Raw genomic sequence first — 57,671 nt, 5'->3', positions numbered from 1 at the left:
AAAGACTCCGAGAGTACATTTTATTATTATAACCATACCACAAACATCTGAAGGTTGCTATTCTTTTTTATTCATGTTATGATGCAGACAAAACAAACCTGTTATTGTTCACTCCGTTCTCAGTAATACGCTTTGCAGGATATTATCAGTGAACAGTAACACAAACCTTACTGCTATTATAGAAAGATGGAGTACAATACTTTGAAGAAAAAAGAATTTATTTTTATAGGTGGTATCCTTATTCTTGCACTGGCGATGTGGGGAGGAATGTCTCTTATAAATAAGGGCAGTCATGGTTCCATCCGCATTACTGTAGACGGAAAAGAATATGGAACTTATTCTCTGGAAAAGGATCAGACGATTAAAATCAACGATACAAATGTCTGTGAGATCAAAGACGGTCAGGCACGTATGATCTCTGCACAATGCCCCGATCATCTGTGTATGAAACAGAAGGCAATCGACGAAAAAGGAGGCACCATCGTATGCCTCCCTAATAAAGTCGTTATTGAAGGGGAAAAAAGTACTGACAGTAAAAAAACTGACGAACCGGTAATTGACGCAGTAACCTGAGCTCTCCGTTGCCTGTAACTGAATAACTGTTTCATAGTTCGGCTAAAAGCAAAATTTAAAGGCATCATATTATACGGCAGCTATATGATGATACACACCAGCCCGCCCTTACTGTCATTGACAATTTTCTGCATGGTATCCTGAAGCTTTACCTGGCTTTCTTCGCTGATAGCTGCAATCTTGCTTCGGATGCCATCCTGTACCAGCTGCTCAATGGATTTACCGAAAATATTAGTCTCCCAGATACTCTCCCCCCTCTGGCTGCCTTCATCAATATACTGGATCAGATCCTTTGCCTGCTGTTCTGTTCCTACTATGGGAGCAATTTCAGTTTCTATATTTGCCTTTATCATATGGATAGACGGACTCTTTGATTTTATCTTTACTCCATATTTATTTCCCTGTCGGATCACTTCAGGCTGTGCGATCTCAATCTCATCCAGATTCGGGACAACCACACCATAACCGGTTCCACGCACTGCTTCCAGTGCAGCCTGCACTTTTACATATTCCTCTTTCATATGTACCAGTTCCTGCATTGTATGAATCAGTTCATATTCACTCTCCATTTCGATTCCACTCATCTGACTGAGCATCCTGTAATAATATTCTTCCTTTATGCGTATTCTTACCTTTACTGTTCCATCGGATAAGCCTACATCTTCCAGAAGGGAATCCTGTACATAAGGTCCGGATAATTTTACAGATTCCTTTGTGATATCACGTATATGCTGCATACTTTTCATTTTATCCCTGATCTGTGAAAGGATCTGCTGTTTTAATTCATGCTCCAGGGGAAGCATTTCTACCCAGCGCGGAATAAAAAACTGAATCTGACTGACAGGAAATTCATATAAAACCTTCTCCAGAATCCTGGCAATATCTTCTTTTCTCAATTGGTCACAGTTTACTGTCAGAGCAGTTACCTTATATTTCTGTTGGATTTCTTCCGCTGTTTTCAGAGCCGCATCTTTATATGGCATCTGCGAATTTACCAGCACGATAAATGGTTTCTGCTGTTTTTTCAGTTCCTGAATAGTCTTCTCTTCTGCCTCCGGAAAATTGTCTCTGGGAAGTTCACCGAAACTTCCGTCAGTTGTGACCACAATACCTATTGTGGAATGCTCCTGAATTACTTTCTGTGTTCCGATGCGTGCGGCCTCGCGAAATGGGATTGCCTGCTCAAACCAGGGAGTTTTTACCATTCGTTCTTTCCCGTCCTCCGTCTGCCCGGATGCACCCTTTACCAGAAAACCCACACTGTCGATCAGGCGGATCTTTACCTGCTGATCTTCTCCGAGAGTGATGGGAACTGCTTCTTTGGGAATAAATTTTGTTTCTGCTGTGGTAATGATTTTGCCTGATCCGCTTAAAGGAAGCTGATCTCTGATCTCTGCCTGCTTTGTATCTGACATCTGCGGCAATGCAACAAGTTCCATGAATCTGCGGATAAATGTAGATTTTCCTGTGCGGACAGGTCCTACGACCCCTATGTATATATCTCCCCCTGTACGGGCCTGGATATCACGATACACCTGAAAATTTTCCATAAAAATAGCCCCCTTGCATATTTACACATAACCTTCATGTATTGTTATAAAATATGCAAGGAAGCTTTAAAATATTCTATTTATCATTTGGACATATTGTTACTGTCAGGTATCACAGATGTTCCTTAATAGGAATCATTGTGAAGCAGATGATGCTCTTTGCCTTTCAGAAGTCCGTTGTAAAGTTCCAGAACTAACGGGTTTTCATCGGATTTCTTAATGATAGTTGTATTATCTGCATTATACAGGCCCTTAGCTCTCAGAGCTTTGGTTCTGTCGCCGGATCTTGTCGGCTGTCCGCCACCCATGATACATCCGCGGCGGCATGCCATGATCTCGATCAGATGATATTCTTTCTCACCATTCTTAACCTGTTCCATAACGGTTCTTGCATTTGCAAGGCCGCTGGCAACACAGATATTAAGGTTCATTCCTTCATAAGGAACTGTAAATTCCTTGATTCCCTCATCTCCACGAACACCGCATTCTGCGATCTCATGCATGGTTTCTTTGCTGTGATCCGGAGTCAGGCGGCGGAGAACTGCTTCTGTAACACCTCCTGTAACACCGAAGATAACACCACCACCGGAGCCGAAGCCAAACGGCATATCACAGGCTTCCGGATCAAGAGTTGCAAAGTCAAGCCCAAAGTTATCGATCATGCGGAGCAGCTCTGTAGTTGTAATAACGATATCTGTATCCTGTTCACCGTCTGTGAAGCTGTTCGGACGAACTGCTTCTGCCTTCTTGGCTGTACATGGCATAATAGAAATCATAACTGTTTTCTTGCCGCCGGCATGTTCCGGATCGCGGAAGTACTCTTTGATTACTGCTGAGAGCATTCCCTGTGGAGAACGGCAGGTAGAAAGATTAGGAATATACTCCTTGTACTGGTCTGTGATAAACTTCACCCATGCAGGACAGCAGGAAGTAAGAAGCGGAAGTTTCTCACCCTTCTTAATTCTGTCAAGGAACTCGGCACTCTCTTCCATAATAGTAAGGTCAGCACTGAATGAAGTATCATAAACTTCATCGAATCCCATTCTGTGGAGAGCATTGACAATCTTACCCATAACACTCTTGCCTTTGGTCAGTCCATAATGATCACCTACTGCGACACGTACTGCAGGAGCAATCTGAGCAACTACACGTATATTCGGATCAGCAAGTGCTTCCCATGCCTCGTCCATATGTGTCTTGATCGCAATAGCACCTGTTGGGCAATATACACGACACTGACCGCAGTTTACACATTCTGTCTCTGCGATTTTTTTGTTAAATGCAGGCATTACCATGGCCTCAGTTCCCCGGAATGCAAATCCTAAAGCTCCGATTCCCTGAAGTTCTTCGCAGGCACGTACGCAGTTACCACACAGAATACATTTGTTTGGATCACGAACCAGAGAAGGAGAACTTGTATCCAACTCATGATATTCCCTGGTATTTTTGAAACGGATTGTCTGTACGCCCAGCCTGTGTGCCAGTTCCTGAAGGACACACTCACCACTCTTAACACAGGTTGTACAGTCACGACAATGTGCTGCAAGCAATAATTCTACAATTAGTTTTCTGTATTTCTTGACTCTTCCGGAATTGGTATAAATCACCATTCCATCTCTTGGCTGTTCAGAACATGAGGCAAATGTTTTTCCCCTCTCGTCTTCAACTGTACATAAACGACAGGCACCAAAAGTGGATACCTCTGAGTGGTAGCACAGTGTCGGAATATTGATCCCTGCCTTGCGGATGACAGACAGGACATTTTTTTCATCGGTAAATTCTACCTTTCTACCGTCAATTATCATATGGCCCATAGTGTATCCTCCCTTCTATGCTTCCACATATACTGCATCAAAGTTACAGTTGTCCTTACATGCACCGCATTTGATACAGATGTCGTTATCAATGTGATATGGATGTTTAATCTTACCTGAGATCGCACCTGCCGGACAGTTCTTTGCGCATTTACCGCAGCCAATACAGAACTCAGGGTTGATGTGGAACTGACGAAGAGCAGTACATACTTTTGCACGGCATTTCTTATCGCGGATATGTTCCTCATATTCATCGCGGAAGCGTTTGAGAGTACTGATAACAGGAAGAGGTGCACTCTTGCCAAGTCCGCACAGAGCCATGTTCTGAACCATATTTGCAAGCTCTTCCAGCTCGTCCAGATCGGACATCTCACCCTTGCCATCTACGATCCTCTCCAGGATCTCCAGCATACGTTTGGTACCCTCACGGCACGGTACACATTTACCGCAGCTCTCACGCTGGGTGAAGTTCATAAAGAATCTGGCAACCTCAACCATACAGGTATTCTCGTCCATAACTACCAGACCACCGGATCCCATAATCGCATCTAATTTTTTGACAGAATCAAAATCAAGAGGTGCATCCAGCTGGTCAAGGATCAGACATCCGCCGGACGGACCGCCGATCTGGACACCTTTAAATGCGGCGCCACTCTTTAAGCCACCACCGATATCATAGATAATGTGGCGGAGTGTGGTTCCCATAGGAACCTCTATCAGACCGGTATTCTCGATAGAACCGGTCAGTGAGAAGGTTTTAGTTCCGGGGCTTCCCTCTGTACCGATGGTGCGGAACCAGTCTGCTCCCTGAAGAATAATCTTCGGTACATTAGCATAGGTTTCTACATTATTAAGAACTGTAGGCTTACCCCACAGACCTTTCTCTACTGTACGGGGCGGTTTTACACGAGGCATACCTCTGTTACCCTCGATAGATGCGGTAAGTGCCGAACCTTCTCCACATACGAAAGCTCCGGCACCTCTGTTGATATGTAAATGGAAGTTTACACCGGAATTTAAAATATTATCACCTAACAGGCCATATTTTTCTGCCTGTTCAATCGCCATCCTAAGTCTCTTTACAGAAAGAGGATACTCTGCACGAACATAAATATATCCATTCTCCGCACCGACTGCGTAGGCTGCAATAGTCATACCTTCGATCATCTTATATGGATCACCTTCCATGACGGAACCATCCATAAATGCACCGGGATCACCCTCATCACCATTACATACAACATAGCGGGTTTTCTCTGCCTGGCGTGCAACCTGAGACCATTTCTTGCCTGCTGGGAATCCTGCACCGCCACGACCGCGAAGCCCGGATTTAGTTACTTCATCAATAACTTCCTGCGGGGACATGCTTCCCATCACTTTTGCAAGTGCCTGATAGCCTCCCACAGCAATATACTCTTCGATAGATTCCGCATCGATTTTTCCACAGTTTTCAAGAACGATACGTGTCTGTTGATTTAAGAAAGGAATATCATCAGGATGTGGACAGACTGTATTATTATCGCGATAAAACAGTCTCTCTACAGGTTTCCCTTCCAATATAGTTCTCTCCACAATTTCCTTACAGTCTTCCGGCTGTACGTGAACATACTGATAATCATATGGCTCAATTCTCATCAGAGGTCCAAGTTCACATAATCCCTGGCACCCTGTCTTGATCACGCCTACATGAGGCACATCCTTCTGCATTTCAACTGTTACTCCATCAATTCTCTCACAGAGTACTGACATCTCTTCATAAATCTTCTGCGCTCCGGATGCGATACATCCGGTACCTGAACAGACAAGAACGCGGCAGGTATAAGATTTAATCTGCTCATTTACTTCAGCCTGCTTATTTAACAGGTCTTCTTTACTCTTAATACTCATACGCACTCTCCTCTCAGTTTATTCAAAAGTTCTACAGCTTTCTCAGGAGTCATCTTCGGATGTACTTCATCATTGACAGTCAGTGTGGGGGCAAGTCCACATGCACCCAGACAGGATACTGTTTCTACGGTAAAAAGCATGTCATCTGTAGTGTGTTTCTTGTTGCTCAGTCCAAGTTCCTTCATCAAAGCCTCTTTTACAGGCATGGATTTTCTCACATGACAGGCTGTTCCGTCACACACTTTAATGACATATTTCCCTTTCGGCTCAAAAGAAAAATTCTCATAGAATGTGGCTACACTGTAGGCCTTGGCTTCTTTTACTCCGATTTCTTTCGCTACATAAGTCAGCAATTCTCCCGGCAGGTAACGATATTCCGCCTGAATATCCTGCATGATCGGAATCAGCGATGCTGCTGTACGTCCGTAGTGCTCGATGATCTCATCCGCTTTTCTGTAATAAGACTGGTCTAACATTCGGTTCCCTCCTTAAATAGTAATTTTGATACATCGGTTTTAATATAGTACCGATATATCGATTCCCACGCAGCTTTAGTTATTTTCAACATATGTGCTGTTGATATTATACATTATATAGTTGTTTTGCACAATATCATTTTTGAAATTTTCTGAAATTAATTTATAACAATTTGTTATAGATGTATAGTATTCATAAATGTATATAAATGAAAAGCAATTTCTTTAACAGGGTTGTTAATTTAATAGCAATATCAAAACAAAAAAGATCATTGAAAAGAATATTATCTTCTTCTCAATGACCTTTCTGGAAATGGCTGCATTATTTAGTTTCATGTTCCTCATGGAAATGCTTATATTTTTCTATAAACATCAACAGAAAGCTGATCATAAGGAATCCACAGGAAACCCAGATCATTCTGATTCCATAGCGTATGGACAGATTTCCACCAATGCCGGCACCCAAGGCAAACATAAGGATGATTCCAAAATAATACATCGCCTGTTTTAGCTGTTTTGATTTTTTTTCACGAAAATAAACTGACAACGCAGCTGTACCACTGCGCAAATTACCGATACACATAGTACTTGCATAGGAATATCCGTTTACCTTGCGGAAGGACTGTACCTGCATTGCACAGGCGAAAGATGCCATGGCATTTGCCAGCATATTGTATTCGGTTGGCAGGAAACCTACTGTAAATAAGATCAGGATTTCTGCCAGCAGAACACCCTGTCTCCAGTGGAGCTTCTGCGCATATTTATAATTTGCCTGTATTTTCTCCGCAACCCATACGCCCAGTGCAAAGAAAATAATAGGAAAGAAGTATCCCAGTCCTGCTGTCAGTTCTCCTGCCATAAAGTGCTGGCTCATAAGAACGACGTTTCCTGTCTGTGCATTACAGAATACTTCGTTTCTTGCATTATAGGTGTAAGCATCCTGAAAACCTCCTGACAGTGCCAGGAATGCACTGTTTAAAAAGGCTTCCGACATTTGTATTTCGTGTTGATTATGATCTTTCATGATTTTCCCCGTTCAAGTTTATTTGCAGTTATCTCCTGTACGGATAACTGCCTTTATTCTTTTACCGTTTATTTTCAAACATTCGAAATCCGCTGCTTTACTGCGTAAATCGCTGCTTTCTCATGTTTGGCGGGTCCCTTTTTGACCCTGATTATCATGTTATACGTTTATAGGTCAAATGTAAAAGATATAATTCATATTATTGTATATATGATTTTTATATATTGGATACAATATATATATAATTTTGGCTATATAAAGCAACTTCCATATACTGTATGTCTACAGCATATGGAAGTTATTTTTTTATGTATCTGCAGAATTACTTATCTCCGTGTTCTTTGAGATATTCTGCTTTTCCCATCTCGTACAGATTATTACCTTCTGAGTCAATGATGACTACAAGAGGCATATCCTCTACATACAATTTACGAAGTGCTTCTGCTCCCAGATCTTCATAGGCGATCAGTTCGGCCTTTTTGATGCATTTTGCAAGAAGCGCACCTGCACCGCCGATAGCTCCGAAGTATACACCATCATATTTCTTCATGGCGTCTACTACTTCCGGAAGGCGGGCACCTTTTCCGATCATTCCTCTTGCTCCCACAGACATCATTGTGGGTGCATAGGCATCCATACGTCCGCTGGTTGTAGGGCCTGCGGAGCCGATGACTGCGCCTGGTTTTGCAGGAGTTGGTCCTACATAGTAGATGGTTGCATCTGTAGGATCAAATGGAATTTTTTCCCCTTTTGCAAGGGCCTCACACATTCTCTTGTGTCCTGCATCACGTGATGTATAAATAGTACCTGTTAATAATACCTGATCACCTGCATGGAGAGTTCTTGCCAGCTCTCTAGTAAGTGGAAGTGTAATTTTCTTTCTTTCCATCTCAGATCACCTCCGATTTATGGCGGGTTACATGGCAGTTGATATTAACCGCACATGGCATACCTGCAATATGAGTCGGCATTGTTTCGATATTCAGGCCGATGGCTGTTGTCTTTCCGCCAAATCCCTGAGGTCCGATTCCAAGCTTGTTTACTTTTTCCAGCATTTCTTTCTCAAGATCAGCATAGAACGGATCCGGGTTCTGAGTATCCAGAGGTCTCATCAGTGCTTTCTTTGCAAGAAGTGCACATTTGTCAAAGGTTCCTCCGATACCAACTCCGACTACCATTGGCGGACATGGGTTGGGGCCTGCGGTCTCTACTACTTCAAGGATGAAATCCTTGATTCCCTGTAATCCTGCAGATGGTTTGAACATACGGATCTGGCTCATGTTCTCACTTCCGAAGCCTTTGGGGCCTACTGTGATCTTTACCTGATCTCCGGGAACGATTTCTGTGTAGATCATAGCCGGTGTATTGTCGCCTGTGTTTCCGCGGCGTACCGGGTCTTTTACTACAGATTTTCTTAAATATCCTTTGTCGTATCCGCGGCGTACACCTTCATTAATCGCATCGGTGAGATCTCCGCCAACAAAATGTACATCCTGTCCTATTTCAAGGAATACACATGCCATTCCTGTATCCTGGCAGATCGGCACGTTCTCGTTATCTGCAATATCAAAATTCTCAATAATATTGTCAAGGATACCCTTGGCAATCTCTCCGTCTTCGCATGCGCGGCATGTTTTGATGGCGCATTTTACGTCTTCCGGAAGATGTTCATTTGCTTCGATACAGAGTTTTTCGATGACATCTGTAAGTCTGCTTACTTCTACTTCACGCATTCTGGTAAGCTCCCTTCTTTCATTTGGGGATATTCACCGGGAGGTGACATATCCCTTTTGCATTATATCAAAGGCTCCCGGTACCGGTAATCCCTTATCGATACCGGGAGCTCTTTTTTACATTCTGAGTATCTTATTAGCGCTGTTCGTGACGAGCGTATTTTGGAAGCAGTAATGGAGATACCTTATCAGTATGTACGCCTGCTTTGTCCAGTTCATCTGCATATTTGTAGATATGATCCAGGTTCATTTCACCAAGCTCTACATTCTTGCATTTTGCAGCTGCTTTTTTACCTGCATTTCTTCCGAATACGATAACATCCAGAAGAGAGTTACCCATCAGTCTGTTTCTTCCGTGGATTCCACCTGCGGCTTCTCCTGCAACTAACAGGTTTGGAATTTCTTTTGTGAATCCGTCTCCGTTAATCTCAAGACCACCGTTCTGGTAGTGAAGTGTCGGATAAATAACGATAGGAACTTTTCTCATATCAATGCCGTAGTTCATGTACATACGGAACATAGCCGGGATTCTCTTTTCGATGGTTCCTTCGCCACCGAGGATCTCGATCATCGGAGTGTCAAGCCATACACCTTTCAGTCCGCCTGGAACTTCTACGCCACGGCCTTCTTCGCATTCACGGATAACACCGGAAGCATTTACGTCACGGGTTTCAAGCGGATGAATATAAGCTTCTCCGTTTGCATTTACAAGCTGTGCACCAACGGAACGAACTTTTTCTGTTACCAGAGCACCCATGATCTGTGATGGATAGATTGCTCCTGTTGGATGGTACTGGATAGAATCCTGATAAAGAAGGGAAGCACCAGCTCTATATCCAAGTACAAGTCCGTCTGCAGTTGCGCCATAATGGTTAGATGTCGGGAATCCCTGATAATGCATTCTTCCTGCACCACCTGTTGCGATTACAACAGTTTTGGCTCTTGCAACAGAATAATCTCCTGTTTCCATGTTAAGAAGAACTGCACCTGCAACCTGTCCTTTTTCATCTTTCAGAAGTTCAACAGCTGAAGTGAATTCAACTACCGGAATCTTAAGATTCAGAACTTCATCTCTGATGGTACGCATGATCTCAGATCCAGAATAATCCTTTGCAGCATGCATTCTCTTTCTTGAAGTACCGCCGCCGTGTGTGGTAACCATGGTTCCGTCTTCTGCTTTATCAAATTCAACACCAAGGTCATTGAGCCATTTGATGGCATCCGGAGCTTCCATTACCAGTCTCTTTACCAGTTCCGGTTTTGCAGCAAAATGTCCGCCGCCGAAGCAATCCAGATAATGCTGTACAGGAGAATCGTTCTCTTTGTCAGCTGCCTGGATACCACCTTCAGCCATCATTGTATTGGCATCACCGATACGAAGCTTTGTAACGATCATAACGTCAGCACCTGCATTATGTGCTTCGATTGCACAGGAAGAACCTGCACCGCCGCCGCCGATTACAAGTACATCTACATCATAATCAATTTTTGTAAGGTCAATTTTTTCGTTGATCAGACGGCTTGTTGAATGAAGCATTTCTGCCAGTTCCAGAGGAGCTTTCTGTCCTTTGTTCGGTCCTACTTTGATTTCTGCAAACGCGTCTGGATTATAATCCGGATGGAATTTCTCAAGAAGAGCGTCTTTCTCTTCAGCTGTCAGACGTCTTGGCTCTGTTGCCATACGCTGTGCTCTTGTAGCCTCTACCTTTTTGATGGATTCCATCATATTTTCTGGATATGGTGCATACATGTTTTACGCCCTCCCTATTTCTCAATTTCTCTGTTGTTGTAAAGTTCCTGCATGTCTGTGATTGGTTTCTGCATGATCTGCTCGATCAGATCATCATATTTACCTTCGTGGATTTCTTCTACACGTTTCTCCAGATGTTCGCTCTTAGGCGCGATATATTTACCTGTGAGACGTCTTGCCAGAAGACCTACCATCGGATGGGAAATACCGGCCGGACATCTTACAGAACAGCATCCGCAGCTTACGCAGTCGAAGGATTCCTCTGCACATTTTTCAAGTTCGCCTCTCTGTGCATATGCGATGTACTGCATTACATTTAAGTCCTGAGTACATGCTTTTGTACAGGCATTACATCCGATACAGCTGTAGATTTCCGGATAGAGTTCCATCATTACCTGCTGATTCGGTTTCAGGTCTTCGATGTTGTAGAGTCTCTTATCTGTAGGGAAGAACGGGATGCTTGCTACATACATTCCTTCCTGTACCTGTGTCTGACAGGCAAGACATGTTTTCAGCTCGTTTTCACCTTTGATTCTGTAGATTGTTGCGCAGGCTCCGCAGAATCCGTGTCTGCAGCCGCATCCTCTCTTTAATGTATAACCGGCATATTCCATGGCAGTCATAATTGTAAGTTCTGCAGGTACGCTGTATTTCTTACCGAAAAAATATACGTTTACCATATTCTTTTCCATTTGAGATTACCAGTCCTTTCTATATATATCATCTGTCGTCAGCAGCACATACAAGCTCGAATCCGCTACGCTACTTCTCGCTTGAGGGCGTTCGCCCTACAGAATGTTCTGTGAAAGAATGCTTATATGCAAGCATGACGCATTCCTTCACATCACTTTCTGCACTGCTCATTGCTTATCAATATTCTGCAGGTAATTCATCAATCTCGTCGCATCTGAATACCGGACCGTCTTTGCAGACGTATTTGGAACCGATATTGCAACGGCCGCATTTACCGATACCGCATTTCATACGAAGCTCCAGAGTTGTGTAAACCTGTTCTCTGGAGAAGCCCAGTTCTTCCAGTCCTGCAAGAACGAACTTGATCATGATCGGCGGTCCGCAGACAAGTGCTGTTTTGTTTGTATCGAATCCAATCTCTTTCAGATAAGAAGGAACGAATCCAACGTGTCCGTCCCAGCCTTCCTGTTCACGGTCGATTGTCAGATAAACATTAACTCCCTCTGCTTTCATCCAGACTTCCTGGATTTCTTTTAACTGTACCAGGTCATCTGCGGAACGGGAACCATAGAGGATATCTACTGTTCCGTAATCTGCACGGTTATCCAGTACATAGTTGATAACAGAACGAAGAGGTGCAAGTCCGATACCACCTGCGATAAACAGAAGGTTTTTACCTTTTAATTTATCTTCTACAGGGAAATGATTTCCGTATGGTCCACGGACTGTGATCTCATCTCCAACCTGAAGGCTGTGGAGATAATCGGTCAGTGCACCGCACTTCTTGATACTGAATTCCTGATATTCTTTATTTGTAGGTGAAGAAGTAATGGAAAACATACCTTCACTTACACCTGGTGCGCAGACCATTGCACACTGGCCAGGCATATGTTCAAAAAGTTTTCCTCCTTCAGGAGCGTTTACACGGAATGTTTTAACATCCGGTGTCTCCTGACGGATATCTGTGATCACACCAACCTTCGGGATCAGTGTGTCTAATGTGTAGTTTTTATGGCAGGTACATTCGCTCATTATTTTTCACCTCCCTGATTTTCAAAAGCTTTGATGACTTTTACGATATTTAAGGATGATGGGCATTTCTCAACGCAGCGGCCGCATCCTACACATGAGAACATTCCATTGTTGTTTACCGGATAGTAAACAAGTTTATGCATGAATCTCTGACGGAAACGCTGCATCTGGCTGTTACGGTTATTTCCGTGTGCCATCATGGTAAAGTCAGAGTACATACAGGAATCCCAGCAACGGTAACGCTGTACGCCGTGTCCTGTGTCATAATCTTTGATATCATAGCACTGGCAGGTAGGGCATACAAATGTACAGGTACCACATGCCAGACATGGTTTATAAAGTTCTTCCCATACAGGAGAATTGAAACGATCCATGTAATCTTCCTGTCCCCATCCTTCCAGAGAAAGATTAGAGTACGGAAGCTTCTCTACGATTGCGCGGATCGCAGCTTTCTCTTCTTCTACTTTTGCTTCGTCAGCATCGTTGAGAAGTTCTGCAACTGCTTTTGTAAGGGCTTCCCCTTTCTCTGTAAGAGGTTTCCAGTAAAGCTCTCCCTCGATCATCCATGTTGCAACATCTGCAACAGGGTCTGCGCAGTCAATACCGAATACTTTACAGAAACAGCTTTCTTCCGGCTCATGGCATGCAAGTGCTACAATCGTACCATGATCTCTTCTGGCTGCATAGAAAGTATCGATCGGATCACTTAAGAATACGTTATCCAGTACTTTTACACCCTGGATATCGCAGGCTTTCATTCCGAACACAACAAAGTTCTTTTCCTGTAATGCCTGTGGCTCAATGGAGATATTCTTCTCCTCTTTCTTACAGGTGTAGAGGTTTTCACTCTGTGGAAAAAAAGCATCTTTTGGTGATTTTACAGTTTTTAAAGTATCAAGACAAACTTCTGCATCTTCGCTCCATGCTTTGAAGTTTACCTGATCACTGACTTTGACCGGTAAATATAAATCCTGATCTGCGGCAATCTTCTGGAATAATGCCTGCAGATTCTCTGCTGCTATCTTATACATACATTATCCCCTTTCTGCCACGATACTCGGCTCAACATCTTCAAATGTAAAGTTTGTAAGAGGTCCCTTGGATGTTGAATCCTCTCCTGCCTGATATTCACCATAGAATGTATCAATATCTTTGATAAATTTACGATTGAACAGGTGAAGCGGAATTCCCTGAGGACATACTCTGCTGCATTCGCCGCAGTCTGTACATCTTCCTGCCACATGGAATGCACGGATGATATGGAACATCTTCTCTTCGAAAGAGTCCACGTTTGCTTTCTGCGCACTGTCAAACTTATTGCTGTCGAATACACATTTACGGCAGCTGCATGCAGGACAGACATTACGGCAGGCATTGCAGCGGATACATTTGCTTAACTGGCTCTGGAAGAATGCAAATTTTTCTTCCGGGCTCATTGCTTCGATCTTCTCTACTTCTGCAAAACGATCTGCATCTTTTGTGTCTTTGGACTCACCGATAAGTTCATCATAAATCTTATGTTCTTTTCCTTTACATACGTGACATCTTTCAAGCATTGCATCTTTGTATGCACAGGTCTTCTCACCATAGATTGTCTGAATAGTCAGTGTTTCTGCCTCATCTGTAATCTCTGCACCGGAAATGCTTTCGATACCTTTGATTCCCTGTTTGCGGATTCTCTCGATATCCAGTTTTCCTTTACATCCAACACCAATGATATAAGCTTTCTCACGGTCTACACGATGCTCTTTGATCAGCTGATTAAAGCTGTATGTATCACATGGTTTTAAACAAACCAGTGTCTTGCCTTCCAGTTTGGAAGCTTCGATCATATATTTGCTTAAGTTTGCACCGCAGAATCCGTTATATACAAAATCTTTCAGAGATTCTTCTGTTTCAAAGTAAGCCGGTTCCGGATTGTAAGGCAGATCTCCGGCTTTCCATCCCAGAACTCTTGCAACTGTACCGTCAGCAAGCAGTTCTTTTGCACGATTTATCAGCTCCTGCATCTTAAATCCTCCAATCTTACGTTCTTACCGAGTGAATGGATCTTCTCTACAAACTCATTCATAGTCTGGGAGAATTTCACACCTTCAGCAGCGGAAACCCATTCTACTCGTGTTCTTCCGTTTTCCACACCGATGTAGTCGAGCATGGAGAAAAGAAGCGTCATACGTCTTCTTGCATAGTAGTTACCTGTGCTGTAATGACAGTCTCCAGGATGACATCCACACATGATCACACCGTCAGCACCTTTCTCAAAAGCACGGAGGATGAACATTGGATTGACACGGCAGGAACATGGAACACGGATGATCTTTACGTCAGCCGGGTAAGAAAGACGGCTGCTTCCTGCAAGGTCTGCACCTGCGTAACTACACCAGTTACAGCAGAATGCTACAATCTTAGGTCTGAATTCTTCGTTTGTTTCTATCGACATATTGCATCTACCTCCGCGATAATCTGTCTGTTGGAAAAGCCCTGCAGATCCATAGCACCAGACGGGCAGGCTACTGTACAAGCGCCGCATCCCTGGCAAAGTGCTGTATTTACAACGGCTACTCTTCTTGTTTCACGGATACCGTGGTCATTTACCTGTTTATCCTCATAGGAAATTGCTCCATATGGGCAGACATTTGCACATGTAGAACATCCGTTACATAACAGTTCATCGGATTTTGCTGTACATGGGTTGGTTGTCAGTTTATCTTTGGCAAGAAGGCCGATTGCCTTAACTGCTGCTGCGCCAGCCTGTGCAACTGTCTCCGGAATATCTTTCGGTCCCTGGCATACACCGGAAAGGAAGATACCTGCTGTAGGAGATTCTACAGGACGGAGTTTTGCATGGGCTTCTGTGAGGAAGTTGTTTGTATCAATACTTGCTGTAAGCATAGTAGCGATTTTACGAACATCCGGGTTCGGTTCAATGGCTGTTGCAAGAACGACCATATCTGCTTTCTTAAGGATTTGTTTGTTGTCGATCAGGTCAGATCCCTGTACAAGAAGGCTTCCGTCCGGCTGTGGAATAACTTTTCCTACCTGGCCTTTGATGTAGTTTACGCCGTACTGTTCTACGGCTCTTCTGTAGAACTCATCGAAGTTTTTACCTGGAGTACGGACATCAATATAGAATACGGTTACATTTGTATCCGGATATTTATCACGGATCAGCATTGCATGTTTTGCTGTGTACATACAGCAGATCTTGGAGCAATATGGTTTTCCTCTGTCGTCGGAGCAACGGCTTCCAACACACTGGATGAATACCAGTTCCTTCGGAGCTTTTCCATCGGAAAGACGCTCTAAGTGTCCTTTTGTAGGACCTGCTGCGTTCATGATACGTTCCAGTTCCAGGGATGTGATAACATCTTTACTCTGGCTGTACGCATATTCATCATATTTGTCAAGTTTGATGGTATCAAAACCTGTAGCAACTACGATTGCACCGTATTTCTGTGTTACGATCTCATCCTGCTGATCGTAATCAATGGCTCCTGCCTGACATACTTTGGAGCAGACACCACATTTTCCTGTTTTAAATTTCAGACAGTTCTCACGGTCGATAACCGGAACATTCGGGATTGCCTGTGCAAATGGAGTGTAAATAGCAGTTCTGTTATTTAATCCTCTGTTAAATTCGTTCGGAATCTTCTTGGACGGACATTTTTCCTGGCAGACACCGCAGCCTGTACATTTGTCCATATTTACACTTCTTGCTTTCTTTCTGATATCAACGGTGAAATCACCTACGAAACCGCTGACATGTTCTACTTCACTGTATGTATAAATATTGATCTTCTCATGTGCTGCTGCCTCTACCATCTTCGGTGTGAGGATACATGCAGAACAGTCAAGTGTCGGGAATGTTTTATCAAGCTGTGACATTCTTCCACCGATACTTGGAGTCTTCTCTACGATATCTACTTCATATCCTGCATCTGCGATATCCAGGGCTGTCTGGATTCCGGCAATACCGCCGCCGATGATCAGGGCTCTCTTTGTAACACGGCTCTCTCCTGGCTGAAGAGGTGTGTTTAAGTTTACTTTTGCGATTGCTGCCCTGGCAAGGATCACGGCCTTCTTTGTAGCCTCTTCCATATCCTTGTGGATCCAGGAACAATGCTCACGGATATTTGCAATCTCCACCATGTATGGATTCAGGCCAGCTCTTTCAGCTGCTTTTCTGAATGTTGCCTCATGCATACGTGGAGAGCATGAACAGACAACAACGCCTGTCAGGTTTTTCTCTTTAATGGCTTCCTGAATTTTAGCCTGGCCTGCTTCTGAGCACATGTACTGGTAGTCTTCTGCATGAACGACACCCGGCTCTTTGGCAGCTAATTCAACAACTTTTTTTACATCTACCGTAGCGGCGATATTACTTCCGCAATGACAGACAAATACACCAATTCTCTGCACGCTGGCTTACCTCCTGTATCTTCTGAATGCACTTACCAGAAGCTGCTGTGGCAGTTCCGGATCAAGAAGCTGTGGTATCTCATCTGCTTTCAGATAATCGCCGCCTTTTTCACGGACAACTAACTGTCTTGCTGCATCGATGATCTTTCCCGGTTTTACATCTCTTGGACAACGCTCTACACAGGCGAAGCAGGAAAGGCATTTCCAGAGAGACTTTGAATTGACAAGTGCTTCGATATCTTCATTTACAACATAGGATACAAACTGATGTGGCTTGATATCCATTTCATTGAAAGATGGGCAGGTAGCAGAACATTTTCCACATTTCATACATTTCAGCGGATTGGTTCCGGAGATCTCTTTGATCTTTTCTGCTGCTGAATGCTGGTTTCTCATTTTGCCACCTCCTCTTTTACTCCGAGGGCTTCTGCAAGGAGCTCTGTGAAATAATATACAGGCAGTTCGCTGGAAGCGTTTTTATTTAAATTATATTTACACAATGGACAGGCTGTGATCAACATATCTGCGCCAAAGCCTTTCGCACTGTCTTCGATTTTCTGACACATGTTCTGAGACATATCTTTTTCTTTCAGAGAAATGTAACCGCCGCAGCATTCATTTCTGTATGGATAGATTACCGGTTCTGCCCCAAGTGCACGGATGAAATCTTCCATGATTGTCGGATTCTCTGGATCATCAAAAGCCATGATCTTGCCCGGACGTAATAAGAGACATCCGTAATATGCTCCGATCTTCTTTCCTGTAAGCGGGTTTACTACTTTCTCTTTCAGCTTGTCAAAGCCAACTCTGTCGCGAAGCACTTCCAGATAATGGAGTACTGTTGTCTCGCCAGCATAAGGCTCGTCAAGCTGCATGTAATTATTTGCTCTGGTGCGGATATCTTCCACATTCTTCATGTCGTCATTGACACGTTTGATCACGTGATGACAGGCAGAACAGATTGTCACCAGATCCTGGCCTTTTTCTTTGGCCTGATTAAGAGCACGTACGGAAGAAAGTTTCGTAGCAATCTCGTCAGTTCCCAGAGGATAAACGCCTCCGCAGCACTGCCAGTCTTCGATCTCTTCCAGTTCAAACCCAAGTGCTCTGGCGCTGGCTCTGGCATATTCGTCCAGATCTTTCGCCTTGTTTCTCAGGGTACAACCCGGATAATAACTGTACTTCATACTTAACATTATCCTTTCTTAGTTGTTCAGATAAATTCATGTTGCTCAAATAATGATATCAGGGTCCAAAAGCAATTTGCCCCGATATATAGCGCCCGTAAATAACAGTCGCTAGTCCTTGTCTTTTTTTTAACAATATATAGACAAAAATATAAATCAAGTCTAATACAATTACTTTTTATATCTTTGTTGAGACATAGAAAATAAAAGAGTTCGCACACCCTTCCTCCGCAATTAAAGGAGTGTATCAGCTCGATTTCCGAAAAATATTATATCATATTGACAACATTTTAACAAGAGGTTTTTGATAATTTTTTTATCACGCATCATTGCTCAATTCTTCTGATCTAAATTAATCTTTTTCAGGCAGATAAAATCTTCCGCTTTTCTATTTACTCACAATCATAGTATCTTTCAAAAAATTAATAAAAATATTATTTATATATTTTTTTGCTTTTGATATATGTAAGCCAAAATTCGTCTGTTTCCGCTTACAGTACAGAATTTTGGCTAATAATTAAAAAGGAGTAAACAGTAATATGGATTCAGAAGAACAGGCTGTACCTGTACTTCTGAATGTTTTGTCTGATATATTATTAATTAAGGTCAATCTGAGCAATAATTTCTTTCAGTGCATCTGCACTCTTCTTAAGCTGTTCGATCTCAGCTTTTGTCATTCTCATTGGAACTTTGCCCTGTACACCATTTGGCCCTACCAGAGTTAATGTACTCAGGCATACATCATCGATTCCGTACTCTCCATGCATCATAGTAGATACTGTAGAGATAGACTCTGAAGAAGATACAAGAAGGCTGCAAAGTTTGCATACAGAAGAGGATACTGCATAGAAAGTTGCACCTTTCTTGGAAATGATCTCACCGCCAGATTTCTGTACATACTGAAGCATTGCTTCTTTATCAATCGGTTCAATATCCTTACCGAGTTTCTTCTCAAGGTCGTAATATTCATCCACACTTACACCTGAAATATAGGCACCAGACCACGGAATAAAGGATGTATCTCCATGCTCACCGAATACATAGGCATGGATATTACTCTGTGCAATCTGGAAATGTTCGGATAATCCGCAGCGCAGACGTGCAGAGTCAAGAATTGTACCGGAACCAAGGATCTGGTTTTCTGGAAGTCCGGAAATCTTTGTAAATACATAAGTCATGATATCAACCGGATTGCTTACGATCAGATAAAGGGCATTTGGAGCTGCCTTTACGATCTCCGGTGTGATAGATTTGAGGATATTTACATTTGTCTGTGTAAGTTCAAGTCTTGTCTGTCCTGGTTTACGGGCAATACCGGATGTGATGATAACGATGTCAGAATCCCTAGCATCTTCGTAGTCTCCGGCAATGATAGAGATAGGATCTCTGAAGCAGGTTCCCTGGATAATATCCAGAACTTCACCTTCTGCTTTCTTTTTGTTGATATCGATCAGAACAATTTCAGATGCGATATCCTGGCTTGATAAAGTGTACGCGATGGTAGATCCGACGCTGCCGGCTCCAATGATAGTAATTTTACTGCTCATAATCTTAATACTCCTTTTCTCCTAACAAAATTGACGCCTTAATGATAACACATTGTCAAAAAATTGACAAGAGCTTTTGTACAGAAACCTGAACAATTTTTTCGTTTAAATATTTGTTTGGAAGCATAAAATTGTTTGTTAGTTTGATATAATTTTCACATTTTCCTATTGGAGTAGATACTTGCACGAGCAAATCCCCAACCACTGCTTATTGCTTTTTGCAATTTAAGCAGTGGTTGGGGATTTCCCTGATTTTTGATTCGGTTAAGTACAGTATCTGAAAGCTTTATCTGTCAGAATACGTGCAAAGATTAGCCCTAATGGCAACGCTGCAATGATAAGAATCGCAGACGCAAACCAGGATGCAGCTACTGATAATGACATAATACCAAGATTATAAAATCCTCTGTATAAATATAATCCCGGAACCATGATAACGATTGAGGGAACTGTTACAGATATCCTTGGATATCCGACTTTATTCTTCAGCAGGGACGCCAGAAGTCCCGCAGTAAGTGCACCAATAAATGCGGCTGCAGCAGGAGGAATATTTGCAAGGTCTACCAGTTCCAGTCTCAGAGTATTGGCAGCTGCTCCTATCCCGGCTGCTGCGACTGCCAGACGAACCGGGCTGTTAAACATGATAGAGAATCCAAACACTCCGCAGAAACTTGCAAGAAGCCTGAATAAGATCCACTGCTCTGTTGACAGTGAAAGTTTTATAAAATCTACAGGTTTCAAATGCAGGATCAGTGCCATGATCCATGCTGACATAGTAGCTACCAGAATAACGATCAAAGCATAAGTCAGACGTTCTATTCCTGAACGCATATCCAGTTTTGCAAGGTCAATACCACTGGTAATAAACGGAAATCCCGGTATGATAAAGAGCATTGCACAGATATATCCCGCTTCGTGCTGAACAGAAATACCAAATAATATTTCTCCAAGTTTGAGCAGACCTGCATATGCAAAACATGCCAGAGATACAGAAGACACAATACATAAGAACAATGTAAAATGGTGTTTGGTCAGTTTGCAGCGGAGATAATTTCCAATTCCTGCCCCGACAAATGCACAGAACATCTCGATCGGACCGCCCCCAAGAAGGAATGTAAATCCGCAGCATGCGATCGCTGCAGCAAGTCCCAGTGCAGGCGGGGAATATAGACCATGTGTTTTTTCAATATTGTCAAGAAATGTATGCAGCTGTTCTCCTGACATATGTTTTCCTTCTTTTTCAAAGTTTCGGATAAAGTGTTCCAGACGATTTAACTTCAAAGTATTTACGCCTGTATTAGTCAGGCACAACGACTGGGTAAAACCATTTTCTCCGTCATAACATGTATATTCAATGGACATCAGACCAATATCCGCCGTACACGTAATGCCAAGTGCTTCTGCCAGTGTATTCATGGAACTTCTCACTCTCCATGCTCCGGTACCGCATGAGAGAAACATAATCCCCACACGTCCGATAACGGATGCTTTCTCTGCGATGCTGGAATCTACAACTGGTACATTTTCCCCATTTTCATCTGTATACTCATGCCAGGCAACATCCATATGGTTCTTTTTAATCACTTCCTGCGGCATTTTTCTCACTTCCTCATTCTATATTGTCAATCGGATAAAATCATCCGCTTTGCTACTTGCTTGATTTGTTAAAGCTGCAGACTGTCATTTCCTGCTTTCTCCATCATTTTCTCTCTGCATGCCAGTACGATTCCGTCAATCTCGTCTAAATGCTGCAGCATTTTTTTCTCAAATTCATGGATAGGAAGAAGAATTCCAATTTCATCATAGGGTTTATCCGGATTCTCTTTCTTCAGACCTGTTTCCTGTCCGTAGTATACCATGGCTCTTGGGGCTTCTTCCTGAATCTTCTGGAAAGCATCCCATACAACAGCATATGCCTGTGCTTCTGTCAGACCCAGTTTACAGGTGTCGGGAAGTGCATAAAGAGCCAGGACACCACGTTTACGGTTATCTTTTTCTTCTGTAATGTTCAGACCTTCTGTATAGGTACGGACAAGATCATAACCATCTGCAAGATACAGTGCAGATCTGGGGGCACATTCATGATGTTCATATGTTTCCTTGAATTTTGCATATTCTCTGGCTGAAACCTTTTCCCCGGGAAGAAGTTCTCCGGCTGCATCTGTAAGGAGCACCGGGTTCTCTCCTGCTTTTCCGTGGAATTTCTTCGGGATCAGATAAGCCTCCCTTAACAGGTCAAACATACTTCTGCCGCATAATTCCAACAGCAGTGCACTGATATCACCGTTCTGGTACGCATGAAACAATACCTGCAGGAAATGATCTCTGTCATTATCTGTCAGACGATGGTCGTCATCTATATGGTCATAAAAAACTCCGCTTAATCGTCCGGATGCTTCCGGCGAAGCCAAAATTTTAGAAAAAATTGTTTCTACTGCTTCTTCTCTTGGCAAAACTGTACTCATAATTAACTTCCCCTTTCCAATCGTTTCAGATTCTTTTTTCGGTTTTCATTATAGTCTTGCTTTTAGTAATGTCAACATAAAAAGAGGGAATTTTCTGATATCAATTTTACATAGATGCAAGCTAAAAATTATATAAAAAAGACATTCCATCCACTGGGGTAGAATATCTTTTCTCATAACTTATATGATTCTTTTGAAGTTACGTTCTATATACACAGTGGAAACCATTTTTCGATTACACACTGATGAACTTTTTCTTTTTTATCGTAGTTGATCCCCACCAGCAAAATATCTCCTGTATACTGCTGTAATGACTCTGGATATTTTCGTTCTTTTATCTGATTCAGAGCAGTTTCTGCGTCTTTGTTCCATTTCAGTTCGACGAGTAATGCAGGATAATCGTCTCTGTACAGTGGTTTGGGGATGAAGACGAAATCTGCGAAGCCTCTTCCTGTCGGGAGTTCCCGGATTGGCTTAAAATAGTATTTTATTGCACTTAAGTAGGCAATGCTGAGTACGCTGCTCAGGGAATTCTCGTTATTGTACTGAATCACTGATGTGTATTCTGCATGGATTTTCTCTATCTGTTCAGCAACTGTTTCTGCATCCATTTCCCAGGTGGCTTCCAGCAGTTTTTCAGATTCCTGCTGGAATTCGATCAGTTCATTCCATTTATTTCGTTTGGTTGCGGCACGAAATTCCTGACGGATTTCTTCATTAGGAATGTAAGCTCTCTGGGTTCTCTGGTCGTAGGCAAGGTAACCCAGGTGGATCAGCAGAGTCAATACATCATCTTTGTCTGCGAAGCTGACCATATCATTCTGAAATTCATTGACATTTACTTCTACAGAGGAACCGGACAGCATTTCTATGATGGATGTCCGCAGACCATCAAAATCCATGTTGATCAGTGGCAGGATTGACAGATAGGTTCCTGTCTGTGACCAGTAGCTCTGGAATGTCCGCATAATTGTCAGATTTACTAACGCATTTGGATTATATACATGGTAATCTCCAAGACGGTAACCATCGTACCACCGCCTCACTTCTGCAAAATCTATCTCATATTTTTCACACAAATCGATTACTTCATCTTCATTAAAACCGATATATGGTGTCAATGGGCCGGCATTAAGCATTGTAAACTGGGTGAAATTATTTAAGGCAGACTGGGTTTTTAATTTCTTTATCGGTAAAATTCCGGTCAGATATGCAAGTGCGATATATTTTGATGCCTCAATTCCTTTAAACATGTTTCTGAGAAAGTCAATATACATTTCCTGTGCTGCCTGATTATGGGCTTCATCACGAATCAGAACATCCCATTCATCAATGATTACAATAAACTGTTTTCCTAATACAGTATTAATGCGTGCCATTGCTCCATATATAGTGCTGTTTTCCACCAGATTGACTTCAGGATAAGTCTCTCTTAATTCGGAAACAACGATATTCGTGATATATGAAATTAAATTCTCACTGGAACCTGCTGATATACAGCACCATTGTACATCAAAATGAATGACATCATATTTATTTAAATGTTCGTAAAAATCCGGACATTTGCTGATTTCCAGTCCTGAAAACATTTTTTCAGTGTCGCATCCTTTACTGTAATATGCAGTCAGCATATCTACAGTAACAGATTTCCCGAATCTGCGCGGACGACTGTTACATATAAACCTGGCATTTGTGCCCAATACTTTATTTGTATATTCCAATAATCCCGTTTTGTCTATATATACTTCTGAATTGACTGCACACTGAAATGCTGCAGCATTCGGATTTACAAACATACCCATTATCTCACCCTCCCTCTTTATTATTGATAGCTTTTCTGTCTTCTTATACAGCATCTTATAACCTCCTTAATAAATATGTTCAGGAGTTCCTGTCTTTTAGAAAACTCCTGCTAGAAATAAATAGTGAAAATTAAAGCATGACTTTTCTGAAAGAACAGATTCATGATCTGTATATGAATTGAGATTTGGCTGTAACTGTTGAAAATACCGGACAGTTACATAGATTTAGATAATTAGAAAATATGCTTTTGTTTATCATAGCATACCGGAACTTATTGGGCAAGAGATAAAAAGAATCCAACGCATAAACCTATATATTTTATGCATCAGACTCTTTTCATTTTTGATAATTATCCTGTCAGGAAAATATAATTATTTTCCACAACAGTTTTTATATTTCTTTCCACTTCCGCTAGGAGACCGCCATCGGCGGTCTTTCCTATAAAGTAAAAAACTCGCGTATTGCGTAAAATCTTACCCGTAAAAGAATGTTTGCTGTATAGCATGGGAAGTTTAGTACCTGATACGGTTACAGATGAGTATATCTTGTCTGTAAAGGATGCTGTCAACCACCCTATGATGTAGTGCCACTTTAGGTAGCAATACCCTATTGGGGATAAAAGGTCGAAGGCGTAAACCGTTACTACGACTGGGCAGTTACAAGCCCATTGCCTTTAGGTAATGGGTAGTTGACAGTTATACAATAGTAAGTCACAAACTCACATATGAAACATATACTAATATCGAGAACTGCAATCTATTATTGTCAGATTCCACAACAACTGCCGGAATGTCCTGTAAAATTACAGTCTGCCAGGCAGACTGTCTAGTCTGACGATATAAGATTTTTCCAGAGGTGATACTTTTCTATGCTGTTTAGTCATCATACCTCAGATGATCCGGAATTATCCGGTACATCCTGTTGTAACAATAACAATCGCTGCAGCTGTGACTGTCAGGGACCTCAGGGGCCGCGCGGTTGTCCTGGTCCTACCGGACCCAGAGGCTGTCCCGGTCCCGTTGGTCCAATGGGACCTCAGGGCCCCCAGGGTGAACCCGGACTTCAAGGCTACCCAGGTCCTGTCGGACCTGTTGGAGCCACTGGCGCTACCGGACCTGTCGGAGCTACCGGAGCCACTGGCGCTGCCGGACCTTCCGGAGCTATCGGACCTACTGGCCCTGCCGGGCCTATCGGACCTACTGGTGCCACTGGTGCCACTGGTGCTACCGGACCTGCCGGTACTATAGCTCCGGCAGCGGCCGTAGCAGATGCCACAGGTCAGACAGATATTATAACCCAGTTTAATCAGCTTCTCGCAAATCTCCGCGCAGCCGGACTTCTTGCAACTTAAACCTCAGGAGGGGCAAATGCTCCTCCTGATTTTCTCAAAAGGTGCTTTAAATTATCTTCCATGATTTCTCTCAGCCTTTGTATGATTGTAAAAAATGAAGAAAAAGTATTGCCGCGTATCCTGAAACCCATGAAAGAAATTGTAGACAAAATTCTTATCTGTGATACCGGTTCTACAGACAGGACCAAAGAAATTATCAGAGAATTTACAGCAGAAGTTTATGATTTTCCATGGAAAAATGATTTTTCTGCTGCCCGGAATTTTATTTCGGAAAAAGTCAGTACTGATTACTGGATGTGGCTGGATGCAGACGACATGATCACTCAGGAAAATCTGTACAGACTAAAACAATTAAAAGAAACACTGAGTCCGAACACAGATATGGTTATGATGGATTATGTCACAGATTTCGATGAATGGAATCATGCTGCATTCTCCTGTTACAGAGAACGCATCTTAAAAACTTCCCGAAATTTCAGATGGCGGGGAAGAGTTCATGAATCCATCATTCCCACCGGGAACATCCTTTATTCTCCCATACAGATTGAACATCGCAAAATAAAACCCTGCTCTTCCTTTCGAAATCTGCACATCTATCAACAGATGATCGAAGAAGGAGAGCCTCTGGAACCCAGAGACTTATTTTATTATGGCCGGGAACTTTTTTATCATAAGCAATACGAGTATGCCATCTGTGTTCTGAAAAAATTTCTGAAAGAGCCGGACGGCTGGATTGAAAACAGACTGGACAGTTGTCTGGTTCTCTCCTATTGTTATCAGGCATCAGGCAATGACCAGTATGCTCTTGAGATACTGTTTCACAGTTTCATGTCAGATATTCCAAGAGCCGAAATATGCTGTGAGATTGGGAAAATATTTTTTATGAAACAGAACTTTTCCATGGCAGCTCACTGGTATCATCAGGCACTTCTTGCACCGGACAACAGCCAAAACGGAGGATTCTATATTCCGGACTGCCATAATTTCATACCATTTCTGCAATTATGTGTATGTCTGGACAAATCCGGAATGCACAAAGAAGCTTTTGAATTTCATCGGAAAGCCAGAACACTGAAACCGGAACATCCTTCTGTTATTCAAAATCAGATCTATTTTCATGAGATTCTGGGATTTTGAAAAAAATGCCGCAGACCGTATTAATCCTTTACAGTCTGTGGCATTACGCTACATATTGTATTGTTTTCCCGGCACTATTCTACAGTTACACTCTTAGCCAGATTTCTCGGCTTATCTACATCCAGGCCTTTGGCTACGCTGACATAGTAGCCAAGCAGCTGCAAAGGAATAACTGCCAGTGAAGTTGCAAAGTGTGGATCTGTTTTCGGAATATAAACTGTGAAATCTGCAGTATCTTCTATATTATAATGTCCATATGTGGTGAGTCCCATCAGGTATGCACCGCGGCTCTTACATTCTACCATATTGGAGACTGTTTTCTCATAGAGATGATTCTGCGTGAGAATACCGATCACAAGAGTTCCGTCCTCAATCAGAGAGATTGTGCCATGTTTCAGTTCTCCGGCCGCATAAGCTTCTGTGTGTACATAACTGACTTCTTTCATCTTCAGGCTGCCTTCCATACTGATGGCATAGTCAATACCACGCCCGATAAAGAAAGCATCCCTGGCATTTGCCTGCTTAGCCGCAAACCACTGGATACGCTCTTTGTCATCTTCAATGATCTTGGCAATCTTATCCGGAAGTGTTTTCAGCTCTGCGATCAGCTCCTGATATTTTTCTTCTGTAATCTGTTCTCTGACTTTTCCAAACTGCACTGCCAGTGCATAGGAGGCAATCAGCTGAGTACTGTATGCCTTGGTAGTTGCTACAGAAATTTCCGGTCCCGCCAGAGTGTAAAAAACATTATCCGCTTCTCTGGCAATGGAAGAACCTACCACATTGACAATTCCCAGTGTACGGATACCTCTCTGTTTCGCCTCACGAAGTGCCGCAAGGCTGTCTGCTGTTTCCCCTGACTGGCTGACAATGACCACAAGACCTTCCGGATCTAAAATCGGATTTCTGTATCGGAATTCCGATGCCAGTTCCACACGTACCGGAATCCTTGTCAGATCTTCGATCACATACTGGGCTGCCATTCCCACATGGTAAGCAGAGCCACAGGCTACAATATAGATCTGGCTGATCTTTTTGATCTCCTCATCTGTAAGACCTACTTCTGAGAGATCAATACGATCATCTTTGAGTACAGAATTCAAAGTATCCCGAACTGCTTTCGGCTGTTCATGAATTTCTTTTATCATGAAATGTTCAAATCCCGCTTTCTCCGCCGCTTCTGCATCCCATTCAATTGTTTTCGGCTCTTTCTGGATCTCATCACCATCCAGATTGTAGAACGTGATCTCCCCTTTTCTGATACGAGCCATCTCCAGATTTCCAATATAATATACATTTCTGGTGTATTTTAAAATTGCAGGAACATCGGATGCAATGTAAGATTCACCGTTCTCCACCCCAAGGATCATCGGGCTGTCTTTTCTTGCCACATAAATCTCTCCCGGGTAGTCTTTAAACATGATCGCAAGAGCATAGGAACCGCGGATACGGACCATTGCATGGTTAATGGCATCTACCGGTGTTCCGAGATATTTCTTATAATAATAATCTACAAGTTTAACTGCTACTTCAGTGTCTGTAGATGAATAAAACTCATAGCCATTGCGGATCAGTTTGTCTTTCAGTTCCTGATAATTCTCAATGATTCCATTATGAACTGCTACTACGTTACCGTCATCACTCATATGGGGATGCGCATTTGTCTCAGATGGTTCTCCATGTGTCGCCCAACGGGTATGTCCGATACCACATGTTCCAGGTACAGATTCTCCATTATTAGTTTTATCTGCAAGAACTTTCAGTCTGCCTTTCGCTTTAATAACCTCTGTATCACCTTCGCCGTCGCGAACTGCAAGTCCCGCTGAATCATAACCTCTGTATTCAAGTCTGGACAGACCATATAATAATATAGGTGCTGCCTGATGATTACCTGTAAATCCAACAATTCCACACATTTATATTTATTCCTCCCATATTTTCCAGATATTTACAGCATTATAAAAATACTGCTTTATTATATTATAAGAGCATTATGGAGTAATTTCTTATAATATAATAAAATTTCAGGGGTTCTCTCTGTCATATCGTGTCTCATTGTATCATGATGTTCCACATATGGCAAGAAAATCCCCTGAAACTGTGTACTCTGTTTTTACGAAAGTACTTTCATCATTGTTTTATCCACGTTATCCTTTGTGCCTTTTTCTGATTACCGATTTCATTTTACTTTCTGCTTCTTTACTGTTGACCAGCCGCTGTATATCTTTCTTCCATTCTCATCATATCTGTATGAACGGATTCTGTAATAATATATATGTCCTTTTTTCAGTTTTGCATTTGTGTATTTTGTAGTTGAACCGGATTTAATTACCGCTGCTCTTATGTATGGATTAGTGGTTCCTGCCCGGCGATAGATCTCATATCCATCTGCACTCTTTGCCTTTTTCCATGTAATCACAAGTTTTCCGGCAGTCCTGTTTGATATACCTGTAATTGAAGTTTTTGCCGGTTTTGCAGTCAGATCATCAGCAGAATACGTTTCCTGCGTCATATAAAGAATGGAATTTTTTCCGGTTCCATATAAGCTCTTTGCTTCTTTGTCATATGCAAAATATATATTCGCACTGTCTGTCGCATATGTATAGCCCCGGGAAATACTTCCTGAAATCGGAGTATCCAGAAACAGACCTCCGTCTTCTCCAACTGTTCCTTCATCGCTGTTTGTGATATCTGCCATATAATATTTACCGTTATTTGCCACAATATTCCACATATGAGGACCTTCACCTGTACCGCCATTCATCATACCAGTCACTGTATAGCAGGTAATGTCACTGAGATCGCACAGATACTGAAATGCCTTGGAATAACCTTCACAGACCACATTAGTACTGTCATCTCCGTCAAAAACATAGATTAACTGCCATGGATCTCCGTATTCATCATCCTCCGTCACATCATCATTGTAGGAAGTCAGGTAGCAGATCATTTCTTTATATCCGTACAGCTTTTCTGTCTCTGTATAACCCTGAAATTCTTTTACGATCATTCTGGCATTTTCTGCTGCACTTTTTGCAAGCTGTACAATCCCTGCATTTACTTTATATTTACCGGAAGCATAACTGCTGATCACCGGCATAGATATGGAAAGATTTTCAATTTTTACAGTTGTTTTGTTTCCTGTTGCCTTTGTGCTGTAACCATACTGCCAAGTAGTAGCTGCAGTCTTTTCGTACCAGTACAATTCATATGGACAATCTACAGCCAGGCAATCGATAATCTTTGAAATATCCAGTTCATTAAGGTGTGCGGCTACTTCTCTTTTGAGCGCATTGCCGCTTGCTGTTGTCTGCCAGGTCAGTCCCAGATCTGAACTGACTTTAAACCTGGTAGAACCACCTTTCGATGCCACTGCGCTGATTTTACTCTTAAGTTCCTCATATAAGGTCTGCTGCTGTCCATTCAGTACATCCTCACCCAGAGAAGCTGCTGGCTGTGTGTCCGGATCCTGTCCGTACAGAATGTCATTCAGATATTTCTCCAGAAGCTGTCTGTTATCCACAGCACCGTTTTCGTCCGGAATTACAGCCTCTGCAAAGACTTCTTCGTCTGAATCTGCTTCATTTGAACCTGCTTTGTCCGAAATGCTATCCTCTGTATCTGATGCAAACTCCGCATTATCCGCAGTTTCCTGTTGTACATCAAATTCTGTTGCATCATCTGAATTAAATTCAGAAACTGTACCATCTGTGAAATCTGCTGCTGTTACAGGTGTTACCGTAATTCCTGCTGCCAGAACCAGGCTCATTCCCAGACTTATAAAATTTTTCTTTCTGTACATAACGCATTTTCTCCTTATCTGTCGTAAATATAGTATATTACTACAATACTTTATTTCGACAGATAAAACAAGATTTTTTTTATAATCCTTGTTCTCCCGCCAGATAGCACAGGTCTGCAAGACGTTCATATTTTGTCTGCATACACGCAATATAGTCATCCAGAAATCTTTTTACACGATACGGGATATCTAAACGCTCATATCGGTTCTCAAATTCCGTCAGGTCACTGTTATCCTGCCTGATATACTCATCTGCTGCACTGATTTCCGCTTTCAGAGCAGAAAGTTTCTCCTCGTAACGACCTGTTAATTCCATTTCGCACAATTCATTCATTTTGTTCATCTTATTCTTTTCTCCCTATTATTATTTTTACATTTGTGGTAACCTTGTTACCTGTGTGTGTTGTTTTGTTATATGTTGATTTGTTGTGTTATGTGTGTTATGTACCCGATGTGTGCAGATCGGTACATACCGTTTTCTGTCTTATTACAACTATAATTGTAATTTTGTTTAAAGAAAATGTCAATTTATTTCGTCCGACATCTTATGATATGATTCGACATTTATCTGAAAATACAAGAAAGAATCCTGCCCGGAGGGCTTTTTTATGTTATAGGAACATTACGAAGTAATTTCCTATAACATAAAAAAACTGCTATTCCTCACGATCACTGTAGGAACAACAGTTTTTTTTCATCATTTTTTATGTTCGGCGGATAATCCTGTTCAATTTCACAAAATCTATTACCGCCTGTTTTCCGATCTTACAGATTTTCTTCATGTTAATGGAATTCACCCCGCCCTGACGAGGTCTGAATGTGACAGGAAGAAATTTGATGCTGCATCCCTTCTTCTTATAAATAACAGCCAGAAGTACATTGGAAAGATTAAAGTCCTTCGGAATCAGATGTATGTACCTGGCCATCGTCTCTGCTTTCATCAAACGGTACGGAGTGTTGGCATCTGTCAGATTTACCCCAAAACAGATACGGATAACCAGTTTCAGAGTTTTTGTTACAAAAACACGTGATATTCCATCCTGTCTGTCTTTTCTCCAGCCGATGACCATATCATATTTCTGTCTTCGTTTCCAGAACGGTTCAAATTCTTCCGGCAGTGTCTGGCCGTCTGAATCTGTCTGGAAAATGTAATCTGCACCATTTTTGAGTGCATACTTATAGCCATAAAGCACAGTTGCACCATGACCGCCGTTTGGTTTTGTTATCGAAATCAGCAGAGGGCGTGTCTTTGTACACTGTTTCAGTTTTTCATATGTAGAATCTTTGCTCCCGTCATCAATGACAATCAGACGTGACTGACCGTTTCCGTTATGCTTCTCTATAACAGGATACCAGTCATTAATGACCTGTTCAATGTTATCCTGCTCATTGTATGCCGGGATAACAATGTATAACTTATCCATATTTCTCTCCTTTGGATGATTGATGGTATCCATTATAGCATACATATACATGAAATAATAATATTATTTCGAAAACGATGTACTATAGCTGTTACTGTTCACTGCTAATATCCCGCGAGGTGTTTTTTGTGAGCGAAGGTCACAGAAAACCCGAGACATACTGCGCGAATTTATGCGATTAGCATAAATTCTGTGCATCGCGAAGCGTGTTGCTGGGAACGGAGTGAACAGTAACCTATAGCTCTGCCAGTATTCCCAGCTCCCGCGCAAGGCGAAGCAGTTCCCTGTTTGCGGCATTCACTGTTCCGAAGTCTTTCAGAGGACAGATAACTTTCTGACATTTTTTCATCAATTCCACAGCCTTATCATAAGATTCCTGTGAAATACTTTCGAAAGGTTTCTCTGTAATCACCTGGTCTGCAAGTGCACCGGCTACCTGACAGTCTACATCATTCGTGTGAAGCACTCCTGCCGCAAATGGAATTCCCTGTCTCTGCAGTTTTCGATAATACGGAATTCCGCTTCCATTACCGCCAATTACAAACACCTGAGGTTCACCTCTGGGCGGATCCATCTCCACACATCCAAAAGCAGCATTATAGCTTCCTCTGGTAATTCCATACAACTTCTGAATATACTCAGAAGTAAAGATTTCTTCCGGAGCACCATATTTTTCTATATATTCTCCATGTACACAGATAACTTTATCAGATATTTTCTGTGCAAGATCCAACTCATGCAGCGACATGATCACTGTAAGCTGATGATCCAGCACCATCTGTTTCAAAATGGTAAGAAGTTCCAGCTTATGACGGATATCCAGAAAAGAAGTCGGCTCATCCAGTACAATGATCTCCGGCTCCTGACAGATAGCCCTGGCAAGAAGGATTCGTTGTCTCTGACCATCGCTGATGGCTGTAAAATCCCTGTCTTTTAAATCCCATGCATGGACGGTTTCCATTGATTTCTTTACCTTTGTCTTATCCTCTGCGGAGAGTATTCCCAAAGTTCCTGTATAAGGATAACGCCCTGTGGCTACAATGTCTTCGCAAGTCATCAGTTCCGGACGCATACGCTCTGTGAGCACGACTGCCAGTTTCTGAGAGACCTCTTTATTGGTCATCTTTGCCATTTTCTCTTTATCCAGATAAACAGTACCGCTGATCGTGGCAAGCTGTCTGGTGATGCTTTTAAGAATAGTGGATTTTCCGGCACCGTTAGGACCGATGAGAGTGAGGATTTCTCCCTTTTTCAGCTGAATATTGATTTCTCTGATAAGAGGTTTTCCGTCATATCCCACAGTCAGCTGATCCGTACGGAAAAAATACTGTTCCTGCCGGTCTGCTTTGTTATTTTCTGTTTCCTTTATTACATCTGCTATTTTCTCTGACATATTTTTTCCTGTTTTCCTTTTTTATGCTGCATCTTATAGTAATCTGCCCGGATAGCGTATTCTACTCCTGCTTTTTATATCAATTTCTCTTCTGTCTGCGGATCATGATATAGATTACAACCGGTGCGCCAAACACTGCTGTTACGGAACTGATACTGAGTTCTGTAGGTGCAAATACGGTTCTGGCGATCAGATCACAGAAAAGACAGAATACTGCCCCTCCCAGAAAACAGGCCGGGATCACAAGGAGCGGTCTGGCTGTTTTCAGCAGGCTTTTTACAATGTGAGGCACTGCAATGCCAACAAAAGAAATTGGTCCTGCAAAAGCTGTCACACAGGCAGACAGAATACTGGATAAGAGAATCAGTCCTATGCGGAACAGCTTGATATTCACTCCCATATTCTGGGCATAAACTTCACCCAACTGATAGGCACCGATAGGCTTAGACATAAAGAACACGATCACCATTGTGAGCAGAACTACTATTGCCATTACTTTCACATTACCCCAGGACATTCCTGAAAAACTTCCCAGTGACCAGTTGTGAAGATTGACGATATTGGAGTCATCCGCAAATGTAACTACGAAATCTGTAACTGCAGAACAGATGTAACCGATCATGACACCGCTGATAACCAGCATGGACATGTTGTGGACTTTTTTGGCAACCAGCAGGACAAATCCCATGGAAATCATAGAACCGATAAACGCTGCAATGATCATGGCTGCAGAACCCATGGAAATAGATCTGCTCAGAAAATAAATCATCAGAAGTGCAACTACCAGCTTGGCTCCTGAAGAAATTCCAAGTACAAAGGGACCTGCAATAGGGTTATTAAAAAATGTCTGAAGAAGAAATCCGGATACAGAAAGTGCTCCTCCAAGAATGATCACTGACAGAATCCTGGGAAGACGGATTTCCCATATTATATTGTAAGCAGTCGCATCTCCTTGATGTCTGAAAATAATATTCAGAATCTCACCCACTGAAAGATGAATGCTTCCGGCATTTACATTCCAGACAAATAAAATCACCAGAAACACCGCCAGTATAAAAAATGCTATCCAGTATCTGGCTGTACGTTTTTTGTCATCCATATTTTTTGTTCCTTTTGTTTTTATATTTCCTGCTTTTGGCAGTTCTGCAGAATCCCGCAAACATATTTCAATGCCATTCGTAAATAACTATACCAATCGCATAGAATGCGAATTCAAGTGTGCCGAGGATTTACAAATATCATTTTAACTTATGCATATATACAAGTTCATCCAGTGAATCATCATCTGTGGTAAGGATTGTATGAATATCTTCGATCATGGTTCCAAGCTCGGTGGTTTCCTGGAAAAGATTTTTACCCGTACACCACACATTTCCATCCTTCACTGCCTTAAAATCTGCCAGAAGATTACTTTTTGCCAGCAGTTCATCAATACTAGAAAGTTCACCGTCGATAGTACTGTTATAGATGATATAGTCCGCATCTTTTGCTTTGGCATAAAATTCTTCCATCTGCATATTCATGGTAGACAAAGCGTTATCACTTTCTCCTGTATCTTCGGGAACATATTTGCCGCCTGCAAGCTCGATCATGTTTGAAACATAATCACCATTCTTTCGCACATTGACAGCACCTGTGGAATTAATATAAAAGAATGCTACTGTTTTACCTGTATCTTTATCATCAGAGGTCAGAACTTTGTCAAGCTTGTCTGTCTGCTCCTTAAATGCCTTCTCAGCTACATCTTCCTTTCCGAGAAGCACAGCATAGAGTTTCATCCATTCAGTTCTTCCCAGAGGATGGCTCTCATAACTGGAACGTTCTACCATTACCGGGATACCAAACTGTTCCAGTTTCTCTTCCACCTCCGGATTATGATGGATCATAGTTGATTCAATGGCAAGACCACAGCCTTCATCCAGGATCAGTTCATAATCCGGTGCATTGTACTTGCCTGCATAAATCATTTTTCCGGATTCCATGGCATCTTTTGCTTCCTGGATATACCATCCATTCTCCTGAGTTCCTGAAAGACGAATGCTGTCAATACCGTCAATTGCGCGGAAAAGATCCATGGCAGAGGTTGCTACCAGATAGATGTTGTTCAGCGGTTGTTGAATAACTGTGATATCTTTTTCAAGCCCCTTTGGAGCCTTTTTTCCCTCTGGAACTACAAGAAACTGTCCTTCCTGATTGATAGTAATCAGAGCATAGCCATCATTGTAATAGTCTACGCTGAATTCTTCTGCGTAGGAAAGTTCCATACTGTGATCATAGGTAAGTCCCGGGATATCCACAGGAGTTTTTGCATTGTCTTTATCTGCTGCGTATGCTGTACAGACAGTGCATATACAGATAATAAATAATGCAACTGACATAAAACCGATAAATATTGTTTTTTGCTGTTTCTTTATTATGTTTTTCATCTTCATAATTGTTTCTTTGTTTGTATGTGATTATTTTGCTGTTTTTTCTGCTTCTTTGGCAGTTGTGGAATCAAAATTTAAGGTGTAGTCAATCTCGTGAGGCTCACTCATTGCTACTGTATCTGCTGTTACCTCCATCTCTGCATCAAATACGCTGACAGGGATTTCAAAAGTGGAGTTTCCGTCTTTATTAACCGGCTCATATTTCTCACCATCCACAAGCATATAATCATAGTTCGGACTGCTCCATACGATAGTTGCTGTAGCTTTATCGCCTTCTACATTAATGGCTGCAGGAGAATCAATGGTTGCTCTTCCTGAACCGCCTGTGAGAGTTACATCCATGGTATAATCGCCGTCTTCAAGATTCAGATCTGCCAAAGTCTTACCTTCACTTGTCTTACTGTCTTTCGCATCTTTGTCTGTGTCATCTGCTTTGGAATCTGCATCTTTATTTTCTTTATCATCTTTTTTTGCATCTGTATCATCGGATTTTACAGGATTTTTGACACTTACCTTATGGTCATACCATTTTCCTTTTGTTCCGATCAAAGCTACATCGAATTCTTCATCAATTGCGGGTACCGGGATATCAAATCCATATACTTCCTCACTCATTCCATCGCTGTATGTAACAGTATCTGTGGTTGGCTCAAGAACCTCTGCCCCGTCTTTCTGTGCATCTTCTGCCTTTCCGACGAAAAGGTTTACAATTTTCTTAGAAGCAAGGCTTACATGGATAGTCATCTTGCCATCCTTTACTGTAAGGGTTCCTTTTCCATCGTTTGCTTCATTTACATGGAACATTCCGCTGTCTGTATCAAATTCTGCTGTGTAGGTGCCATCCTCTAATGTATCACTCTTGGATGCATCTGTTTCTTTATTATCTGTGTTTTCTGAATCAGCATCTTTTGCAGTTGTTTCTTCTTTATCAGTGGTTTCTTCTGTTGCCGTATCAGTATCTGTCTTTGCAGCAACCGGGCTTGTACCGATCAGAGTAGCTGAAATAGTAAGTGCTGACATTAATAATGTAAATGAACGTTTCTTCATGATTATTTCTTCTCCCTTATCTTCATATTTTTTATAGTTTTTTCTATCGTGCTGTTCAACCCATCTGCTGCAGAGCAACAGGCTTTTGAACAGGTGATGGCAAATATATTATAGTAATTCCAGAAAATAATGCAATTAAGACAGTTCCTCTGGATCTTTCTCAGATGTGCGCACGTTACTGTGAACGGAATGAACAGAAACGTGCGAACTGTTTGCAGTATTTTATGGAATTGCTATGACTTCTTTTTTTCTTATCATATAATATATCTGCCCGGAAACTTTTGCAAGTTCTCCGGGCAGTTTATCTTGTTTGAACAATATTTTTTATTCAGCGTCAGCCTCTGCAGTATCAGCTGTTGTCTCAGCTGCGTCATCTGCCTGTGCATCGTCTGCCTGTGCATCGTCTGCACTGTCATCTGTTGCTTTGGCATCAGTATCTTCTGCTGCTGCATCGTCAGATGCTCCAAGAGAATCAATTGCTGCTTTTGTATGAGCCACATACAGATCTTCTACTGCTGCGATTCTTCCAAGACCTGCGATCTGACAGTCAACACTGTCGAAATCACCGGATGCCTCAAACTGAGATTTCCAGGAATCTGCATCATCACCAGCCATATCATTGTTAGCGTGGTCTCCGGCAACAACCATCAGAGGACGAAGGATTACATTCTTGAATCCTGCTTCTTTTACTTTCTCGATAACCTTGTCACATGCTGTGTCTTCCGGTTCTCCCTCTACAGTTCCGATGAAAGCGTTTGTGAATCCAAGATCATCCATCTGTGTCTGCATCTGGTCATAGGTTACGTTAGCTGTATGGGATGTACCATGTCCCATGAATACAAATGCTGTGCCTGCATCTGCTGCTGCTTTCATATCATCAAATCCAGCTTCCTTGCAAGCTTCATCTGTGATTGCCTGAGCAACTGCTTTCTTGTCATCATTGATCACTGTAGCATCATCACCAACTTCACCGAGCATTGGCTCTGCAATTGCAACAGATTCAAATTTGTCTTTGTATCCATCAATTGCCTCTGTCATTTCATCATATTCTGCACCATGCATCAGATGTGTCGGCTGTACAACAAGATTCTTAACACCGTTAGCTACTGCACGGTCAAGAGCCTGCTGCATATTATCGATTACTTCATCATCTCTTGCCTGTACATGGTTGATGATGATCTGTGCTGTAAATGCACGTCTTACTGACCAGTCCGGATATGCTTTTGCAAGGGCATCCTCGATTCCTTTGATATCCTCTGCACGGCTGTCGTTGAAGGATGTACCAAAACTTACTACAAGAAGTTCATTCTCACCAATCTCATCCTGGTTACGAGGATCATCTTTGGAAGCATCACCTGTGTCACGTCCAAAGTATTCAGGGCTTGCTTCTTCACCTGTTACCAGTTCTTTCTGAGCATCTGTAAGTTTGTCCCATGCTTCTTTTGCTGCTTTGCAGTCTTCGTCAGTTGTGTCTGTTCTTTCCTGAACATAAATCTTATCGATCAGGGCACCAACTTCGTCTGCGGCTTTCTGATCATCATCAGAAGCTTCTGTTGTATCATCAGATGCTTCCTCTGTATCTGCTGCATCTGCATCGTCTGCAGTTGCTTCTGTGTCATCTGCAGCCTCTTCTGTTGCTGCATCATCAGATGCAAAAGCAACTGTACCTGTTGCTGCTGTCATGGAACAGGTCATGGATACTGCCAGTAATAAGGCTAACATGGATTTTCTTTTCATTTCGTTTTTCCTCTTTTATTTCTCGTATTTCCGGACAATTGTATGCACAAAAAAAGCAACTGCATATTCTGCAGCTACCGCTTTCCCATAAATACATGGTTTATATGTACCAGATATATCTGTAATTTCCGATTCTGTCTGATTCATTTAATAAAAGAGCTATGTATCGTTATGAGAATACAGGTTCTGTATACCGCAGACCTTAAATTCTACGCCAAGGCAGTTCTCCTGACTTCGATCATCGCTGTTTCTCCCTTCCCGGTTTCCCAGTGGTTTCTGAAAAGCAGCTCCCATACACAGTGACGGTATCGCTCCGGATTCTCACCGGATTCTCTTTTGCGCATCAAGCGCGATGCAACCTTTGCGTTATAACATTGCACATATTTAATTCGGATATTCTTTTTTTATCACATTTTACCAAAAATGTCAATACAATTCGTGTATATTTTCCTCTAATGTTTGGCATTAGTGTTACTGTTCACTCCGTTCACAGTAACGTAGCCAAAATTCATTCCAGATTGCCTGCGGCAATGGAATTTTGGCTTGTATATTATCGCGTTATTCATTACACTTCTGTCAGGGTTTTGAAAAAACAGGTTCTGTTTCCGGTATGGCAGGCTGCACCGATCTGCTCTACTTTAGCAAGGATCGTATCATTGTCGCAATCCAGTGTAAGGGATTTTACAAACTGAAGATGTCCGGATGTGAGTCCCTTCGTCCAGAGTTCATTGCGGCTTCTGCTCCAGTAAGTCATTTTACCTGTTTCAAGAGTGGTATTAAATGCTTCTTCATTCATATACGCCAGCATCAGCACTTCGTTTGTCTGATAATCCTGGGCTATAACAGGTACCATTTCATCACTGTTTAATTTAAAATCAGACCATGCAATACTGCTTTTTAAATTCACTGTATTTTCCATTTTCTGTCTCCATCTAATTTATTGATTGCCATAAATCATTTCGTAAATTTTCAAATTTTACAAACTGCCCTTGGTAGACAGAACATCTGTGATTCTTGGATCATAGGATGTGGCTGCGTCCAGTGCTTTGGCAAAACTTTTGAACATTGCTTCTGCTACATGGTGATTATTCCCACCTGCCAGAACCCTGATATGAAGATTCATGCCACAGGCATAGGAAATGGCATAGAAGAACTCTTTTACCATTTCCGTGGACATGTCACCGATCCTGTCTGTGGTAAACTCTGCATCCCATACAAAGTAAGGTCTTCCGGACAGATCGATCGCACAGAGCACCAGGGATTCATCCATGGGAAGGATGCAGCTTCCATAGCGCTTAATCCCCTTTTTGTCACCAATTGCTTCTTTTAATGCAGTTCCCAGAACAATTCCTGTATCCTCGATGGTGTGATGGTCATCCACCTGAAGATCACCATGGACTCTGACACTGAGATCAAAGAGCCCATGACGGGTAAATCCATCCAGCATATGGTTAAAAAATCCCACACCTGTCTCAATATCAGAATATCCGGTTCCATCCAGATTTATTTTTAATTTGATTTCTGTTTCTTTTGTATTTCTTTCTGCTGAGGCTTCTCTTGCCATGGTTAAGTCCTCTCTGTCTTACTTATTTTCAAACACTCTGAATCCATTGTTTTAATGCGCAAACTACAGTTTACATTATAGCAGATTTCAGATTCAAAGCCTTACCATTATTCTTTATCTTCATCCTCAAAACGAACTGCAATAGAATTTGCATGTGCAGTAAGCTGCTCAGAAGTTGCAAACTGAATGATATCTTTGTGTATATTACGCAGTGCGGATTTTGAGTAATATACAATACTTGATTTCTTGATGAAATCATCTACGGAAAGGGCTGAGAAAAATTTGGCTGTTCCGTTTGTAGGAAGTACATGGTTCGGACCTGCAAAATAATCTCCCAGTGGCTCGGAACTGTACTCTCCGATAAAGATCGCACCTGCATTCTTCACTTTCATCATATCTTCAAAGGGATTGGCTGTCACGATCTCCATATGTTCCGGAGCGATTTCATTGGCTGCCTCAATCGCCTCGTCCATATCCTCTGCGATCAGAATGTATCCAAAGTTATCAAGAGACTTCTGAATGATTTCTTTTCTGGAAAGGACCTCCACGAAACCTTTTACTTCTTCATCTACTTTCTTCGCAAATTCCTCACTTGTAGTGATCAGGATAGCACATGCCAGTTCATCATGCTCTGCCTGGGAAAGAAGGTCAGCTGCCACAAAATGCGGATTAGCTGTCTCATCTGCAAGAACAAGGATCTCACTCGGTCCTGCAATGGAGTCAATGCTTACATAGCCATATACTGCTTTCTTTGCAAGAGCTACGAAAATGTTTCCGGGACCTACGATCTTGTCTACCTTCGGAATACTCTCTGTTCCGAAAGCAAGGGCACCGATCGCCTGTGCACCACCCACCTTATAAATCTCATCTGCTCCTGCTTCTTTGGCTGCTACCAGTGTGGAAGCGCATACTTTGCCATCCTTTCCGGGCGGTGTTGTCATAACAATATGCGGGACTCCTGCCACTTTCGCAGGTACAATATTCATCAGTACAGAAGACGGATAAACTGCTTTTCCACCGGGTACATAGACACCCACACGATTTAACGGTGTTACTTTCTGTCCAAGCATAGTTCCATCTGTTGTGCTTGTAAACCAGCTGTTCTGGATCTGTTTTTCATGATACTGACGGATATTGACCAGAGCTTTGCGGATCACTCCAAGAAGTGCAGGATCAATCTGCGCATAAGCCTCTTCAATTTCTGCATCTGTGACGCGGATAGTCTCTTTTGTCACATCAGCTTTGTCAAATTCTTTTGTATAGGCAAAAAGGGCTGCGTCCCCTTCATTTTTTACTTTATCAAGGATCTGAGCTACTGTGGATTCAAATTTCCCATAGTTATTCGGGCTTCTTTTCAGCAGATTCTCAAGAATATCCTTTGTTGATTCTTTTGTTAATTTTACTGTACGCATCTTTACATCTCCTCCTGAAGAACTCTTCTTAAGTCTTCAATAAGTTTACGGATTCTCTCATTTTCCATCTTCATGCTCACCTGATTGACTACCATTCTGGCAGACAGCGGGCAGACCTCTTCTAGCACTTTCAGCCCGTTTTCCTTCAGTGTACTTCCAGTCTCCACAATATCTACGATCACTTCAGACAGACCAACGATGGGTGCCAGTTCAATAGAACCATTTAATTTAATCAGATCTACTGTCTGATGTTTTCTGTTAAAGAAGTAATCTTTGGCAATATTTGGATATTTAGTCGCCACACGGATCAGCTGGTTGTTCTCCAGAACTTCTCTGGCACTCTCCGGTCCACAGACACACATCTTACATTTTCCAAATCCAAGGTCCATCACTTCATAAAGCTTACGGCCTTCCTCCAGGATCGTATCCTTTCCCACAATTCCGATATCTGCCGCGCCATACTCTACATAGGTAGGAACATCCGGACCTTTTGCAAGGAAGAATTTCATTTTTAATTCTTCATTTGTAAAGATCAGTTTACGGGAATCTTTATCTTTCATTTCTTCGCAGGTGATTCCTGCTTTCTCAAACATTTCCATTGTTTTGTTGGCAAGTCTGCCTTTGGTCAGGGCAACTGTCAGGTATCTCATGGCTTATCTGGCCTCCTTTTTCAAACGTAATGCCACACATTTGCCTTCTGCGCGAAGTTTCTGTGCTTCTTTGATCGCCTGTGCACGATCCTGTGGCTCATATTCGATCACTTCCGGCTTCTCTTCTTTCTCAGAGAGCAGTTTCTGGCTGGAAAGTGCAAGAAGAAGATTGTCTACTTCAATCGCAAATCCGATAGAGGCCGCCGGTTTACCGAAGTGTTTCATCAGGCCATTGTAACGACCGCCCTTGATCATTGGCTCGCCGGTTCCATAGGTGTATGCCTGAAAAATGATACCTGTATAGTACTGATATTTACTAAGCATTCCAAAATCGAAAGAGATATACTTTTCATATCCGTAGTTTTTCATAATCTCATAGATTTCTTCTAGTCTGGAAACTGCCTCCAGTGCGCAGGCGTTGTTTGTCAGACTTCTGGCTTTCTTTAAGACTTCTTCTGAACCAAACATCTGTGGGATTTCAGTAAAGGCTTTCTGCATACTGTCTTTGAGTTTCTGTTCTTCTACAAACTCTTCTACTCCGAAAGAATTTTTCTGCGAGATCAAAACACGAAGACGTTCTTCTGCTTCCGGACCGAGTTCGGCTTCTTTTAATAAGGATTTGAAGTAATCTACCTGTCCGACACTGACCTGAAATTCTGTAAGGCCTGCTGCCAGAAGGCATTCCACTGTCATGGCAAGAAGTTCTGCATCTGCATCTGCGGATTCATCACCGATCCGTTCTACTCCCATCTGTGTGGTTTCTTTGAGATGTCCTCTGTAGCTGGTGTTATTAATAAACGTGTTTCCTGTGTAGCAGAGGCTTACAGGTTCTTTGTCCGGGGAAAAGTAGGTTGCACAGGCTCTGGATACAGACGGGGTGAAGTCAGGTCTGAGTACCAGGGTATTGCCTTCTCTGTCAAAGAATTTATAAAGTTCTTTGGATGGGATGGTTCCTACTTCGCGGCTGAATACTTCAAAGTATTCGAATGTCGGGGTTTCTATGTCTTCATAGCCATACTGGTGGAAGACGCGATGGATTTTCTCCTGTACCTTTCTTTTCTGGCTGCATTCGCCGTTGTAGATGTCTCTTACACCTTCAGGGGTGTGGAAAATACGCTGCATGGGTGGTCCTCCTCTTGGTTATGTATTGTGGTTGTTATTACTTTGCCGATTTCGCTTTAGTACAGTAACGTGCTACTAAAGTAATGTGAAACTAGATAGAATTATAATTGTTTTTTAGAAAAATGTCAAGTACAGTTAATGTTATTATTATATGTTTAGAGGGACGCTCAGAAACATATTGTATTTGAGGTGCGGTTTCGGTATCTAAGAGCTTCTAAGTCTTCAGGAAATCTGCTAAAACCATGAGAAGAAAAGCCCGGAATTACTCGCTGTCGCTCAGACAAGGGGCTTTTCTTCTCATAACGCAGATTTCCTGAAAACTAAGAATCTCTAAGACACCTGCAAATGCACCTCAAATACAATATGTTTCCGAGCTGGTTTTCGCAATGTGGAAGATTATGACGGCTATAGCAAGTCTATTAACTAATGCATTTAAGACAGTTCAGCCGAGTGCGAAAGACAAGGCAGATACCTACAGGCGTGCTGACGCACATCAAGGATATCTGACGCAGGATTTTACGCTCTGATGAACTGAATCAATATACATTATAAGAGGCTTGCTATAGTATGCCAGCCAGTTGATTTCTTCATGGTTACTGCCAATACACAGCGCAGAAATTTATTTTATTTCCGGTGCATTTGCAGGTATCTTAGAGCGTGTCTGAAAAAGGCTTTCTGCAAGATGTGCGTCACAATTTGTGGAATATTTTGCCCGGATGAGGGCGCCGTAGCGGGCTACGGCAACTGAATTCGGGTGAAATATCCCGCAAAGTGGGGCGTGCAGATTGCGGGAATGATTTTTCAGACACACTCTAGAGTTTCTTAGGCAAAAAAAATCTGCGTTATGAGCCGGCTGTTTCACTGTCTGAGCGAAGTCGGCGACGGAGCGAGTTTGAGAAGACGGCTCATGCTTTTAGCAGATTTTTTTTGCCTTAGAAACTCTTAGATGCCGAAACCGCACCGGAAATAAAATAAATTTCTGCGCGTCCCTCTTCTATTCCCTCTCATCAAGATCAATCTGAATCCCATCCAGAAAGGGCACAAGAAACCCGCTTTTTTTATTCAAATAGTACTGAGGCTCCAGCTCTTCGCGCCGAAAGCTCTTGCGGCCGCCTTCCTGCATCCGGTTCCAGAAAGTAAGGAGACTGCGCAGTGTAAGGTAATAGAACTGGTTTTCATGGCTGTAGAATATAAGAAAAAAAGCCACCCCTCCCTGCTTTTCAAATGCCTGCATAAATTCCACCTGATGAGGATGGATATTCGCAAGCGGAAAAGTATCCGCCGCACATTCTTTGGCATCAAAGCAGACAGGGATGCCCTGTACTGCTCCGATATAGTCTACAGTGCTTCGTTGCTCGAAATATGCCAGCGTAATATGACGGTTTTCCTTATCCATACGGACAGGTGTGATCGGAGTGGGAATTTTCTGGATAAGTGCCAGTCCCTTTTCTCTGTATTGTTCATTTGTACGATTTACAAGATCCTCCAGAGTGGATCCCCGCAAACCTCTGCTGTTCCATGTTGCCACTTTATTTCTCCGTAAATTTTATTTTCTACTTCAATAATTTTACCGACGGATAATACCTGATAACTGCCTTTCCGACAATCTCATCAAAGGTCACAAAACTGGTGCTTTTCCAGCAACGGGAGTCTTTGGAATGATTGCGGTTATCACCCAGGACGAAATAGCTGTTTTCGGGAACTTCATACGGGCCAAAGCTGCCCCTTGGTTTTTCCGGAACGAAACTGTCATCCAGAGGAATCTCTGAATCATTGATATAGACTTTGCCGTCCTTAATCTGTACTTTTTCTCCCGGAAGTCCGATGACTCGTTTGATGAAAAGCTTGCTTTCGTCATCCGGGTATTTGAAAATAATAATGTCAAAGCGTTCCGGATCTTTTATTTTTTTTGATATTTCATGTCCGAAGAAATCCAGATTGAGTCCATATGCAAGGCGGAATCCGAAAATACGGTCTCCTGTCATAATGGTTTTTTCCATTGATTCGGAAGGAATTTTGGCATTGATCAGTACTACGCTATTCACAAGCGTTACGATCACTACTACTATGATGATCATTTTTGCGTAATCCCATATTTCTTTCCAGATTCTCATGATAAGCCTCCTCAAGATTTTCCTCTTTGATGATTTTACAGAAAAGCTCCGGTGCCGGCGCCACAAAGGTCTGGTCTGTCTCCGGAATTACTAACCTGTATGCATGGAGAAGCTGATGCCTGACTCCATGGCGGATGTATTGCTTATTAAATTCAGAATCTCCGTATTTGGTGTCTCCAAGCAATGGATGTCCTGTTCCTGCAAGGTGAGCACGAATCTGGTGAGTACGGCCTGTGATCAGCTCAACTTCCAGAAGAGTTATTTTTCCGTTGCTGCCAAGAGGACAATATTTCGTTTCAATCGGCAGGGAATCTTTGAATTCCTGTCTGCTTACGATTACTTTGTTTGTTTTTTTATCTTTGTGCAGATAACCCCTGATATGATCCGGTTTTTCTATTTTGCCTTTTGTGAGGCAGATATAGTATTTGTGAAGTGTTCTGTCGTGGAATATCCTGGACAGAAACTGCAGACCGGCAAGGCTTTTACCTGCACAGACCATTCCGCTGGTATTACGGTCAAGTCGGTTACATACAGAAGGTCTGAAGGTTTTGAGCTGTTCTTCTGTAAGATCACCTTTCTTTAAAAGGTAGCCGGTCAGATATTCTACAAGGGACGGTTCCCCGTCATCTGCCGGCTGTGAAAGCATCCCTGCCGGTTTATTGATGATAATGATATCAGGATCCTCGTAAACAATATCCAGTTCGCAGTATGCTCTTGCTGCCTGACTGCTTCCTGCAAATTTATCGAAAGTTTCATCACTCAGAAACAGTTTGATGGTGTCGCCTTTGAGAAGTTTTTCGTTTCCTGTGGCTTTCTTTCCATTTAGAGTGATGTTCTTTTTGCGAAGCATTTTGTAAAAAAAACTTTTAGGTGCTTCTCTGAGAAGCTTGGCCAGATATTTATCAAAGCGCTGGCCCGCTTCATTTTCTTCTATAATAAATTCTTTCATATTTAATTGTTCCTGTATAATTATACCAAACTCCGAAATAACACATTGCTATAGATATATTTTGTAATTGAATTCCGGCGACTACAGACACAATGCCAGAATGGTCTGTCGGATCAGTTCGTTTCTGGAAAGATCCGGATATTTTTCGTCCGGGGTAAATTTGATTCCTTCTTCCAGACTTTCTCTGTGATCGTTCATGGAATCAAGACGTTCCAGGAACGGACGGAGATCTGTAAAAATTTTCACCGTCACTTTATAACCGTTTTTACGGATGATCTTCTGGGAATTGGTTTCCATGAAAGATGCATCGATTTTCGGATCACTGCTGTAAGCCACTACTGTATTTCCACATACTGCTGCTGCATCAATATAGGCACTTTTTTCATAAAAAGTCATGTAAAGTTCATATGCCATATCCAGACTGCCCTGATGCTCATGGATTTTCTGATATAATCCGGCATCCATTGGTCTGCATTTCAGAATCATGATCAGATTCACCATGGATTTACATGCCGGAAGACAGCCAACTACAGTTACAACTGTCCAGACAGTCATTCTTGTCTTAAAATAGAACCAGGATGTAAAAAAGATGAATAAGGGTACTGCAAAAAGAATTGCAGTGATGATCAGGCGGCGTCTCTTTTCACTTCTGAAATATCCGAAGTTCCCTTTGGATACTTTTGAAGATGTTTTCGCTTTACTTTGTTTTTTATTTCTGTTTTTCTTTTCTGTCACTTACGTCCTCCTCTGGAATTTTTCTTATGTATATTTCTGATAGTATTCTTCTTTGCAGATGCTGAACTGTTTTTGTTATTTTTGCTATTTCTGCTGTTTTTCGCATTCCGACTACTGCCCTGAGTATGCTGTTGGCCTCCATGATTCTCTCGAAGCGGCCGGATCAAACATTTAGGGCCGTAACCTACCAGGTCCATTCTTCCGGTCATTTTGAGGCCTTCCAGCACCAGTTCTCTGTTTGCAGGATTCTTGTACTGCATCAAAGCTCTCTGTATTGCTTTTTCATGGGGGTTCTTCGGCACATATACCTTCTCACCTGTAAGAGGATGGATTCCCGTATAGTACATACAGGTAGAAAGAGTAGACGGGGTTGGATAGAAATCCTGTACCTGTTCCGGGGTAAAGCCAAGATCCCGGACATATTCCGCAAGTTTTACTGCCTCTTTCATGGTACATCCCGGATGGGAGGACATGAAATACGGGACAGCATACTGCTGCTTTCCTGTTTGCCTGTTTGCCGCATCATATTCCTTAAGAAACTGCTGATAGACGCTGTGACTTGGTTTTCCCATATACTTCAGAACCTGATCAGACACATGTTCCGGTGCCACACGCAACTGCCCACTTACGTGATGTTCCACCAGTTCACGCAAAAAAGTCTTGTCCCTGTCTGCCACCACATAATCAAAGCGTACACCGGAGCGGATGAATACCTTCTTCACTCCCGGGATCTTCCGCAGCTTCCGAAGCAGAGAAACGTAATCCGAATGATCTACAGTCAGGTTTTTGCATGGCGTGGGAAACAGACACTGCTTATTCTTGCAGACCCCTTTCGTGAGCTGTTTCTGACAAGATGGTTGTCTGAAATCTGCTGTGGGACCACCCACATCGTGAATATAACCCTTGAACTCAGGATCATTTGTCATTCTGGTAGCTTCTTCGATCAGAGACTCATGACTTCTGGTCTGAAGAATTCTTCCCTGATGAAAAGTCAGGGCGCAGAAATTACAGCCGCCAAAGCACCCTCTGTTGCTTGTCAGGCTGAACTTGATTTCTTCCAGTGCCGGAATTCCGCCCAGCTTCTCATACATGGGATGAACTTTCTCCGTATAAGGCAGGGCATATACATCATCCATTTCCTCCTGTGTCAGGGGCAGAGCAGGAGGATTCTGTATAATATATCCCTTTGTCCCATAAGATTCTACCATTGGTCTGGCGCTGAATGGATCTGTATTCTGATACTGAATGGCAAAGCTGTCTGCATAAACCTTCTTGTTTACTTTTACTTCCTCATAAGAAGGAAGAATAATCGGATCATAAACTCTCGACAGATCCCTGCACTTAAATACAGTTCCTGCAATATAGGTAAGTTCCTCTACCGGCAGTCCACTCGCCAGCGCATCTGCAATCTCTATGATCGAATGCTCACCCATTCCATAGGAAATCATATCTGCCCCGGAATCAAGGAGTACACTGTGTTTTACTTTATTCTCCCAATAATCATAATGTGCCAGTCGTCTCAGGCTGGCTTCAATCCCACCCAGGATAATGGGTGTCTTTTTATAAGTCTGACGGATCAGATTGCTGTACACGATCACCGCGCGGTCAGGACGAAGTCCCATCTGGCCTCCCGGTGAATAGGAATCTTTCTGCCTGTGCTTTTTAGAGACTGTATAGTGATTTACCATAGAGTCCATATTTCCCGCAGACACCAGAAATCCCAGTCGAGGCTCTCCAAATACTTGAATACTCTCCTTCTTTCTCCAGTCAGGCTGAGGAATGATCCCCACTTTATACCCACGACTCTCCAACAGTCTGCTGATGATCGCAGTACCAAAGGAAGGATGGTCCACGTAGGCATCACCTGTAATATAGGCAAAATCTACCTGCTCCCACCCTCTCTGTTTCATTTCTTTCTTTGTTACCGGTAAAAAATCCTGCATTTATATTTTCCTCGTATGTATTATAGTCATGCGGATACGATCATCCGCCACACAGTTCTACATCTGCAGCAAACCTTTCAAATTATCATTTCCGGATAATAATCAGACATGATGATACACTGCCTGTGCCCGGTATCCTTCGGATATAATATCAAGCTGTCTGTGGAACCGCTTCAGCTGCTGAAGATCTTTTGTTTTAAATACTCTCAGGAACTCATCCTGAATCTTCATAATCTCCCGCTTATTTGCAATCTTGTACAGATTTTCAATGTTGATCAGAATATCCTTCACCAGATTAGACTGCATCTGTGACGAATTCTGTGCATCCATAATCTCATTCCGCACAGAAGACATCTCATGGTCAAGAGCATTAATGGCATCTGCTGCCTTGCTCAGACGTTCTGCCACATGCTCCGGCATATCCCCTTTATATTTATATTGCAGGGAATGCTCAATCGTCGCCCAGAAGTTCATAGCCATTGTACGGATCTGTATCTCCGCCTGCAGCTTCTTTGGCCCTTTGATCGTATCCACTGTATAATAAATAATCAGATGATAACTTCTGTAACCACTCTGTTTAATATGCTTCAGATAATTCTTCTCACTCTTTATAACCATATCGCTTCTCTTCTGGATCAGGGAAGCAACCGTCTCTATATCCTCCTCAAACTGGCAGATAATACGAACACCGGCAATATCCTCCAGTTCTTCTTCCATTCTCTCCATAGGAATATGCTTGCGCTGCATTTTCTCAAGAATACTGCTCACGCTCTTAACCCTGCCCTCCACCTGCTCAATCGGGCAGTAAACATCATTCTCTTTACATTCATCAATAATGTGATTGAATTTCACTTCCAGCTCTCTCACAGCCAGTTCATACGGGCACAAAATGCTTCTCCATAACTGTATTTCCATTTTCACTCGCTCCTTGCATTTCATACATTTTGTTATTATAGCATAGATTTTGAAAAATATCTCGCTAATATGAATAGTTTCTGTTTTTTTTAGAAATGCCTAGTTCCGCATTCTGATACAGTATATGCAAAGCACCGGACATATAGAACATTCAAAAAAGCACCCCTGCCGCCAAAGCGCAACAGGGATGCTTCCAACATCACTCTTTAAGAGCCTCCAGAACTTTCACCAGATACTTCCAGACTCTCTCTGTAGAAGAAATACTAAGCACCTCTTCAGACGTATGAATATCCTTCATATCAGGTCCCAGAGACACACAGTCAAGTCCTTCCATCTTCTTATAGAAAAGTCCACACTCAAGTCCTGCATGGATTGCCAGCACATTCGGTTTCTGTCCATACATTTCCTCATATACTTCCACCATCTTATCACGAAGCGGTGAATCCTTGCGATACTCCCACGCAGGATAAACGCCCTGTCTCTCATACTCTCCGCCAAGGAACTCCGTCAAATAGGCAATCTTGTCAGAAAGGGAATCTCTGGCTGTCTCCACAGAACTTCTGATACTGGAACTTCCCATTACCTCATTCTCAGAAGTCTTCAGAATACCGATATTCGTAGAAGTCTCTACCAGTCCTTTGATCGTTCCGCTCATTTTCTGAACACCATAAGGTACATTTACAAGGAAGAAAATTACTTTTTCTTTACTTGTGGGATGAAGAACCCTTACTTCCTGTTTTCCCTCATCTTCAACAGTTACTGTGATACCCTCATCAGTTCCTGCATACTCTTCTCTCCATGCTCCCTGCACAGAAGCCGCATATTCTCTGACAGCATCTGCATTTTCTTCAAGAACAAGGATTTCTGCTGTAGCCTCCCTTGTAATGGCATTATCTTTCTGTCCGCCCTGCACACTGATCAGTTCAAAATCTGTTTTCTCATCCAGACCATGGAGAAATTTTCCGAGAAGAGAATTTGCGTTTGCACGATTCTTGTCAATCTCAGCTCCGGAATGACCGCCCATCAGTCCGCTGATCTTAACTGTCAGCTTCTCTCCCTCTGCATCCAGTCTTGTCACTGGAATATGGCTGACTCCGGAAAGTCCGCCTGCACAGCTGATCCAGAGGCTTCCTTCTGCTTCAGAATCCAGATTGATAAATCTTCTTCCTTTTAATACACTGCAGTCAAATCCAACTGCACCCAGAAGACCGATTTCCTCATCTACAGTAATAAACACTTCAAGCGGCGGATGAGCAATTGTATCACTTTCCAGAAGTGCAAGACCATAAGCAACAGCAATTCCGTCATCACCACCAAGGGTTGTTCCGTTTGCAGATACATAGTCACCTTCTACAGAAAGATTTAATCCGTCTTTTGTAAAATCATGCTCTACATCCGGACGTTTCTCACATACCATATCCATATGTCCCTGAATGATCACTACAGGAGCATTCTCGTATCCCGCTGTGCCCGGTTTATAAATAACCACATTATTCATCTCATCCTGAACATATTCCAGATCATGATCCTTTGCAAACTGAACCAGATAGTCGCTGATCTGCTTTGTATTTCCTGAGCCATGAGGAATTTTGCATATCTCCTCAAAATAATGGAACACTCTTTTGGGTTCACAATTCTCTAAAACTGCCATAATTATATTACCTCCAAAAATCACACATTTGTCTTATAATATACCATTGTTTTCCCGATATACGACAAATTTTCCAGATATATTTTACCCAAATACTATAGCATTTATTTTCATTCTGCGCCATATAAATTTTATAAAGAATGGCAAACAATTGCAAAGAGGTTGTTGTATGTCCAAAAACACCATACTCACCGGTGGTATTTGTTTTCTTCTTGTCTTTCTTCTGCTGCATCCTGCTGAAAGTCTGTCCTGTGCCAGAGCCGGAATGACTCTGTGGCTGAATACATTAATCCCAACGCTTCTCCCATTTATCATTCTCACAGGAATGCTTACACATACCGGTCATATCCGGAAACTTCTCCTGCCATTTGAATCATTCTTTCATATTTTTCCGGGTGTCAGCATCTGGGGTGGTTATGTTTTCGTTCTCGGAATGCTGTGTGGTTATCCTCTGGGAGCCAAACTTGCCTCTGATCTGTATGGATTACATAAAATCAGCAAAAAAGAAGCTCTTTATCTCACTACCTTCTGTAACAATCCAAGCCCTGCCTTTATCATTACCTATCTCTGTAAGTCCTGTCTTAAGGATACAGTACCTGCCGGCATGGTCTTTGCGAGTATTTTTTCAGCAAATCTGATATGTATGCTGTTCTTTCGTTTTTTTGTGTACCAAAATGCCACCATCTCAGATTCCCCAGGATTTTCACCTGAGATTTCTTCTCGAAAAAATATACTTGATTTTTCTATAATGAACGGTTTTGAAACCATTACACGTCTCGGAGGATATATTCTATTGTTCTCCATTCTGGCAGGATGTATCAGATATTATGCGCCTTTTCCACTTCTCTATCAATACCTGCTGCTCGGATTTACAGAGATTACTTCCGGACTTTCTCTTATTTCAGTTTCCGGACTGCCATACATGACTCGTATACTTTTGTCCGCTGCAGCCACCGCATCCGGCGGTCTGTGCATCCTTGCTCAGACAAAAGGTGTTCTCCACCATGACCTCAGCATTCTGCCTTATTTTATTTCCAAGTGTATCTGTACATTCCTTACAGCAGGTATTCTTTACTGTCTGATTTCCTATCTGTGAAAATAAATTCTTTCCGGGAACTGTCATCATTTCATTATACAAAATCAGGGCAGGAAATTTTCCTGCCCCTTGTTTTCTCATCTTCTATAATATTTATAACTGATTTATTTTTAGTTTTCTCCCAGATCATCTAACAGATCGTCATCATCATCTTTCGCTCCGTCATTATCATGATAAGAGCCTGTAATTGCTGCAGCCTGTGCTGTCTGAGGTGCAAGTTCCTGACGATTGTGGTTTACAACATCAAGACAGCTCTGCAGGGAATCAATAAATGTTTTGTATTTCACACCTGCATCCTCTAATGTTGTATTAAGCACACTGCCAATATTGGCCATCATATCATCTGTATAGGTGATCGCGCTGAGACGAATGCTGTTTGCATCCTGTGTTGCAGAATCCAGAATCTCCTGTGCCTGTTTGTTAGCTGCATTGATCGTATCATTTGCCTGTGCATATGCTTTCTGCATAATCTCATGCTGTGTTACCAGTTCCTGTGCTCTTGCCTGTGCATCTGCGATCAGTGCATCTGCCTTAGTCTGAGCATCCTCAAGGATAGCGTCCTTATTGTTAATGATCTTCTGATAACGTTTAATCTCATCCGGAGTTTTCAGGCGGAGTTCTCTCAGAAGTTCCTCAATTTCTTCTTTATTTACCACAATCTTAGTAGTTGACAGTGGCTGGAATTTACAGCTGTCCACATATTCCTCAATCTCACCGATAATCTGTTCAATTCTGCTGCTCATAGTATATACACTCCTTATTTTCTATTTCTGTTACTGTACGCTCTATGTGAACAATAACTTATTTGTTGTCTGCTGTAAGACGAATCTTCTCAATAACTGCATCCGTTATCTCGGCCGGTGCAAACTTACTCAGGTCGCCTCCAAAATGTGCAACTTCCTTCAATATTGTAGAACTCAGGTATGCATATTCCAGACTTGTAGTCAAAAATACAGTATCTACATCCGGTGCAAGTACACGATTGGTCTGAGCCATCTGGAGCTCATACTCAAAATCTGTAACTGCACGAAGTCCACGTATGATCACCTGAGCGTGATTCTCTCTGGCAAAATTCACAGACAATCCCTCAAATGGTTTTACCTCAACATTAGGAACGTCCTGAGTCGCCTTTTCTAATATATTAACACGTTCCTGCACAGAAAACAACGGACTTTTTGAAGAATTATGTAAAACGCCCACTATCACTTTGTCAAAAGAAACTGCTGCTCTCCGGATCACATCAAGATGTCCATAGGTAGCCGGATCAAAGCTGCCGGGATATACTGCTATTTTCATTTATTTTTACTCTCTCTTTCCTCTGGCACATACACATATGCATAACAACACGAATGCTGCCTGCAGGCAGCAATCTTATGATAATTTCAGGAAGCAATGTATTCATTCTGAAATTATTATAGTTAATTATGCACGTTCTAAAAATACATGCTTATTTGTTTTATACTCTTTCGAACGCAGCTGCCTGTAACCGAGAGATTCCACATAACTGAAATCCGTCTGAAGATCCGCTTCCACAATAATAAGTGTATTCTTATCTGCAACTGTGCTGTCTTTCAGATATTCCAGCACCTGTCTTTCCAGTTCATTATTATATGGGGGATCCATAAAAATAATGTCAAAAACACCTTTTCCCTCAAGGGAACGCAATGCCTGCAGCACGTCCATGTTCAGCAGTTTACCATCTTCTGCCAGTTTTGTAAATGCAAGATTTTCTCTGATGCATGCAGCAGCTTTTGGATTCTTCTCCACAAACACTGCATAAGAAGCCCCTCTGCTCAGAGCTTCGATTCCGATCCCGCCACTTCCGGAAAAAAGATCCAGGAAACGGCATTCCAAAAGCTCCGGCTGAAGTATATTAAATAATGTTTCTTTGATTCTGTCAGTAGTAGGTCTTGTGTCTATCCCCGGAATTGTTTTCAAATTAAGCCTTCTGGCTTTACCTGCGATCACTCTCATTTCAGATTCAGTCTCCAATCCAGGTCTCCTCTTGCAAGCCCTAAAATAAGAAGTTCTGCTGTGGCAATATTTGTCGCTACAGGAATATTGTACTGGTCGCATCTTCTCACGATGCTTGTGATATCCGGTTCTTTAGGATCGATCATGACCGGATTGTAGAACAGAATGACCATATCAAGATCCTGACGCTCTACCATCTCCATAAACTGCTTGTCTCCACCAATACTGCCGGCAAGGAATTTATGCACATGAAGGCTCGTCGCTTCTTCTATTCTCCGTCCGGTTGTACCTGTGGCATAGACCTCATGTTTGGCAAGTATATTCTTATAAGCGATGCAGAAATCTTCTATCAGTACTTTTTTACTGTTATGTGCGATTATACCTAAGTTCATAGTTTCTCCTCTCCGTTTCTCCTATTTATTTTGCGGATTTTATCTTTTATCCACAATCCTAACTGTAATTATAACAAAGCACTAAATAAAACGCAATTAAAACTTAAAAAATATACATAATTCATAATTTATTAATATTTTTCTTACAGTCATCATGCAAGTTTTCCTGTTTCCATGCTCTTCCTGTCCATGCGAAAACTTCCAGTGTATTATTTCTGCATCTTCATATACTAGCATTGCAACACAAAAATACTTCAAAAGAAAACAACAACCAAGGAGGAAATTGATATGTCAAACACAAAATCTTCTAACCAGACAGCTGTACCGGAAGCAAAAGGTGCGTTAGACCGTTTCAAATTCGAGGTTGCAAATGAATTAGGCGTACCGCTTACAGACGGGTACAACGGTAACCTGACTTCTAAACAGAATGGTTCTGTCGGAGGTTATATGGTCAAGAAAATAGTATCAGAACAACCGCTGAATTTCAATTCTATATTTTATATCATTCCCAGAGTCATTGTCAACTACAGAACAACATTCCCAGGTATTTGTTACTGTTTACGCATCACTATCCCGAGACATATAACCCCCGAAATAATTGTATTATAGCCTTTATTCTCGGCCGGTCTTATGATAAGATTCTCCGACATTTCCGGAACCGGAACTTGGTGTTCGCTGTCCCAGAGTGATCATATGTAATCGTCTGGACGCAGTGCGTGAGTCTAATGCGATTGGAGTATCAAGGATAGCAGGAATTCATGCAGGATTATGGCATTTTAAAATAGTCCATATTCAGAAAGCCTTCAGATATAGACAAAATCTATGGCTGAGGGCTTTCCTGTGTCTTTGGTTATGTGTTTTCCTTATTCCGGAACCGGCAGAGTCACTGTGACAGGCTCATGCTCCAGTGCTGGAATAATTTTCTGCATCAGATCTTCAGTTGTGAATTTGAGACTCGAGGTATTAATACAGGGATGACAGCCGAAGTATGGCTCCTTCATGACATCTTCATCAATAAGAAGCTGTACTTTCTTCTCAGAATCATTCATCAGTCCCAGTACACTGACGGATCCAGGGGTGATATCAAGATATTTCTCCATATATTCCGGTTTGGCAAAAGATAATCTGGCGGAATGGATCTGCGCAGAGAGATCTTTTGTCTTAAACGGTTTATCACCAGGCATCAGAAGAAGATAAAAATCCGTCTCCTGACGATTGCACAGGAACAGATTTTTGCAGATCGTGGTGTTGTCGCCAAGGGCGCGGTCAATTTCTTCACAGGCTTCCATAGTCATAGCAGCCTCATGGTCAATACGCTGATATTGAATACCTAGCTTGTCTAAAAAATCATAGACGCGGATTTCTTTGTCCAGACGATTATCTGTATTCTCAGGTCTTCCCTTTTGTAATTCCATTTCGTGGTGCTCCTTTATTTTTTATTGATGAAAGTGTAATCCTTTTGTATGCGGATTGTCAACAAAAGGGCAGATATCCAGAATATTTTTCTGGTATCCTGTACATTCTACCACCTCCGCGGAATAGATCACCAGCACTCCAGCTCTCCCCACCTTATGATACCAACCGGTCTATCCGCAGCAGGAATACCATGTGATGCTCCATAGTACCCATCAGTACCCGCTATATATCCGCTGAAACAACATCTCATCCAACTGCATCTACTGCCAGCATCCCTGCATCCTGACATGGATTATTCCCCCATCCTATCCACAATGCTGTAGATACTTACATAGAAAGCCTCCATGGGGATAAAACGGTACTCACAGCAATGGAACTGCCGGATATCAAAGAGTTTAACAAAATCGGCTATTCAATAGCCGTAGTAGTTTATATACATAAGTTTATGCGCCCTTTCTTATCGACCTCTGCCGCATCTATAAGATACAACCAATCTAAACATAACAAAACATGGGACATATTGGAAAGGAATTCTGTTTTCGCACGATTTGCATTTTCTGCGGACCGGTAAGCCTCTTTCAGTGCCTGACGGGATTCAATCTCTGCTTTCTTCTCCTGTGTCACATCCATGGATGCCAGCAATACCTTTTCCAGCTTTCCATTCTTCCATTCCAAGGGAATATAAGAAGCGATTTTATAAGTCTTTTCATCCAGGCTACAATACTCAAACTTATAAATATCATTTTCACTTTTCAGTTTTTTTCGAATATTATCCGGGGCTATCAGAATATCTATAGCTTCCAGTGGTTCCAGTGTCTTATACCTTTCAAGAACCTGCATCTGAAAATCATGATAAAAGCCCAGAGGTTTATATATCATCTGTCCATTCAGGTTGTAGAACTCATATCTGTCATTTTCCAGATCACAGACAACAAAACGGTCAACCAGACGCACAATACTCTGGATCAGCAGCTCCATGGAGGCATTATCTGCTGCCATCTGCAGATGCCGTGCGCTCTCTATCTTTGCCTCTGTGATATCACGCAAGAAAATCATGGCATATTCTGAATCCTCTATCTCTCCACGTATGATCACATTGCGAACCCATCGTTCTTCTCCATTCAGAGTGATTCGACACTCTAAAGACAATTCAGTTTCCAGCCCCTTCAGCCTTTCTGCAATATAATCACGGTCATAAAAAGCGGATACCGCCTTCTTATCTGTTTCCATAACATAGGAATCCACAAAATGCTGTATCAGTTCATCCCATGTATGACTTGTTCAAAGAGTTCATTTGAACACCCCTTGAGAAATGGCACTTGCAGGCATAAAAGAAGGCAGGCAGTCTCGTTATAAGACTACCTGCCTGTTGATTATTCTTATGCTGTTTTCTGTATTTCGCCAGTTCGGCAAACTGGAAGTTAGCGATTTCTTTTTCCGGTATTCTCTGTCCCACGGATTTCCT

General features: G+C 42.2%; 49 protein-coding genes, 5 pseudogenes and 1 riboswitch. Of the genes and pseudogenes, 6 read left to right on the top strand and 48 right to left on the bottom strand.

Annotated elements, in window-relative coordinates; all coding sequences use genetic code 11:
* Positions 1 to 201 precede the first annotated feature (201 nt).
* Positions 202 to 573: a NusG domain II-containing protein gene (locus LJE09_RS01775; RefSeq protein WP_008703043.1), complete on the top strand. Its 372-nt coding sequence runs from the start codon at positions 202 to 204 to the stop codon at positions 571 to 573.
* Between the two features lie 80 nt (positions 574 to 653).
* Here the strand turns inward: LJE09_RS01775 and spoIVA are convergent, their stop codons facing one another.
* The 20 genes from spoIVA to LJE09_RS01675 all read right to left on the bottom strand — a co-directional run bounded on the left by spoIVA (position 654) and on the right by LJE09_RS01675 (position 23,952).
* Positions 654 to 2,123 (bottom strand): stage IV sporulation protein A, encoded by a 1,470-nt coding sequence (spoIVA, locus tag LJE09_RS01770; RefSeq protein ID WP_008703041.1) that lies wholly within the window; start codon positions 2,121 to 2,123, stop codon positions 654 to 656.
* Between the two features lie 125 nt (positions 2,124 to 2,248).
* Positions 2,249 to 3,937, bottom strand: a complete 1,689-nt coding sequence (locus LJE09_RS01765; protein ID WP_008703039.1) for a [FeFe] hydrogenase, group A — start codon at positions 3,935 to 3,937, stop codon at positions 2,249 to 2,251.
* Between the two features lie 15 nt (positions 3,938 to 3,952).
* A complete protein-coding gene (locus LJE09_RS01760) occupies positions 3,953 to 5,824 on the bottom strand; it encodes an NADH-quinone oxidoreductase subunit NuoF (RefSeq protein ID WP_022380689.1) in 1,872 nt (623 codons plus the stop codon).
* Positions 5,821 to 6,300: a complex I 24 kDa subunit family protein gene (locus LJE09_RS01755; RefSeq protein ID WP_008703034.1), complete on the bottom strand. Its 480-nt coding sequence runs from the start codon at positions 6,298 to 6,300 to the stop codon at positions 5,821 to 5,823. Before LJE09_RS01755 ends, LJE09_RS01760 begins: the two co-directional genes overlap by 4 nt.
* Before the next feature lie 322 nt (positions 6,301 to 6,622).
* Entirely contained in the window at positions 6,623 to 7,324 is a 702-nt protein-coding gene (locus LJE09_RS01750) for a YoaK family protein (protein ID WP_008703033.1), read from the bottom strand.
* Positions 7,325 to 7,646: 322 nt separating this feature from the next.
* The gene (locus LJE09_RS01745; protein ID WP_022380686.1) at positions 7,647 to 8,213 is read right to left on the bottom strand and encodes a Fe-S-containing hydro-lyase; all 567 of its coding nucleotides are present in this window, start codon (positions 8,211 to 8,213) and stop codon (positions 7,647 to 7,649) included.
* A gap of 1 nt (position 8,214) precedes the next feature.
* Positions 8,215 to 9,057, bottom strand: coding sequence for a fumarate hydratase (locus LJE09_RS01740; RefSeq protein ID WP_008703031.1), 843 nt, complete (start codon positions 9,055 to 9,057; stop codon positions 8,215 to 8,217).
* A gap of 136 nt (positions 9,058 to 9,193) precedes the next feature.
* A complete protein-coding gene (locus tag LJE09_RS01735; RefSeq protein ID WP_008703030.1) occupies positions 9,194 to 10,807 on the bottom strand; it encodes an FAD-dependent oxidoreductase in 1,614 nt (537 codons plus the stop codon).
* 14 nt (positions 10,808 to 10,821) lie between these two features.
* Positions 10,822 to 11,499: a 2Fe-2S iron-sulfur cluster-binding protein gene (locus LJE09_RS01730; protein WP_008703029.1), complete on the bottom strand. Its 678-nt coding sequence runs from the start codon at positions 11,497 to 11,499 to the stop codon at positions 10,822 to 10,824.
* A gap of 178 nt (positions 11,500 to 11,677) precedes the next feature.
* Positions 11,678 to 12,532, bottom strand: a complete 855-nt coding sequence (locus tag LJE09_RS01725; RefSeq protein WP_022380684.1) for an FAD/NAD(P)-binding protein — start codon at positions 12,530 to 12,532, stop codon at positions 11,678 to 11,680.
* A complete protein-coding gene (locus LJE09_RS01720) occupies positions 12,532 to 13,563 on the bottom strand; it encodes a 4Fe-4S dicluster domain-containing protein (protein ID WP_008703028.1) in 1,032 nt (343 codons plus the stop codon). Before LJE09_RS01720 ends, LJE09_RS01725 begins: the two co-directional genes overlap by 1 nt.
* A 3-nt stretch (positions 13,564 to 13,566) precedes the next feature.
* Positions 13,567 to 14,541: a 4Fe-4S dicluster domain-containing protein gene (locus tag LJE09_RS01715; protein WP_022380682.1), complete on the bottom strand. Its 975-nt coding sequence runs from the start codon at positions 14,539 to 14,541 to the stop codon at positions 13,567 to 13,569.
* A complete protein-coding gene (locus LJE09_RS01710) occupies positions 14,529 to 14,972 on the bottom strand; it encodes a hydrogenase iron-sulfur subunit (protein ID WP_008703025.1) in 444 nt (147 codons plus the stop codon). The genes LJE09_RS01715 and LJE09_RS01710 overlap by 13 nt, the downstream gene beginning before the upstream one ends.
* Positions 14,963 to 16,951: a CoB--CoM heterodisulfide reductase iron-sulfur subunit A family protein gene (locus LJE09_RS01705; RefSeq protein WP_022380681.1), complete on the bottom strand. Its 1,989-nt coding sequence runs from the start codon at positions 16,949 to 16,951 to the stop codon at positions 14,963 to 14,965. Before LJE09_RS01705 ends, LJE09_RS01710 begins: the two co-directional genes overlap by 10 nt.
* 6 nt (positions 16,952 to 16,957) lie before the next feature.
* The gene (locus LJE09_RS01700; protein WP_008703021.1) at positions 16,958 to 17,347 is read right to left on the bottom strand and encodes a 4Fe-4S dicluster domain-containing protein; all 390 of its coding nucleotides are present in this window, start codon (positions 17,345 to 17,347) and stop codon (positions 16,958 to 16,960) included.
* Positions 17,344 to 18,138 (bottom strand): CoB--CoM heterodisulfide reductase iron-sulfur subunit B family protein, encoded by a 795-nt coding sequence (locus tag LJE09_RS01695; protein WP_022380680.1) that lies wholly within the window; start codon positions 18,136 to 18,138, stop codon positions 17,344 to 17,346. The genes LJE09_RS01700 and LJE09_RS01695 overlap by 4 nt, the downstream gene beginning before the upstream one ends.
* Before the next feature lie 596 nt (positions 18,139 to 18,734).
* Positions 18,735 to 19,685 carry an L-lactate dehydrogenase gene (locus tag LJE09_RS01690; RefSeq protein WP_008703016.1) on the bottom strand — a complete coding sequence of 317 codons (951 nt, stop codon included), beginning with the start codon at positions 19,683 to 19,685 and terminating at the stop codon, positions 18,735 to 18,737.
* A 264-nt stretch (positions 19,686 to 19,949) separates the two neighbouring features.
* Entirely contained in the window at positions 19,950 to 21,281 is a 1,332-nt protein-coding gene (locus LJE09_RS01685) for a threonine/serine ThrE exporter family protein (protein ID WP_118339391.1), read from the bottom strand.
* 68 nt (positions 21,282 to 21,349) lie between these two features.
* Positions 21,350 to 22,150, bottom strand: a complete 801-nt coding sequence (locus tag LJE09_RS01680) for a DUF4866 domain-containing protein (protein WP_008703013.1) — start codon at positions 22,148 to 22,150, stop codon at positions 21,350 to 21,352.
* 206 nt (positions 22,151 to 22,356) lie between these two features.
* Positions 22,357 to 23,952: an AAA family ATPase gene (locus tag LJE09_RS01675; protein WP_227310935.1), complete on the bottom strand. Its 1,596-nt coding sequence runs from the start codon at positions 23,950 to 23,952 to the stop codon at positions 22,357 to 22,359.
* 869 nt (positions 23,953 to 24,821) lie between these two features.
* On the opposite strand from LJE09_RS01675, the gene LJE09_RS17880 reads away from it, so the two are divergent.
* Together LJE09_RS17880 and LJE09_RS01665 are read left to right on the top strand one after the other, a co-directional pair.
* Positions 24,822 to 25,304, top strand: a complete 483-nt coding sequence (locus tag LJE09_RS17880) for a collagen-like protein (protein ID WP_306797794.1) — start codon at positions 24,822 to 24,824, stop codon at positions 25,302 to 25,304.
* 81 nt (positions 25,305 to 25,385) lie between these two features.
* Positions 25,386 to 26,441, top strand: coding sequence for a tetratricopeptide repeat-containing glycosyltransferase (locus LJE09_RS01665; protein WP_330398274.1), 1,056 nt, complete (start codon positions 25,386 to 25,388; stop codon positions 26,439 to 26,441).
* A gap of 74 nt (positions 26,442 to 26,515) precedes the next feature.
* Here the strand turns inward: LJE09_RS01665 and glmS are convergent, their stop codons facing one another.
* From glmS to LJE09_RS18650, 15 genes and pseudogenes are all read right to left on the bottom strand, one after another.
* Complete coding sequence (glmS, locus tag LJE09_RS01660) at positions 26,516 to 28,357, bottom strand: glutamine--fructose-6-phosphate transaminase (isomerizing) (RefSeq protein WP_022381098.1); 1,842 nt, start codon at positions 28,355 to 28,357, stop codon at positions 26,516 to 26,518.
* Between the two features lie 263 nt (positions 28,358 to 28,620).
* Positions 28,621 to 30,243, bottom strand: a complete 1,623-nt coding sequence (locus LJE09_RS01655; protein ID WP_173698801.1) for a hypothetical protein — start codon at positions 30,241 to 30,243, stop codon at positions 28,621 to 28,623.
* Positions 30,244 to 30,322: 79 nt separating this feature from the next.
* Positions 30,323 to 30,586 (bottom strand): hypothetical protein, encoded by a 264-nt coding sequence (locus tag LJE09_RS01650; RefSeq protein ID WP_008703001.1) that lies wholly within the window; start codon positions 30,584 to 30,586, stop codon positions 30,323 to 30,325.
* 361 nt (positions 30,587 to 30,947) lie between these two features.
* Positions 30,948 to 31,667: a glycosyltransferase family 2 protein gene (locus LJE09_RS01645; RefSeq protein WP_173698803.1), complete on the bottom strand. Its 720-nt coding sequence runs from the start codon at positions 31,665 to 31,667 to the stop codon at positions 30,948 to 30,950.
* A 235-nt stretch (positions 31,668 to 31,902) separates the two neighbouring features.
* Entirely contained in the window at positions 31,903 to 33,060 is a 1,158-nt protein-coding gene (locus LJE09_RS01640) for an ABC transporter ATP-binding protein (protein WP_025576993.1), read from the bottom strand.
* A gap of 79 nt (positions 33,061 to 33,139) precedes the next feature.
* Positions 33,140 to 34,159 carry a FecCD family ABC transporter permease gene (locus LJE09_RS01635; protein ID WP_055052829.1) on the bottom strand — a complete coding sequence of 340 codons (1,020 nt, stop codon included), beginning with the start codon at positions 34,157 to 34,159 and terminating at the stop codon, positions 33,140 to 33,142.
* Between the two features lie 139 nt (positions 34,160 to 34,298).
* Positions 34,299 to 35,492: an ABC transporter substrate-binding protein gene (locus LJE09_RS01630; protein ID WP_055052817.1), complete on the bottom strand. Its 1,194-nt coding sequence runs from the start codon at positions 35,490 to 35,492 to the stop codon at positions 34,299 to 34,301.
* Positions 35,493 to 35,516: 24 nt separating this feature from the next.
* Entirely contained in the window at positions 35,517 to 36,536 is a 1,020-nt protein-coding gene (locus tag LJE09_RS01625; RefSeq protein WP_022381097.1) for a hypothetical protein, read from the bottom strand.
* Between the two features lie 324 nt (positions 36,537 to 36,860).
* Positions 36,861 to 38,273 carry a sirohydrochlorin cobaltochelatase gene (locus LJE09_RS01620; protein ID WP_227310928.1) on the bottom strand — a complete coding sequence of 471 codons (1,413 nt, stop codon included), beginning with the start codon at positions 38,271 to 38,273 and terminating at the stop codon, positions 36,861 to 36,863.
* A 201-nt stretch (positions 38,274 to 38,474) separates the two neighbouring features.
* Positions 38,475 to 38,651, bottom strand: a riboswitch (cobalamin riboswitch).
* Between the two features lie 193 nt (positions 38,652 to 38,844).
* Positions 38,845 to 39,171, bottom strand: a pseudogene (gene hisI, locus LJE09_RS01615) (phosphoribosyl-AMP cyclohydrolase); the annotation flags it as partial.
* Between the two features lie 78 nt (positions 39,172 to 39,249).
* Entirely contained in the window at positions 39,250 to 39,837 is a 588-nt protein-coding gene (gene hisB, locus LJE09_RS01610) for an imidazoleglycerol-phosphate dehydratase HisB (protein WP_008702993.1), read from the bottom strand.
* Positions 39,838 to 39,944: 107 nt separating this feature from the next.
* Positions 39,945 to 41,249 (bottom strand): histidinol dehydrogenase, encoded by a 1,305-nt coding sequence (gene hisD, locus LJE09_RS01605; RefSeq protein WP_008702991.1) that lies wholly within the window; start codon positions 41,247 to 41,249, stop codon positions 39,945 to 39,947.
* Between the two features lie 2 nt (positions 41,250 to 41,251).
* Positions 41,252 to 41,899, bottom strand: a complete 648-nt coding sequence (gene hisG, locus LJE09_RS01600; RefSeq protein WP_008702990.1) for an ATP phosphoribosyltransferase — start codon at positions 41,897 to 41,899, stop codon at positions 41,252 to 41,254.
* 3 nt (positions 41,900 to 41,902) lie between these two features.
* A complete protein-coding gene (gene hisZ / locus LJE09_RS01595) occupies positions 41,903 to 43,021 on the bottom strand; it encodes an ATP phosphoribosyltransferase regulatory subunit (RefSeq protein WP_118341748.1) in 1,119 nt (372 codons plus the stop codon).
* Between the two features lie 619 nt (positions 43,022 to 43,640).
* A pseudogene (locus tag LJE09_RS18650) lies at positions 43,641 to 43,766 on the bottom strand (DUF6783 domain-containing protein); the annotation flags it as partial.
* Between LJE09_RS18650 and LJE09_RS18645 the strand changes: the two are divergent.
* Positions 43,716 to 43,847, top strand: a pseudogene (locus tag LJE09_RS18645) (DUF6783 domain-containing protein). The pseudogenes LJE09_RS18650 and LJE09_RS18645 sit on opposite strands and share 51 nt — an antisense overlap.
* 168 nt (positions 43,848 to 44,015) lie before the next feature.
* On the opposite strand, the gene LJE09_RS01590 reads toward LJE09_RS18645, so the two are convergent.
* The 7 genes from LJE09_RS01590 to LJE09_RS01560 all read right to left on the bottom strand — a co-directional run bounded on the left by LJE09_RS01590 (position 44,016) and on the right by LJE09_RS01560 (position 51,328).
* A complete protein-coding gene (locus LJE09_RS01590; RefSeq protein WP_008702988.1) occupies positions 44,016 to 44,549 on the bottom strand; it encodes a Holliday junction resolvase RecU in 534 nt (177 codons plus the stop codon).
* Positions 44,550 to 44,574: 25 nt separating this feature from the next.
* The gene (gene lepB / locus LJE09_RS01585) at positions 44,575 to 45,135 is read right to left on the bottom strand and encodes a signal peptidase I (RefSeq protein WP_178687778.1); all 561 of its coding nucleotides are present in this window, start codon (positions 45,133 to 45,135) and stop codon (positions 44,575 to 44,577) included.
* Positions 45,059 to 46,084 carry an RluA family pseudouridine synthase gene (locus tag LJE09_RS01580; RefSeq protein ID WP_055058009.1) on the bottom strand — a complete coding sequence of 342 codons (1,026 nt, stop codon included), beginning with the start codon at positions 46,082 to 46,084 and terminating at the stop codon, positions 45,059 to 45,061. Before LJE09_RS01580 ends, lepB begins: the two co-directional genes overlap by 77 nt.
* A gap of 81 nt (positions 46,085 to 46,165) precedes the next feature.
* Complete coding sequence (locus LJE09_RS01575; protein WP_008702984.1) at positions 46,166 to 46,819, bottom strand: hypothetical protein; 654 nt, start codon at positions 46,817 to 46,819, stop codon at positions 46,166 to 46,168.
* Complete coding sequence (locus tag LJE09_RS01570) at positions 46,816 to 48,762, bottom strand: YgiQ family radical SAM protein (RefSeq protein ID WP_008702983.1); 1,947 nt, start codon at positions 48,760 to 48,762, stop codon at positions 46,816 to 46,818. The genes LJE09_RS01575 and LJE09_RS01570 overlap by 4 nt, the downstream gene beginning before the upstream one ends.
* Before the next feature lie 102 nt (positions 48,763 to 48,864).
* Positions 48,865 to 49,677, bottom strand: a complete 813-nt coding sequence (locus tag LJE09_RS01565) for a GTP pyrophosphokinase (protein WP_025576989.1) — start codon at positions 49,675 to 49,677, stop codon at positions 48,865 to 48,867.
* Between the two features lie 199 nt (positions 49,678 to 49,876).
* Complete coding sequence (locus tag LJE09_RS01560; protein WP_227310927.1) at positions 49,877 to 51,328, bottom strand: aminoacyl-histidine dipeptidase; 1,452 nt, start codon at positions 51,326 to 51,328, stop codon at positions 49,877 to 49,879.
* A 169-nt stretch (positions 51,329 to 51,497) separates the two neighbouring features.
* Here LJE09_RS01560 and LJE09_RS01555 point away from each other — a divergent pair, with 169 nt between their 5' ends.
* Positions 51,498 to 52,424, top strand: a complete 927-nt coding sequence (locus LJE09_RS01555; protein WP_025576988.1) for a hypothetical protein — start codon at positions 51,498 to 51,500, stop codon at positions 52,422 to 52,424.
* Positions 52,425 to 52,534: 110 nt separating this feature from the next.
* Here LJE09_RS01555 and LJE09_RS01550 read toward each other — a convergent pair whose 3' ends face one another.
* The 4 genes from LJE09_RS01550 to LJE09_RS01535 form a co-directional block, all read right to left on the bottom strand.
* Entirely contained in the window at positions 52,535 to 53,167 is a 633-nt protein-coding gene (locus tag LJE09_RS01550) for a hypothetical protein (protein WP_008702979.1), read from the bottom strand.
* Positions 53,168 to 53,225: 58 nt separating this feature from the next.
* On the bottom strand, positions 53,226 to 53,720 hold the full coding sequence (gene coaD, locus LJE09_RS01545; protein ID WP_055058006.1) for a pantetheine-phosphate adenylyltransferase: 495 nt from the start codon (positions 53,718 to 53,720) through the stop codon (positions 53,226 to 53,228).
* A 126-nt stretch (positions 53,721 to 53,846) separates the two neighbouring features.
* Entirely contained in the window at positions 53,847 to 54,398 is a 552-nt protein-coding gene (gene rsmD, locus LJE09_RS01540; protein ID WP_020993877.1) for a 16S rRNA (guanine(966)-N(2))-methyltransferase RsmD, read from the bottom strand.
* The gene (locus tag LJE09_RS01535; RefSeq protein WP_008702973.1) at positions 54,395 to 54,790 is read right to left on the bottom strand and encodes a methylglyoxal synthase; all 396 of its coding nucleotides are present in this window, start codon (positions 54,788 to 54,790) and stop codon (positions 54,395 to 54,397) included. Before LJE09_RS01535 ends, rsmD begins: the two co-directional genes overlap by 4 nt.
* Positions 54,791 to 55,078: 288 nt before the next feature.
* Between LJE09_RS01535 and LJE09_RS18640 the strand changes: the two are divergent.
* Positions 55,079 to 55,264 (top strand): annotated as a pseudogene (locus LJE09_RS18640) (small, acid-soluble spore protein, alpha/beta type); the annotation flags it as partial.
* Positions 55,265 to 55,653: 389 nt separating this feature from the next.
* On the opposite strand, the gene LJE09_RS01525 reads toward LJE09_RS18640, so the two are convergent.
* Both LJE09_RS01525 and LJE09_RS01520 read right to left on the bottom strand, forming a co-directional pair.
* Positions 55,654 to 56,205, bottom strand: a complete 552-nt coding sequence (locus tag LJE09_RS01525; RefSeq protein ID WP_173679595.1) for a prolyl-tRNA synthetase associated domain-containing protein — start codon at positions 56,203 to 56,205, stop codon at positions 55,654 to 55,656.
* 430 nt (positions 56,206 to 56,635) lie between these two features.
* Positions 56,636 to 57,484, bottom strand: a pseudogene (locus tag LJE09_RS01520) (ABC-three component system middle component 6); the annotation flags it as partial.
* Between the last annotated feature and the right edge of the window lie 187 nt (positions 57,485 to 57,671).

The sequence above is a fragment of the Blautia sp. DFI.3.45 genome, from assembly GCF_020593505.1.
In the GTDB taxonomy this organism is placed as follows: domain Bacteria; phylum Bacillota; class Clostridia; order Lachnospirales; family Lachnospiraceae; genus Blautia_A; species Blautia_A wexlerae.
Note: the sequence above shows the minus strand (reverse complement) of the source record. Positions and strands in the feature narration are given on the sequence as shown.

What these genes read in the sequence shown, in the direction of transcription:
- spoIVA (WP_008703041.1), bottom strand. Translation starts at nt 2,123, where the DNA reads ATGGAAAATTTTCAGGTGTATCGTGATATCCAGGCCCGTACAGGGGGA.
- LJE09_RS01765 (WP_008703039.1), bottom strand. Translation starts at nt 3,937, where the DNA reads ATGGGCCATATGATAATTGACGGTAGAAAGGTAGAATTTACCGATGAA.
- LJE09_RS01760 (WP_022380689.1), bottom strand. Translation starts at nt 5,824, where the DNA reads ATGAGTATTAAGAGTAAAGAAGACCTGTTAAATAAGCAGGCTGAAGTA.
- LJE09_RS01755 (WP_008703034.1), bottom strand. Translation starts at nt 6,300, where the DNA reads ATGTTAGACCAGTCTTATTACAGAAAAGCGGATGAGATCATCGAGCAC.
- LJE09_RS01750 (WP_008703033.1), bottom strand. Translation starts at nt 7,324, where the DNA reads ATGAAAGATCATAATCAACACGAAATACAAATGTCGGAAGCCTTTTTA.
- LJE09_RS01745 (WP_022380686.1), bottom strand. Translation starts at nt 8,213, where the DNA reads ATGGAAAGAAAGAAAATTACACTTCCACTTACTAGAGAGCTGGCAAGA.
- LJE09_RS01740 (WP_008703031.1), bottom strand. Translation starts at nt 9,057, where the DNA reads ATGCGTGAAGTAGAAGTAAGCAGACTTACAGATGTCATCGAAAAACTC.
- LJE09_RS01735 (WP_008703030.1), bottom strand. Translation starts at nt 10,807, where the DNA reads ATGTATGCACCATATCCAGAAAATATGATGGAATCCATCAAAAAGGTA.
- LJE09_RS01730 (WP_008703029.1), bottom strand. Translation starts at nt 11,499, where the DNA reads ATGGAAAAGAATATGGTAAACGTATATTTTTTCGGTAAGAAATACAGC.
- LJE09_RS01725 (WP_022380684.1), bottom strand. Translation starts at nt 12,532, where the DNA reads ATGAGCGAATGTACCTGCCATAAAAACTACACATTAGACACACTGATC.
- LJE09_RS01720 (WP_008703028.1), bottom strand. Translation starts at nt 13,563, where the DNA reads ATGTATAAGATAGCAGCAGAGAATCTGCAGGCATTATTCCAGAAGATT.
- LJE09_RS01715 (WP_022380682.1), bottom strand. Translation starts at nt 14,541, where the DNA reads ATGCAGGAGCTGATAAATCGTGCAAAAGAACTGCTTGCTGACGGTACA.
- LJE09_RS01710 (WP_008703025.1), bottom strand. Translation starts at nt 14,972, where the DNA reads ATGTCGATAGAAACAAACGAAGAATTCAGACCTAAGATTGTAGCATTC.
- LJE09_RS01700 (WP_008703021.1), bottom strand. Translation starts at nt 17,347, where the DNA reads ATGAGAAACCAGCATTCAGCAGCAGAAAAGATCAAAGAGATCTCCGGA.
- LJE09_RS01695 (WP_022380680.1), bottom strand. Translation starts at nt 18,138, where the DNA reads ATGAAGTACAGTTATTATCCGGGTTGTACCCTGAGAAACAAGGCGAAA.
- LJE09_RS01690 (WP_008703016.1), bottom strand. Translation starts at nt 19,685, where the DNA reads ATGAGCAGTAAAATTACTATCATTGGAGCCGGCAGCGTCGGATCTACC.
- LJE09_RS01685 (WP_118339391.1), bottom strand. Translation starts at nt 21,281, where the DNA reads ATGCCGCAGGAAGTGATTAAAAAGAACCATATGGATGTTGCCTGGCAT.
- LJE09_RS01680 (WP_008703013.1), bottom strand. Translation starts at nt 22,150, where the DNA reads ATGAGTACAGTTTTGCCAAGAGAAGAAGCAGTAGAAACAATTTTTTCT.
- LJE09_RS01675 (WP_227310935.1), bottom strand. Translation starts at nt 23,952, where the DNA reads ATGGGTATGTTTGTAAATCCGAATGCTGCAGCATTTCAGTGTGCAGTC.
- LJE09_RS17880 (WP_306797794.1), top strand. Translation starts at nt 24,822, where the DNA reads ATGCTGTTTAGTCATCATACCTCAGATGATCCGGAATTATCCGGTACA.
- LJE09_RS01665 (WP_330398274.1), top strand. Translation starts at nt 25,386, where the DNA reads ATGATTGTAAAAAATGAAGAAAAAGTATTGCCGCGTATCCTGAAACCC.
- glmS (WP_022381098.1), bottom strand. Translation starts at nt 28,357, where the DNA reads ATGTGTGGAATTGTTGGATTTACAGGTAATCATCAGGCAGCACCTATA.
- LJE09_RS01655 (WP_173698801.1), bottom strand. Translation starts at nt 30,243, where the DNA reads ATGTACAGAAAGAAAAATTTTATAAGTCTGGGAATGAGCCTGGTTCTG.
- LJE09_RS01650 (WP_008703001.1), bottom strand. Translation starts at nt 30,586, where the DNA reads ATGAACAAAATGAATGAATTGTGCGAAATGGAATTAACAGGTCGTTAC.
- LJE09_RS01645 (WP_173698803.1), bottom strand. Translation starts at nt 31,667, where the DNA reads ATGGATAAGTTATACATTGTTATCCCGGCATACAATGAGCAGGATAAC.
- LJE09_RS01640 (WP_025576993.1), bottom strand. Translation starts at nt 33,060, where the DNA reads ATGTCAGAGAAAATAGCAGATGTAATAAAGGAAACAGAAAATAACAAA.
- LJE09_RS01635 (WP_055052829.1), bottom strand. Translation starts at nt 34,159, where the DNA reads ATGGATGACAAAAAACGTACAGCCAGATACTGGATAGCATTTTTTATA.
- LJE09_RS01630 (WP_055052817.1), bottom strand. Translation starts at nt 35,492, where the DNA reads ATGAAGATGAAAAACATAATAAAGAAACAGCAAAAAACAATATTTATC.
- LJE09_RS01625 (WP_022381097.1), bottom strand. Translation starts at nt 36,536, where the DNA reads ATGAAGAAACGTTCATTTACATTATTAATGTCAGCACTTACTATTTCA.
- LJE09_RS01620 (WP_227310928.1), bottom strand. Translation starts at nt 38,273, where the DNA reads ATGAAAAGAAAATCCATGTTAGCCTTATTACTGGCAGTATCCATGACC.
- hisB (WP_008702993.1), bottom strand. Translation starts at nt 39,837, where the DNA reads ATGGCAAGAGAAGCCTCAGCAGAAAGAAATACAAAAGAAACAGAAATC.
- hisD (WP_008702991.1), bottom strand. Translation starts at nt 41,249, where the DNA reads ATGCGTACAGTAAAATTAACAAAAGAATCAACAAAGGATATTCTTGAG.
- hisG (WP_008702990.1), bottom strand. Translation starts at nt 41,899, where the DNA reads ATGAGATACCTGACAGTTGCCCTGACCAAAGGCAGACTTGCCAACAAA.
- hisZ (WP_118341748.1), bottom strand. Translation starts at nt 43,021, where the DNA reads ATGCAGCGTATTTTCCACACCCCTGAAGGTGTAAGAGACATCTACAAC.
- lepB (WP_178687778.1), bottom strand. Translation starts at nt 45,135, where the DNA reads ATGAGAATCTGGAAAGAAATATGGGATTACGCAAAAATGATCATCATA.
- LJE09_RS01580 (WP_055058009.1), bottom strand. Translation starts at nt 46,084, where the DNA reads ATGAAAGAATTTATTATAGAAGAAAATGAAGCGGGCCAGCGCTTTGAT.
- LJE09_RS01570 (WP_008702983.1), bottom strand. Translation starts at nt 48,762, where the DNA reads ATGCAGGATTTTTTACCGGTAACAAAGAAAGAAATGAAACAGAGAGGG.
- LJE09_RS01565 (WP_025576989.1), bottom strand. Translation starts at nt 49,677, where the DNA reads ATGGAAATACAGTTATGGAGAAGCATTTTGTGCCCGTATGAACTGGCT.
- LJE09_RS01560 (WP_227310927.1), bottom strand. Translation starts at nt 51,328, where the DNA reads ATGGCAGTTTTAGAGAATTGTGAACCCAAAAGAGTGTTCCATTATTTT.
- LJE09_RS01555 (WP_025576988.1), top strand. Translation starts at nt 51,498, where the DNA reads ATGTCCAAAAACACCATACTCACCGGTGGTATTTGTTTTCTTCTTGTC.
- LJE09_RS01550 (WP_008702979.1), bottom strand. Translation starts at nt 53,167, where the DNA reads ATGAGCAGCAGAATTGAACAGATTATCGGTGAGATTGAGGAATATGTG.
- coaD (WP_055058006.1), bottom strand. Translation starts at nt 53,720, where the DNA reads ATGAAAATAGCAGTATATCCCGGCAGCTTTGATCCGGCTACCTATGGA.
- rsmD (WP_020993877.1), bottom strand. Translation starts at nt 54,398, where the DNA reads ATGAGAGTGATCGCAGGTAAAGCCAGAAGGCTTAATTTGAAAACAATT.
- LJE09_RS01535 (WP_008702973.1), bottom strand. Translation starts at nt 54,790, where the DNA reads ATGAACTTAGGTATAATCGCACATAACAGTAAAAAAGTACTGATAGAA.
- LJE09_RS01525 (WP_173679595.1), bottom strand. Translation starts at nt 56,205, where the DNA reads ATGGAATTACAAAAGGGAAGACCTGAGAATACAGATAATCGTCTGGAC.